51 protein-coding genes, 1 tRNA gene and 1 pseudogene (2 of these 53 only partly in view) are annotated in these 56,577 nt (G+C 69.8%); 17 read left to right on the top strand and 36 right to left on the bottom strand.

Annotated features, from left to right (window positions below):
* From AB0M48_RS38465 to AB0M48_RS38455, 3 genes are all read right to left on the bottom strand, one after another.
* Window positions 1–5,289, bottom strand: partial view of a carboxyl transferase domain-containing protein gene (locus tag AB0M48_RS38465; protein WP_363851926.1) — the 5' portion only. Its footprint begins 177 nt before the window's first position; the window shows 5,289 of its 5,466 coding nt (coding positions 1–5,289); the start codon lies at window positions 5,287–5,289; its stop codon lies off the left edge, out of view.
* 276 nt (window positions 5,290–5,565) lie between these two features.
* A complete protein-coding gene (locus AB0M48_RS38460; RefSeq protein ID WP_363851923.1) occupies window positions 5,566–6,057 on the bottom strand; it encodes a Gmad2 immunoglobulin-like domain-containing protein in 492 nt (163 codons plus the stop codon).
* 76 nt (window positions 6,058–6,133) lie between these two features.
* A tRNA-Tyr gene (locus AB0M48_RS38455) sits at window positions 6,134–6,217 on the bottom strand.
* A 353-nt stretch (window positions 6,218–6,570) separates the two neighbouring features.
* Here AB0M48_RS38455 and AB0M48_RS38450 point away from each other — a divergent pair.
* Window positions 6,571–6,999, top strand: a complete 429-nt coding sequence (locus AB0M48_RS38450; protein WP_363851920.1) for a DUF4383 domain-containing protein — start codon at window positions 6,571–6,573, stop codon at window positions 6,997–6,999.
* A gap of 20 nt (window positions 7,000–7,019) precedes the next feature.
* Here the strand turns inward: AB0M48_RS38450 and AB0M48_RS38445 are convergent, their stop codons facing one another.
* From AB0M48_RS38445 to lnt, 3 genes are all read right to left on the bottom strand, one after another.
* On the bottom strand, window positions 7,020–7,493 hold the full coding sequence (locus AB0M48_RS38445; protein WP_363851917.1) for a TspO/MBR family protein: 474 nt from the start codon (window positions 7,491–7,493) through the stop codon (window positions 7,020–7,022).
* A gap of 103 nt (window positions 7,494–7,596) precedes the next feature.
* Window positions 7,597–8,364 carry a polyprenol monophosphomannose synthase gene (locus AB0M48_RS38440; RefSeq protein WP_363851914.1) on the bottom strand — a complete coding sequence of 256 codons (768 nt, stop codon included), beginning with the start codon at window positions 8,362–8,364 and terminating at the stop codon, window positions 7,597–7,599.
* Entirely contained in the window at window positions 8,348–9,814 is a 1,467-nt protein-coding gene (lnt, locus tag AB0M48_RS38435) for an apolipoprotein N-acyltransferase (RefSeq protein WP_363851911.1), read from the bottom strand. Before lnt ends, AB0M48_RS38440 begins: the two co-directional genes overlap by 17 nt.
* On the opposite strand from lnt, the gene AB0M48_RS38430 reads away from it, so the two are divergent.
* The 3 genes from AB0M48_RS38430 (at window position 9,813) to AB0M48_RS38420 (ending at window position 11,137) form a co-directional block, all read left to right on the top strand.
* Window positions 9,813–10,199 carry a hypothetical protein gene (locus AB0M48_RS38430; RefSeq protein ID WP_363851908.1) on the top strand — a complete coding sequence of 129 codons (387 nt, stop codon included), beginning with the start codon at window positions 9,813–9,815 and terminating at the stop codon, window positions 10,197–10,199. The genes lnt and AB0M48_RS38430 overlap by 2 nt on opposite strands.
* Before the next feature lie 27 nt (window positions 10,200–10,226).
* Window positions 10,227–10,871 carry a TetR/AcrR family transcriptional regulator gene (locus AB0M48_RS38425; protein ID WP_363851905.1) on the top strand — a complete coding sequence of 215 codons (645 nt, stop codon included), beginning with the start codon at window positions 10,227–10,229 and terminating at the stop codon, window positions 10,869–10,871.
* 71 nt (window positions 10,872–10,942) lie between these two features.
* Window positions 10,943–11,137 (top strand): PspC domain-containing protein, encoded by a 195-nt coding sequence (locus AB0M48_RS38420; RefSeq protein ID WP_090064506.1) that lies wholly within the window; start codon window positions 10,943–10,945, stop codon window positions 11,135–11,137.
* On the opposite strand, the gene AB0M48_RS38415 is transcribed toward AB0M48_RS38420, so the two are convergent.
* The 4 genes from AB0M48_RS38415 to AB0M48_RS38400 all read right to left on the bottom strand — a co-directional run bounded on the left by AB0M48_RS38415 (window position 11,131) and on the right by AB0M48_RS38400 (window position 13,591).
* Window positions 11,131–11,682, bottom strand: coding sequence for a hypothetical protein (locus AB0M48_RS38415; protein ID WP_363851902.1), 552 nt, complete (start codon window positions 11,680–11,682; stop codon window positions 11,131–11,133). The genes AB0M48_RS38420 and AB0M48_RS38415 overlap by 7 nt on opposite strands.
* 43 nt (window positions 11,683–11,725) lie before the next feature.
* On the bottom strand, window positions 11,726–11,890 hold the full coding sequence (locus AB0M48_RS38410) for a DUF397 domain-containing protein (RefSeq protein ID WP_363851899.1): 165 nt from the start codon (window positions 11,888–11,890) through the stop codon (window positions 11,726–11,728).
* A gap of 10 nt (window positions 11,891–11,900) precedes the next feature.
* Window positions 11,901–12,719: a helix-turn-helix transcriptional regulator gene (locus AB0M48_RS38405; RefSeq protein WP_363851895.1), complete on the bottom strand. Its 819-nt coding sequence runs from the start codon at window positions 12,717–12,719 to the stop codon at window positions 11,901–11,903.
* A gap of 92 nt (window positions 12,720–12,811) precedes the next feature.
* Window positions 12,812–13,591 (bottom strand): hypothetical protein, encoded by a 780-nt coding sequence (locus tag AB0M48_RS38400; RefSeq protein WP_363851893.1) that lies wholly within the window; start codon window positions 13,589–13,591, stop codon window positions 12,812–12,814.
* A gap of 261 nt (window positions 13,592–13,852) precedes the next feature.
* Here AB0M48_RS38400 and AB0M48_RS38395 point away from each other — a divergent pair, with 261 nt between their 5' ends.
* The 5 genes from AB0M48_RS38395 (at window position 13,853) to AB0M48_RS38375 (ending at window position 20,284) form a co-directional block, all read left to right on the top strand.
* A complete protein-coding gene (locus tag AB0M48_RS38395) occupies window positions 13,853–15,916 on the top strand; it encodes a hypothetical protein (protein ID WP_363851890.1) in 2,064 nt (687 codons plus the stop codon).
* A 73-nt stretch (window positions 15,917–15,989) separates the two neighbouring features.
* Complete coding sequence (locus AB0M48_RS38390) at window positions 15,990–16,544, top strand: EF-hand domain-containing protein (RefSeq protein WP_363851887.1); 555 nt, start codon at window positions 15,990–15,992, stop codon at window positions 16,542–16,544.
* A 1-nt stretch (window position 16,545) separates the two neighbouring features.
* Window positions 16,546–17,262, top strand: coding sequence for a GNAT family N-acetyltransferase (locus AB0M48_RS38385; RefSeq protein ID WP_363851884.1), 717 nt, complete (start codon window positions 16,546–16,548; stop codon window positions 17,260–17,262).
* Window positions 17,263–17,314: 52 nt separating this feature from the next.
* Window positions 17,315–19,711 carry an excinuclease ABC subunit UvrA gene (locus AB0M48_RS38380; RefSeq protein WP_363851881.1) on the top strand — a complete coding sequence of 799 codons (2,397 nt, stop codon included), beginning with the start codon at window positions 17,315–17,317 and terminating at the stop codon, window positions 19,709–19,711.
* Window positions 19,712–19,729: 18 nt separating this feature from the next.
* Window positions 19,730–20,284 carry an EF-hand domain-containing protein gene (locus tag AB0M48_RS38375; protein WP_363851878.1) on the top strand — a complete coding sequence of 185 codons (555 nt, stop codon included), beginning with the start codon at window positions 19,730–19,732 and terminating at the stop codon, window positions 20,282–20,284.
* 154 nt (window positions 20,285–20,438) lie between these two features.
* Here AB0M48_RS38375 and AB0M48_RS38370 read toward each other — a convergent pair whose 3' ends face one another.
* The 14 genes and pseudogenes from AB0M48_RS38370 to AB0M48_RS38305 form a co-directional block, all read right to left on the bottom strand.
* On the bottom strand, window positions 20,439–20,867 hold the full coding sequence (locus AB0M48_RS38370) for an SRPBCC family protein (RefSeq protein ID WP_363851875.1): 429 nt from the start codon (window positions 20,865–20,867) through the stop codon (window positions 20,439–20,441).
* Window positions 20,868–20,876: 9 nt separating this feature from the next.
* Window positions 20,877–22,016: a Glu/Leu/Phe/Val dehydrogenase dimerization domain-containing protein gene (locus tag AB0M48_RS38365; protein ID WP_363851872.1), complete on the bottom strand. Its 1,140-nt coding sequence runs from the start codon at window positions 22,014–22,016 to the stop codon at window positions 20,877–20,879.
* Between the two features lie 25 nt (window positions 22,017–22,041).
* Window positions 22,042–23,058 (bottom strand): annotated as a pseudogene (gene rho / locus AB0M48_RS38360) (transcription termination factor Rho); the annotation flags it as partial.
* A gap of 258 nt (window positions 23,059–23,316) precedes the next feature.
* A complete protein-coding gene (locus tag AB0M48_RS38355; RefSeq protein ID WP_363851869.1) occupies window positions 23,317–23,877 on the bottom strand; it encodes a DUF4360 domain-containing protein in 561 nt (186 codons plus the stop codon).
* Window positions 23,878–23,949: 72 nt separating this feature from the next.
* Window positions 23,950–25,938, bottom strand: coding sequence for an acetate--CoA ligase family protein (locus AB0M48_RS38350; RefSeq protein WP_363851866.1), 1,989 nt, complete (start codon window positions 25,936–25,938; stop codon window positions 23,950–23,952).
* Window positions 25,935–27,101, bottom strand: coding sequence for an acyl-CoA dehydrogenase family protein (locus tag AB0M48_RS38345; protein ID WP_363851863.1), 1,167 nt, complete (start codon window positions 27,099–27,101; stop codon window positions 25,935–25,937). The genes AB0M48_RS38350 and AB0M48_RS38345 overlap by 4 nt, the downstream gene beginning before the upstream one ends.
* A 307-nt stretch (window positions 27,102–27,408) precedes the next feature.
* Entirely contained in the window at window positions 27,409–27,762 is a 354-nt protein-coding gene (locus tag AB0M48_RS38340) for a GntR family transcriptional regulator (protein ID WP_266035365.1), read from the bottom strand.
* Between the two features lie 166 nt (window positions 27,763–27,928).
* A complete protein-coding gene (locus AB0M48_RS38335) occupies window positions 27,929–28,297 on the bottom strand; it encodes a hotdog fold domain-containing protein (RefSeq protein WP_363851858.1) in 369 nt (122 codons plus the stop codon).
* Window positions 28,298–28,323: 26 nt separating this feature from the next.
* A complete protein-coding gene (locus AB0M48_RS38330; protein ID WP_363851854.1) occupies window positions 28,324–29,076 on the bottom strand; it encodes an OAM dimerization domain-containing protein in 753 nt (250 codons plus the stop codon).
* Window positions 29,069–30,640, bottom strand: coding sequence for a lysine 5,6-aminomutase subunit alpha (locus AB0M48_RS38325; protein ID WP_363851851.1), 1,572 nt, complete (start codon window positions 30,638–30,640; stop codon window positions 29,069–29,071). The genes AB0M48_RS38330 and AB0M48_RS38325 overlap by 8 nt, the downstream gene beginning before the upstream one ends.
* A gap of 3 nt (window positions 30,641–30,643) precedes the next feature.
* Entirely contained in the window at window positions 30,644–32,191 is a 1,548-nt protein-coding gene (locus AB0M48_RS38320; protein WP_363851983.1) for an amidohydrolase, read from the bottom strand.
* Window positions 32,184–33,194: an L-erythro-3,5-diaminohexanoate dehydrogenase gene (locus AB0M48_RS38315; RefSeq protein ID WP_363851849.1), complete on the bottom strand. Its 1,011-nt coding sequence runs from the start codon at window positions 33,192–33,194 to the stop codon at window positions 32,184–32,186. Before AB0M48_RS38315 ends, AB0M48_RS38320 begins: the two co-directional genes overlap by 8 nt.
* Window positions 33,195–33,264: 70 nt before the next feature.
* Window positions 33,265–34,773, bottom strand: a complete 1,509-nt coding sequence (locus AB0M48_RS38310; protein WP_363851847.1) for an alpha-amylase family protein — start codon at window positions 34,771–34,773, stop codon at window positions 33,265–33,267.
* The gene (locus AB0M48_RS38305) at window positions 34,770–35,729 is read right to left on the bottom strand and encodes a TIGR03885 family FMN-dependent LLM class oxidoreductase (RefSeq protein ID WP_363851844.1); all 960 of its coding nucleotides are present in this window, start codon (window positions 35,727–35,729) and stop codon (window positions 34,770–34,772) included. Before AB0M48_RS38305 ends, AB0M48_RS38310 begins: the two co-directional genes overlap by 4 nt.
* Before the next feature lie 101 nt (window positions 35,730–35,830).
* Here AB0M48_RS38305 and AB0M48_RS38300 point away from each other — a divergent pair, with 101 nt between their 5' ends.
* A complete protein-coding gene (locus AB0M48_RS38300; protein WP_363851841.1) occupies window positions 35,831–36,226 on the top strand; it encodes an SsgA family sporulation/cell division regulator in 396 nt (131 codons plus the stop codon).
* Here the strand turns inward: AB0M48_RS38300 and AB0M48_RS38295 are convergent.
* Entirely contained in the window at window positions 36,223–36,783 is a 561-nt protein-coding gene (locus AB0M48_RS38295; RefSeq protein WP_363851838.1) for a GNAT family N-acetyltransferase, read from the bottom strand. The two genes, AB0M48_RS38300 and AB0M48_RS38295, sit on opposite strands and share 4 nt — an antisense overlap.
* Window positions 36,780–37,244: an FxsA family protein gene (locus AB0M48_RS38290; protein WP_363851835.1), complete on the bottom strand. Its 465-nt coding sequence runs from the start codon at window positions 37,242–37,244 to the stop codon at window positions 36,780–36,782. Before AB0M48_RS38290 ends, AB0M48_RS38295 begins: the two co-directional genes overlap by 4 nt.
* A gap of 130 nt (window positions 37,245–37,374) precedes the next feature.
* Between AB0M48_RS38290 and AB0M48_RS38285 the strand changes: the two genes are divergently transcribed.
* A complete protein-coding gene (locus AB0M48_RS38285) occupies window positions 37,375–38,763 on the top strand; it encodes a lysine 2,3-aminomutase (RefSeq protein WP_363851832.1) in 1,389 nt (462 codons plus the stop codon).
* Window positions 38,764–38,839: 76 nt separating this feature from the next.
* Here AB0M48_RS38285 and AB0M48_RS38280 read toward each other — a convergent pair whose 3' ends face one another.
* Window positions 38,840–39,241: an STAS domain-containing protein gene (locus tag AB0M48_RS38280; RefSeq protein ID WP_363851830.1), complete on the bottom strand. Its 402-nt coding sequence runs from the start codon at window positions 39,239–39,241 to the stop codon at window positions 38,840–38,842.
* A gap of 696 nt (window positions 39,242–39,937) precedes the next feature.
* Here AB0M48_RS38280 and AB0M48_RS38275 point away from each other — a divergent pair.
* The 5 genes from AB0M48_RS38275 (at window position 39,938) to AB0M48_RS38255 (ending at window position 45,363) form a co-directional block, all read left to right on the top strand.
* Window positions 39,938–41,041 carry a pectate lyase gene (locus tag AB0M48_RS38275; protein WP_363851827.1) on the top strand — a complete coding sequence of 368 codons (1,104 nt, stop codon included), beginning with the start codon at window positions 39,938–39,940 and terminating at the stop codon, window positions 41,039–41,041.
* A gap of 325 nt (window positions 41,042–41,366) precedes the next feature.
* Window positions 41,367–42,389, top strand: a complete 1,023-nt coding sequence (locus tag AB0M48_RS38270; RefSeq protein ID WP_363851825.1) for a pectate lyase — start codon at window positions 41,367–41,369, stop codon at window positions 42,387–42,389.
* Between the two features lie 13 nt (window positions 42,390–42,402).
* Window positions 42,403–43,365, top strand: a complete 963-nt coding sequence (locus tag AB0M48_RS38265; RefSeq protein WP_363851822.1) for a right-handed parallel beta-helix repeat-containing protein — start codon at window positions 42,403–42,405, stop codon at window positions 43,363–43,365.
* A gap of 19 nt (window positions 43,366–43,384) precedes the next feature.
* The gene (locus AB0M48_RS38260; protein ID WP_363851819.1) at window positions 43,385–44,377 is read left to right on the top strand and encodes a right-handed parallel beta-helix repeat-containing protein; all 993 of its coding nucleotides are present in this window, start codon (window positions 43,385–43,387) and stop codon (window positions 44,375–44,377) included.
* Window positions 44,374–45,363 carry a pectate lyase gene (locus AB0M48_RS38255; RefSeq protein ID WP_363851816.1) on the top strand — a complete coding sequence of 330 codons (990 nt, stop codon included), beginning with the start codon at window positions 44,374–44,376 and terminating at the stop codon, window positions 45,361–45,363. Before AB0M48_RS38260 ends, AB0M48_RS38255 begins: the two co-directional genes overlap by 4 nt.
* A gap of 524 nt (window positions 45,364–45,887) precedes the next feature.
* On the opposite strand, the gene AB0M48_RS38250 is transcribed toward AB0M48_RS38255, so the two are convergent.
* Window positions 45,888–46,880 (bottom strand): WYL domain-containing protein, encoded by a 993-nt coding sequence (locus AB0M48_RS38250; protein ID WP_363851813.1) that lies wholly within the window; start codon window positions 46,878–46,880, stop codon window positions 45,888–45,890.
* A 111-nt stretch (window positions 46,881–46,991) separates the two neighbouring features.
* Between AB0M48_RS38250 and AB0M48_RS38245 the strand changes: the two genes are divergently transcribed.
* Entirely contained in the window at window positions 46,992–47,675 is a 684-nt protein-coding gene (locus AB0M48_RS38245; protein ID WP_363851810.1) for an alpha/beta fold hydrolase, read from the top strand.
* A gap of 37 nt (window positions 47,676–47,712) precedes the next feature.
* Here AB0M48_RS38245 and AB0M48_RS38240 read toward each other — a convergent pair whose 3' ends face one another.
* The 8 genes in view from AB0M48_RS38240 to AB0M48_RS38205 are tightly spaced (at most 11 nt apart) and all read right to left on the bottom strand, a layout consistent with a single transcriptional unit that may run on beyond the window.
* A complete protein-coding gene (locus tag AB0M48_RS38240; RefSeq protein ID WP_363851808.1) occupies window positions 47,713–49,164 on the bottom strand; it encodes a class I adenylate-forming enzyme family protein in 1,452 nt (483 codons plus the stop codon).
* Complete coding sequence (locus AB0M48_RS38235; RefSeq protein ID WP_363851806.1) at window positions 49,161–50,528, bottom strand: CoA transferase; 1,368 nt, start codon at window positions 50,526–50,528, stop codon at window positions 49,161–49,163. The genes AB0M48_RS38240 and AB0M48_RS38235 overlap by 4 nt, the downstream gene beginning before the upstream one ends.
* The gene (locus tag AB0M48_RS38230; RefSeq protein ID WP_363851803.1) at window positions 50,525–51,307 is read right to left on the bottom strand and encodes a class I SAM-dependent methyltransferase; all 783 of its coding nucleotides are present in this window, start codon (window positions 51,305–51,307) and stop codon (window positions 50,525–50,527) included. The genes AB0M48_RS38235 and AB0M48_RS38230 overlap by 4 nt, the downstream gene beginning before the upstream one ends.
* Window positions 51,298–52,773 (bottom strand): class I adenylate-forming enzyme family protein, encoded by a 1,476-nt coding sequence (locus AB0M48_RS38225; RefSeq protein WP_363851980.1) that lies wholly within the window; start codon window positions 52,771–52,773, stop codon window positions 51,298–51,300. The genes AB0M48_RS38230 and AB0M48_RS38225 overlap by 10 nt, the downstream gene beginning before the upstream one ends.
* Window positions 52,774–52,784: 11 nt before the next feature.
* Window positions 52,785–54,050: an NAD(P)/FAD-dependent oxidoreductase gene (locus AB0M48_RS38220; protein WP_363851800.1), complete on the bottom strand. Its 1,266-nt coding sequence runs from the start codon at window positions 54,048–54,050 to the stop codon at window positions 52,785–52,787.
* Window positions 54,047–54,979, bottom strand: a complete 933-nt coding sequence (locus AB0M48_RS38215) for a UbiA family prenyltransferase (RefSeq protein ID WP_363851797.1) — start codon at window positions 54,977–54,979, stop codon at window positions 54,047–54,049. The genes AB0M48_RS38220 and AB0M48_RS38215 overlap by 4 nt, the downstream gene beginning before the upstream one ends.
* Window positions 54,976–55,620, bottom strand: a complete 645-nt coding sequence (locus AB0M48_RS38210) for a class I SAM-dependent methyltransferase (RefSeq protein WP_363851794.1) — start codon at window positions 55,618–55,620, stop codon at window positions 54,976–54,978. Before AB0M48_RS38210 ends, AB0M48_RS38215 begins: the two co-directional genes overlap by 4 nt.
* Window positions 55,620–56,577, bottom strand: partial view of a DegT/DnrJ/EryC1/StrS family aminotransferase gene (locus AB0M48_RS38205; protein WP_363851791.1) — the 3' portion only. Its footprint extends 161 nt past the window's final position; the window shows 958 of its 1,119 coding nt (coding positions 162–1,119); its start codon lies beyond the right edge, outside the window; the stop codon is at window positions 55,620–55,622. The genes AB0M48_RS38210 and AB0M48_RS38205 overlap by 1 nt, the downstream gene beginning before the upstream one ends.

Below are 56,577 nucleotides of genomic sequence, written 5' to 3'. Positions count from 1 at the left end.
CTCGGTGGTCAGGGCCGACCGCTCGGCACCGGAGGCCTCGGCCACCGCGGACTCCAGCTTCTTCACGCGCGGGTCGTTGGCCGTGCGGCCGTCGACCTCACGGGCGAACACCACGGCCGCGGCGGGCGCGCCGCCGATGACCGAGGCGAACGAGCCCTCTACTGCGAGCACCGTCATGGACGGGTTCAGGGCCTTGGAGAAGACCACGAACGCGCCGCCGTGGTACCGCGAGATCACGGTGAACACGATGGGGCCGCGGAAGTTGACGATCGCGCGGCCGATCTCGGCGCCGTACTCCAGCTGCAGTTCCCGCATCGACTCCGGCGAGCCGTCGAAGCCGGACAGGTTCGCCAGCACGACGAGCGGGCGGTTGCCCGAGGCCGCGTTGATCGCGCGGGCCGCCTTCTTCGACGACTTCGGGAACAACGTGCCGGCGGTGTAGGTGTCCGGGCCGTCGGTGGGCGGGAAGCCGGTGCGGGCGACACCGCGCGACTCGACGCCGAGCAGCGTCACCGGGATGCCGCCGAGGTGCACGTCCTGGACGACGGCGGTGTCGGCGTCGGCCATGCCGGCCCAGCGCTCCAGCACCTCGTGGTCCTGGTCGGACAGGGCGCGCATGACGGTGCGGATGTCGAACGGCTTCTTGCGGTCCGGGTTCGACTCGATCGAGAAGATCTCGCCGACGGTGGTGAACGGGCTGTCTCCCACCACGTGCGGGTACGAGGAGACGTCGCGGTCAGACGGGTCCGAAGTGGACACCCGGCGCGGACCTGCCTCGCCCGGCGCGATGTAGCTGTGCTCGTAGTGCCCGAGCAGCACGTCGAACGCCGAGCGCAGGTTCGGGGCCCAGTACTGCGCCTGGCCGTTCGGGCCCATGACGCGGTCGTAGCCGCCGATGCCGTAGTTGTCCTCGGCCGAGACGCCACCGGAGAAGTCGAGCGCCTGCTTGCCGGTCAGCACCATCGCCGAGTCCGGGGTCATGACCAGGATGCCCTTGGTGTGCATGAGCATCGTGGCCTCGGCGTTCCAGTACGGCTGGGCGCCGACGTTGATGCCGTTGACGACGACGTTGATCTCACCACCGGCCTGCGTGAACTCGACGATCCGCTTCAGCGCCGCGGCCACCCAGTCCATGTTCTCGACACCGGAGCTCATCGAGATCTTCGCGCCGGAGGACAGCGAGAACCACTCCAGCGGAACGGAGAGCTCCTCGGCCAGGTCGATGGCGTGGATCACCCGCGAGCACTCGGGCTCAGCCAGCGCGCCCAGCGACTTCGTCGGGTCGCCGAGCAGCACCACGCGCTTCACGCCCTCGGGGTACGCGGGCGTCGGCGTGGTCACGACACCGACGACGATGCCGGCCTTGTTGCCACCGCGCGGGCGGTCGACCGGCACCAGCGCACCGTCGACGAGGTCATGCTCCACGAAGGACCCGCCGTCGCCGACGAGCATGTCGACCAGCTCGTACGGGTAGATCGTGCCCCGCGACTGGGCGCGCAGGACGTTCTGACGGTAGTCGTCCAACGGCTGGATCGCGTTCGTCGGCGGCTGCACGAACGAGAACCGCACACCGGAACCGGCGTCGTTGGCGATCCGCACCGCGATGTCGGAGACGTCACCGGACGCGGGGTCGCGGCGGCGGGCCAGGAACAGGACCTCTTCGAGGTCCAGGCCGGCCGTCGTCGGCAGGACGCGCTGAGCGACCGCGTCCAGGTCCTTCGACCCGAGCTCGGTGGGCGGCCACGCGTAGAGCACCACGCGGTTCGTGGCCAGGCGGGTGCGGCCACCGGCCTGTGCGCGAGCCCTGCGGATGCCGTCCAGGCAGGTCGCCAGGACGTCCTCGGCGGCGGGCAGGGCCACGATCCGGCCCTCGTCGTCGCGCAACGGCGTCAGGTCGCGGACCTGGCCCAGCGCGACGAGGCGCTCGTCGGACTTGTTCGCCTTGGCCACGGCGCGGAACAGGTAGACGTCCTCGTCCACTGAGGACAGCCGGGTGAGGTCGAACTCCCGCAGCCGCTCCAGCTGCATGCGTTCGGCGATGCGCGGGTGCAGCCCGCGCACCAGCCTCTCCTCCGCGAACCCGTTGGACGACGGGCGGAACGTGAAGTGGTGGTGCATCGACTCACCGCGGCGGCCCGCCACCGTGGTGGTGATGCGGGTGATCGTCGGCGGCAGCTGGTGCGCGGCCAGGGCGGCACCCAGACCGGCGGCCATCTCGTCCTGGTCGGACGGACCGCCGGGCCAGTTGACGTAGATGTCCGCGACGACCGCGCTTCCGGTGCCGTGCTTGACGACGTCACCGATGGCGTCGGTCAGCGACGGGAACTCCACCGCGGTCGAGACGAGGCGGGTCTGCTCCGGCTCGTTCTCCGCGATGAAGAACGCGCCGTGCACGCGCGGGTTCTCCAGCGCCTTCTTGGTGTAGTAGCGGCGGGCCAGCACCTCCAGCAGCGGGGTGTTGTCCGCGCCGGGCTTGCCGATGCGCTGGCCGAGCAGGCGCACCAGCGGTTCGGCCGACGCCACCATCGCGACGATCCGCTCCTCGCGGTCCTCCGCCCGCGGGTGCGCGTCGAGGTGGATCAGGTGCTTGCGGACCTCGCTGTGCACGCGGGCGCGGTTGCGGCGCACCAGCGGCTGGGCGAACCAGGTGAACACGACGCTGCGGGCGAGGTCGGCCACCGCCGGGTAGCGGACCTGCGTCGCGGCGACGATGTGCTCCAGCACCAGGCCGATCCGGACCCGCTCCGACTCGACCGGCGGCGCCTCCTGCACCCACTGGCGCAGCACGGTCGTCGCGACGGCCGCGTCGAACACACCGCGGCGCAGCGCCACGAAGATCCGGAAGACGGCCTGCTCCAGCTCCGGGGTGCGGTCGAGCTCGGTGATGCCGTAGTGGCCGATCACGCTCTGCAGGCGGGCGCGGAAGCTCTCCGGCAGCGCCGCGCGGTCGGCGTCGAGCGTCTTGAGATAGGTGTGGAAGTGCTCGCGCGGGGAGTGGATGTGGTTCTCCGGCTTGGAGTCCTCACCGGCGGGACGGTTGCGCGAGAGGTCGCACAGGTCGGCGAAGATGCCGAGCAGCTCGGCCTCCTGGACCAGCGGCCGCTCCGGCAGGTCGTGCCGCGCGCTCATGTAGTCCTTCAGCACGCGCTCGGTGTCGGCGGCGGTGGTGTCGAAGCCCAGCAACAGGTTGCGCAGGTCGTCGATGCCGCTGGCGACGAGCTCCTCCGGACGGACGTCCGTGCGCGGCGCGGGCAGCTCCAGCTCGACCGCCGACTCGGACTTCCGCTCCTCGACGGCGCCGGCCTCGTCCTCGATCTCCTCGAGCTTCAGCAACGCGCCACCGGCGGGCACCTGGGTGCCGACGACGACGTTCAGCTCCCTGAGCCGGGCGCGGAACGGCGCGCGCAGCACCGTCTCCATCTTCATCGCCTCGAGCACCAGGACCGGGGCCCCGGCCTCGACCTCGGCACCGACCGCGAGCGGCGTGGCGACGACGAGCGCGGGCATCGGCGAGCGCAGGACACCGCCCTCGTCACGGGTGACCCGGTGGGTGACCCCGTCGACCTCGACCTGGTGGACCGGGCCGTGCGTGCCGGTGACGACGCGGAACCGCTCGCCGTTGACGGTGATCTGGCCGACGTGGTGGTCGAACCGCTCGACGTCGACGTCCGCGGTCAGCACCGTCTCGGAGTCTGCGGCGGACACGCCGACGCGGTAGCTCGCGGCGCCGACGCGGGCGACGGTCACGACGTACGGCTGGCCGCGCAGCACGAACTCCAGCTTGACCGCGCCCTCGTGGTTCGTGCGCGGCTGGCCGCCACGGGCGGACGCCAGCAGTTCCGTGCGGTTGATCTGCTCCTCGTCCTCGTACACCTCGATGCCGGCGGCCGCCAGGGCGATCGCGGAGTGGCGGTGCGAGACCAGGCCGCCGTCGGCGCGGACGCGGTCGATCCACGAGGTGTCGGCGGAGCCGTCGATCACGGCGGGCTCGTCGAGCAGGTCGAGCACGAAGCTCTTGTTGGTCGTGCCGCCCTCGATGATGACGGTCGTCTCGGCCATGGCGCGGCGCAGCTTGCCCAGCGCCTCGTCGCGGTTGCGGCCGTAGGCGATGATCTTCGCGATCATCGAGTCGAAGTCGGCGGGGATCTGCGAGCCCTCGGCCACGCCCGTGTCGACGCGGATGCCGGGGCCGGCGGGGAGTTCCAGCCGAACGATCGTGCCGGGGCACGGCGCGAAGTCGCGGTCCGGGTCCTCGGCGTTCAGACGGGCCTCGACGGCGTGGCCGAGCTCGACCGGCTTCTCGCCCTCGAGCCTGCCGCCGCCCGCGACGTGCAGCTGGGCCTTGACCAGGTCGAAGCTCGTGGTGATCTCGGTGATCGGGTGCTCGACCTGCAGGCGGGTGTTGACCTCGAGGAACGCGAAGAGCTTCTCACCGGGGTGGTAGAGGAACTCGACGGTGCACGCGCCGCGGTAGCCCACCGCGTTCGCGAGCCGCTCCGCCGACGTCTTCAACTCGTCGACCTGGTGCTGCTCCAGCACGCAGGAGGCCGACTCCTCGATGATCTTCTGGTTGCGCCGCTGCACCGAGCAGTCGCGGACGCCGAGCGCCCACGCCGTGCCCTGTCCGTCGGCGATGACCTGCACCTCGACGTGCCGGGCGCCGGTGACCAGGCGCTCCAGGAACATCACGCCGGAGCCGAACGCGCGCTCGGCCTCCATGCTGGTGCGGTCGAAGTTCTCCTCCATCTCGGCGGGCGAGGTGATCTTGCGGATACCCCGGCCACCACCACCGGCGGTCGCCTTGAGCATCAGCGGGTAGGTGACCTCCTCGGCCACCTTCAAGGCGTGCTCGAGGTTCTCGACGGCACCGCGCGACCACGGCGCGACCGGGACCCCGACCTCCTCGGCGATCAGCTTCGAGCCGATCTTGTCACCGAGCTTGCGCATGGCCTCGGCGGACGGGCCGACGAACGTGACGCCGACCTTCTCGCACAGTTCGGCGAACTCGGGGATCTCGGCGACGAAGCCCCAGCCGACCCACGCGGCGTCGGCCTTGGTCTCGACGAGCGCCTTCTCCAGCACCTGCAGGTTCAGGTACGGACGGTCCGCCGCCAGGCCGAGGTTGTAGGCGAGGTCGGCTTCTCGGACGAACGGCGCCGACTTGTCGACATCGGTGTACAGGGCGACGGTCTCGATCCGTTCCCCTGACTCGGCGGCGAGTTCACGGACGGCGTGGATCAGCCGCATTGCGGCTTCCCCGCGGTTGACGATCGCTACACGACTGAACAACGACTTCTCTCCTCGCGGACAGACAACCTCAGCGGCAGTCGCCGCCCAATCGATGTACACACTCTCGTCTACTACCCGGTAACAAAACCGCTGGAGCGGAACGAGTTGAGCAGCGTGCTTTGTATGAAACCAACAAGGCACCAGGTCCTCGGCACAGCTTCACTTGAGCCCGTGTCCGAACTCACGACCAGGGGTGTCGGCGCGATCACAGAGGTGTTCTGACCGAAAGAGCGCGGGTCCTCCCCCTTGTCCGCGTCGAGGGAGGACCCGCCGGGTTCAGGACTGCGGAACCCTGATCACGGTCCCGGGGGTGATCACGTTGGGGTCCGTGATGGCGTGCGGGTTGGCCCGCACCAGGCGCGGATAGAGGTTGCCGGCGCCGTAGAACTGCGTCGCGATCCCCCACAGCGTGTCACCGGGCTTGATCTCGTACTCCTGGTAGACCCGGTAGCCGGGCACGATCCGCGGCCCGTACACGACCGGCACGATGATCTTGTCGAGTTCGGCGCCGTCCTCGGGCGAGACCCAGAACACCTCGACGAAGAGCCGGTCGAGCGCGAACGACGCACCCGACACGTCGGCCTGCACCTGGAACTGGCCGTGGCCGCCGGTGCCATCTCCGGCCGTGAACCCGCCCACGACCTCGTCGTGACCCTCGTGGATCCGGTAGTTGAACTGAGCCTCGAACGCTCCGCCCGCGGTGCCGGCGATGTGGACGTGGCTCCCGACCAGGCCCTGCGGCCGGGGCTGCTGGATGTCGATGGACATGTTTCCCCTTCCTCCACCAGTAGGTCGCGGGGAGGGAGGAGGTCGTTGCCGGGGATCACCCCGCTGGCGCAACGGCTGGTGGTGGAGGTCGGAGTCGAACCGACTGTGCACGGGGCTCCCGTTTTACAGACGGGCGGGGCTCCACAGCCCCATCTCCACCATTGTTCGACCACTTTTCGAGCACACGAAAAAGCCGCCCTCACCCGTTCTCACGGTGAGGGCGGCTCTCGACGTCGGCGACGCCTTACGGCATCACGACGGAGAGCCTGACCTGGGCGGATAGCTGAGATAGCGGCGCATGCGGCTCACCTTGCCGGAGCGTCCCCGCGGCGGTCAACCATTTATCCCGGCATTCGCGGGAACAGCAAGGACCACGCCGACCGCTTCTTGCGCGAGGTGCTCGGCCCGGTCCTGGCCCGCGTGCTCGGCCCCGAACCGGCCGGAGCGCCCACGATGACCGGCATGGAGGTGCTCCGGGAGTTCATCCCGGCCGTCACCGGGTAGCCACCCTGCATGCGACCAGTTCAAACGGCAGCCTCAGCGGTGGGAGCGGCGTTCCTGCTCGTCGGTGTGCTCGGCTTCATCCCGGGCATCACCACGCACTACGACGAGCTGAGCTTCGCCGGCCACTCAGGCGCCCTCCTGTTCGGCCTCTTCGCCGTCTCCGTGCTGCACAACCTCGTGCACCTGCTGTTCGGCGTGCTCGGCCTGCTCGCCGCGAAGCGGGCCCAGTTCGCCCGTGCGTTCCTCGTGGCGGGCGGTGGCCTCTACGTGTTCCTGTGGGTGTACGGCTCGGCGATCGGCGAGCACACCGCCGCGAACTTCCTGCCCGTCAACACCGCCGACAACTGGCTGCACCTCGGCCTCGGCGCGGGCATGATCGTGCTCGGCATCGCGACGACCGCCGTCGAACGCGCGCGCAGCAACTCGCCCGTCAACTGAGCGCCGTGAGTTGAGCCCCGTCAGTTGAGGACGGCGATCGACAGGTTCAGGGCCGCCGCGAAGCTCACCCAGCCCAGGTAGGGCACGAGGAGCAGGCCGGCGGCCTTGCTGCGCCTGGTGAAGGCCACGATCACCGCGACGATCGCGAGCCACAGCACCAGGATCTCGGCGAACGCCACCCAGAACCACCCGAGGCCGAAGAACAACGGCGTCCAGGCGGCGTTCAGCACGAGCTGCACGCCGAACAGCGTCAGCTCGCGCCGAGTCGCCCCGGCCCGCCACGCCAGCCACCCGGCGAACGCGATCATCACGTAGAGCAGCGTCCACACCGGACCGAACAGCCACGAGGGCGGCGCCCAGGAAGGCTGCTCCAGCGCCATGTAGGTCGACCCGGCGGAGACGGAGAACAGCGACCCCACGACGGCGGTCACCAGCACGGCCGCGGCGAACAGGCCGAGAGCGCGGAGCGGATGCCGTTCGGATACCAGCGTCATGCCTGGGTGATACCCGTTCACGAGTCGGGCGAAGCGCCGGCGAACTCGATGACGGCCGTCACTCCGGACCGCCCACGACGAACGGTCCGAAGTGGCCGCGCAACTACTTCCGCTTGCCGGTGAACAGGTCCTTGACCTGGTTGCCGCGGCGGCGCAGGCCCCACTTCGTCACGCGGATCAGTGCCTCGCGGACGATGTTGCCGCTCATCTTCGACTCGCCGAACTCGCGCTCGAGGAACGTGATCGGCACCTCGCGCACCCGGAAGCCCAGCTCCAGTGTCCGCCACAGCAGGTCGATCTGGAAGCAGTACCCGGCCGACGCGACGGAGGCGAGGTTCAGCTTGCGCAGGGTGTCCGCGCGGAACGCCCGGTAGCCACCCGTCATGTCGCGGATGTTCGCGCCCAGCGCGAGCCGCGAGTACAGCGAGCCGCCCAGCGACAGGAACTTGCGCTGCGCCGGCCAGTTCACGACCTCGCCGCCCGGCACCCAGCGCGAGCCCAGCACCAGGTCGGCCTGCGGCAGGGCGTCGAGCAGCCGGTGCAGCTGCTCCGGGGCGTGCGAGCCGTCGGCGTCCATCTCGCAGATGACGCCGTAGTTGCGGTCGAGCGCCCACTGGAAGCCCGCGACGTACGCGGCGCCCAGCCCGGCCTTCTCGGTGCGGTGCATCACGTGCACGCGGTCGTCGGCGGCCGCCATCTCGTCGGCGAGCTGGCCGGTGCCATCGGGGCTGCCGTCGTCGACCACCAGCACGTGCACGTCGGGCAGTGCCGTGTGCAGCCTCTTGACGATCTTTCCGATGTTGTCCCGCTCGTTGTACGTCGGGATCACCACCAGCACCTGCCCGAGTTCCTGGTCAGGCTGCTGCGCCATTCGAGTCCTTCCGTCGTCGGGTGAAGCCCAGCGCCAACGCCGCGAGGCCCGCAGCGGTCATCACCCACTCGGGCCAGGCTCCTAGCCAAGTCGCCAGCGTAGTCTGCGACCGCAGCGGCAGTGTCGCGACCAGGGCACCAGGCTCGAAAAGCCCAGTCTTCCGAGTGACGGAACCGTCGGGTTCGACGATCGCGCTGACGCCTGAGGTGGCCGCCACGACCACGGCCCGGCCGTGCTCCACCGCCCGCAGTCTGGACATGGAAAGCTGCTGGTAGGTCATCTCCGTGTACCCGAACGTGGCGTTGTTCGTCGGGATCGCGATGATCGTCGCGCCGGCCGTCACGGAGTCGCGGACCACTGAGTCGAACGCCACTTCGTAACATGTGTCAAGTGCGACCTTCGCGGGCCCCATGACGAAACCCTCCGGGTCCGTGCCGGGCTGGAAGACCCCCGCGCGATCCACCTCCGAGGCGAACAGCCGGAAGAACGACCGCATCGGCATCGTCTCCCCGAACGGCTGCAACTTGCGCTTCGTGTAGGTGTCCGTGGGCCCCTTGCCGGGCTCCCACAGCACCACGGTGTTGCGCGGCAGCCCGTCGTTCTTGTCGAGCACCACGGCGCCCACCGCGATCGGTGCCTTGATCGCGTCGGCCGCCGCGTCGAGCACCGCGGCGGCGTCGGGGTTGCGGAACGGGTCGATGTCCGACGAGTTCTCCGGCCAGATGACGATGTCGGGCTGCTTCTCCCGGCCCGCGGCGACGTCGCCGGCCAGCTGCAGGGTGCGCTTGGCGTGGTTGTCCAGCACGGCCCGGCGCTGTGCGTTGAAGTCGAGCCCCGCGCGCGGCACGTTGCCCTGGATCGCGGCGACGGTGACGGTCCCCGCGGAGGCGTCCACTCCCACGGGCACCACCAGGCCCACCACCAGCGGCACCACGAACAGCGGCAGGCCGAGCCTCCAGTTCTTCGTGAGCCAGAACAGCCCGAAGCCGGTCAGCACCACCGCGAACGTCACCAGCGGCGCTCCGCCCAGCGACGCGAGCGGCAGGAACCAGCCCTCCGGCTGCCCGAACGCGACCTTGCCCCAGGTGAAGCCGCCGAACGGGACCACACCGCGCAACGCCTCGTCCGCCACCCACAGGCACGCCGCCCACAGCGGCCATCCCGGCACGCGCGAGGCGAACGCCATCGCGGCGGTGCCGATCGAGATCATCAGGGCGCACACCAGCGCCAGCGGCAGCCACGCGATCAGCCCGACGAACTCACCGGTCCACCGCAGCAGCGGCACCATGAACCCGAGCCCGAACAGCAGCCCGTACCCGAACCCGGCGCGCGCACGCCGGTCGTAGATCACGTACGCGAGGAGGGCGAAGCCGACCGGCGCCAGGAACCACAGCGGACGCGGCGGAAAGCTCAGGTAGATCAGCACGCCGCCGGCGACGGCCAGTGCCATGCGCGACAACACCGGACGGCTCACTCTTCGCCTGCGCGCGGGTGATTCCGGCGATTCCGGCGCGATGGGGGGTGCGACCACCCGGCCAGCGTACGAGCCGTGGGCGTGTGCGGGACGTACGACCCATGTCGATCGCGCGTGGAGCGGCTGTCCACACACGGTCGGCAGTGGACAGCCGAAGGGCCGAACCCCGTTGCGCGAAACGGCCGATACCCGGTTCGGCACCGGCGAAAGTCCGGATGTCGATGTCGACAGAATTCGTGATTCGGTGGTGGTCGAACTGGGTGAGCATCACCAGACCAGAAAGGTGCCGATCCTTCCCGCGTCACCCGTTGACCGAGGCGAAAAGGTCGACAGCCGCAAGCTCTGCTCCCTGTTTCGGTAAGGTTCGGGCTAAATCAGGAGGTGACGGATGCCCCGTCCAAGCGTGGAAGCCGAACGCAAGGCGCAGATCCTCGCGTCCACCTGCAAGGTGATCGCGGCTGAGGGCTTCCGCCATCTCCGGGTGTCCGACGTGGCCAAGGACGCCGGCGTGTCCGGCGGCACGGTGCACTACTACTTCGAGACCAAGCGCGAACTCACCGACGCGGCCTTCGAGCACTGCTTCGAGGTCTCGGTGGCGCGCCGCCGCTGGATCCTCGAGTCCGACGAGCCGCCGCTCTCGCGCCTGCGCATGGTGGTCGAGTCGTACCTGCCCGAGGGCGCCGAGACCGTCGAGGCGTGGAAGGTCTGGGTCGAGCTCTGGGTCGAGGCCATCCGCAATCCGGAACTGCAGGAGCTCAACGAGCGCTTCTACGGCGAGTGGCGCGACATCGTGGCGAGCATCTTCCGCGACGGCCAGGCCTCCGGCGACATCCACCCGTCCGGCGACCCGCTCGAGCTGGCGAACATGATGGTCAGCATGCTCGACGGCCTCGCGCTCCAGGTGCTCGCCGGCTCGCAGGCCATGACGGTGGACACCATGCGCACCACGTGCCTCAGGTTCGTCGATCAGCTCTCGACCGCCAACGCCGGACAGCCCGTCGCTGTTGCAGTCCGGACCCCTGGAATCGGGTGACCTGCCTCATCCGGGTCGAACCAGGGTTCGTCCCGATGTGGGAGTTGCCTGATAGTGGGCATCCTTGGTCTATGACCACGACAGTTGCTTTGAGCAGGCCCAGGACCAACCGGATGATCGCGGGTGTCTGCGCGGGGCTCGCCCAGCGCTGGGGGATGAAGGCGGGCACCGTGCGCCTTCTGTTCCTGCTGTCCTGCCTTCTGCCCGGACCGCAGTTCGTCGTCTACCTCGTGCTCTGGGTGATGCTGCCCGACCGCGGCTACTGACCGGCGTTGTGGAGCTCGCGGTAGCCGGGGATCGCGGCACCGCCGGCCTTCTCGAACAGGAGCGCCTCGCTGAGGCCGACGCGCGTGCCGTCGCCCAGGCTCCTGTTCGAGGTCCACAGGTTCGCGCGCAGTCCCTCGTTCTCGACGGACAGCACGTCCTCAGTGGACCGCAGCGGCTCGCCGGTACCCCGGCGCCACTCGGCGACCGCCGCCCAGAACCCGTCCACCGCCTCCCACACGAGAAGGCAGCGCGGCCCGAGCACCGCCTTGATCTCCTCGGCCGTGCGCAGCTGCTCCAGGCCGTGGGAGGTGAGGTTCTGCAGGTCCTCGACCAGCGCCACCACGAGGTCGTGGCCGGCCTCCTCGGCGGCCAGCTTCTCCGCGACCCTGCCGACCATCGGCAGCACGTCGCCGGGCACCGCCCGGCTCGCGGCCACGTACGCCGCCATCATGGCGACGTTCAGCTCGCTCTGGTCCTCGACGTGCTTCCAGGTGAACCCGGCCGACTCGGCCAGCCGCTGCGGCGCGGTCCTGCGTCCCCACATGCTTCCCCCAGGTCAGGTCGTCCGGGGGATCATCTCAGAGGCCTCAGCCGGTGTGGTCGGTGACCAGGCGAAGGAACGCCTCCCACGCGGCCGGTTCGACCGGCAGGTGGGCGGCGGGAGCCTTGGAGTCCCGGATGCCGACGCCGTGCCCGATCTCGACGCAGTCCTGGCCGGTCGCGCTGTAGCTGCTCTTCCGCCACTCGACCATCCGAGCCTCCTCAGGACACGATGCGGGTGATCAACTCCCTTGATTCTTCCCTACCGAGGGCGACGCGGTCCATCTGCTTCACCACTTCTTGGTAGAGGCCGATTGATGCCTTGTCATCGAGAAACAACGCGGAGTTCAGGCCGCCGTCGAAGACCACTGGCTCATACTTCTCGAACTTCAAGAGGGTGAAATCACCGGTGAGCGCGCGTCCTGCGGGCACGACCCGCAAGGTGATGTAAGGCCGGATCAACATGCGCAGCAGTTCATGCAGCTGCTCCGTCAGCACGTCGGCGCCGCCGACGTTCGAGTGCAGCACCGGCTCGTACACGTAGAAGACGAACTTCTTGTGTCCCGCCACGATCCCTGTGCGCTCGATCCGAGCCGAGACCCACTCCCGGATGTTCTCGTCCTCGACGAACGGCGAGTCCTCGGCGACAGCGCGTGCGTACGACTCGATCTGCAGGAGCCCCGGGATGAACAACGAGCTCCAGATCACGATCTCCTTGGCGAGCCGCTCGTGCTGGATCAGCGTCCGAACGTGCGGCGGCAGCACCGACTCGTAAAGCTGCAGCCAGCCCTTCTCCCGCGACTCCAGGAAGAGTCCCTTGAGGTACTGGAACTCGTCCGGCTTCACCCCGCACACACCCAGCAGGTAGGTGAACTCCTCCAGCGAGGTGCCGCCTTTGCCGTTGACCAGGTCCGACAACTTGGCGTGCTCCCAGCCGAGCCGTCGTGCCAGCTCGGCTTCCTTCAGGCCGGTGCGGGCGATCATGGCGCGCAGGTTGTCGCCGAACTCGCGACCCAGCACAGTGGACACTCTTTTTGGCATGGCCGAGAAATTAGCCCCGCCCGTCCCTCCTCCTCCATCGTTTCGGACCCGAATTGCCCTGAAAGAAGCAGGCGTAGAAGGGTTCTACGATTTCACCGGTTCTCCTCCACCGGTATGCCGGCCAACTCCTCCGTGAGGCTCGTGAACGCTTCCGGGTGCACCCGGAACCACCCCTCGAACGGCTGGGTCATCCCCGCGCACAGCACGCAGACGAACGCCAGCACGGCCGAGGTCAGGCTCATCTGCAGGATGTGCCGCTTGCGCGCGGTGAACCCGATCAGCATCGGGAACAGGATCATCGCGACGGCACCCGCGATCGTCCCGATCAGCATGATCCGGCCGGTCTTGTCCAGGCCACCGGCCGAATCCAGCCGGTCGCGCCGCAGGTCGGTGACCTCCCGCATCCGCTCCAGCGACCGTTCGCGCGCGGTCTTCACCTGGTCCGGTGACGTGGGCAGCGACAGGATCTCGCTGTGCAGCGAATGCAGTGTCTCGGTGGTCCTGTCGTCGGACTCTCCCACCGCCAGCTTGGGCCATTCCTTGTCCGCCACCAGTTTCGGGTACTCGGTGAGCAGTGAGCGGATGTGGTCGCGCTGCGGTTGCGGTATGACGGGGGTCTGCCAGTAGACGTCGGCGATCGCGGCGGCCTCGCGGGCGGCGTTGTCCTCGGCGGCGCCGCTCTCCTCCCAGACGATCACCACGTAGAACGCCAGCGCGACGATGAACAGGCCGCTGATCACCGCGCCGAGGAAGCCGCGCGAGTCCGCGTCCCTGTCGTCGGCCTGGTCGTGGGCACGGGAACGCCCGAACAGGACGCAGGCGATCACCGTGACGACCACCGACGCGAGAACGATGACTAGCGCGGTCCACATGTCCTCCATCTCCCCACAGCGGACACCGTTTGGCCACCGACACCACGCTTCCCGGCAGTCTTCGCCGCCCATCAAGAGCAACGGGCGTTGATCAAAGACACAGCAAGTCCACTTCGAACGGCCGGAGCGGAAGCCCTTGACACGAACAGGAGAACCAACGTTGCCGGTCCTCGACGGAGAGTGAGGACGCGATGATCAACGGGCGGTGACAACGCCGTCCAACCGTGCCAACCTGTGGCCGACCCGACCGGAAGGCCTGGCATGCGTGTACCGATCCTCATCGCCGTCGTGCTGCTGGTGCCGCTGCTCACCCCGGGCCCGCCGGTCGCCGCGGCCGAGGTGTGGCGCACCCAGTTCACCGAGGCGGTGTACGGGGACGTCACGGTCGTCGGCAACTCCGTCCTGACCTGCCCGACGCCCGAGCAGGCGGGGCCTCACCCCAAGTACCCTCCGCGGTCCTGTGTGGACGCGTTGCACCGCAAGGGTCACGGGCCGTCCGCGCTGAACAACGGCCACCGCATGTCGTGGACCGACGTCGACGACGACCCGGCGACGTTCACCTCGTCGAGCGCCCAGCTCAGCATCCCCGCCGGGGCGAGGGTCGCCTACGCCAAGCTCGGCTGGGCGGGCAGCGCGACCTGCCGCGACGGTGTGAGCCCGCCCGGCACGCCACGGGACCCCGTCATCTTCAACGGCACCCGCGTCAGCCCCGGCCGGTTCGTCCTCGACGGCCCGGACGACCTCTCGCACACCGACAACGCCTTCTACAGCGCCGAAGCCGACGTCACGCGGGCGTTGACGAGCGGCACCGTGACGGTCGGCAACGTCTGGGCGCCGCAGGGGTTCGACTGCTTCGGCGGCTGGTCGCTGACGGTCGTGTGGAAGTTCCCCGGCGCCACCGCGGCGGCACCCGCGAAGCGGCACGTCACGGTGCACGGCGGCCATGTCCGGCTCGCCACGGGGAAGCAGGTGCTGCACACCCCGATCGCGCCGACGCACCCCACCGGCGGGGTCATCCGTGTCGGCATCACCGCGTACGAGGGCGACTGGGCCACGGACGGCGACCAGATGCTGATCAACGGCGCGGCGGTCGGCGGGCGCAACGCGTTCGTGTCGTCCGCGCAGGGCGCCGCGTACCCCAACAACATGAGCGTCGACGCGCGCATAGTCACCGTCGACGCGAACGTCCTCAAGCCCGGCACGAAGAGCGCCGACCTGGCGTTCAGGAGGGCGGAGGACGCGTTCCTCGTCCAGAGCATCGCGTGGTCGTTCCCGCTGCCCGAACTCACCCTCACGGTCGACCCCGGCAGGCCCGTCGCACACCCGAAGGACACCGTCGCGCAGACCGCGACGATCACCAACGCCGGTGACGCGCCCGCCACCGGCGTGACCGTGTGCGGCCAGCAGGTCGGCACGATCGCCCCGCACGCCACGGCGACGCGCACGTGCTCGTCCACGGCGGGCGACGACGACTACCCCACGACGGTCACGGTGAGCGGCACCAGTCTCGCCGGTGATCCACTCGCGGCGCAGCACTCGTCGACCGTGGACGTGCTGCACCCGGCGTTGCGCGCGACCGCCACGTCGGAACCGGTGACAGCGCTCCCGGGCCAGGCGGTGAAGTTCACGACGACGGTCACGAACACCGGCGACACCCCGCTCTACGGCCTCACCGCTCGCGCGGCTGCCGGGTGCGATCCCATGCAGGGTCAGCTCGACCCCGGAGCCACCTCCGCGGTCACCTGCACGGCCCCGGCGGGTGACGAGAGCGGCGCGCTGACCTCGACCGTCTCGGCCGCCGACAGGATCGGCGGCAAGGTCGAGGCGTCGGCGTCCGTGCGGGTCGAGGTCATCTACCCGCGACTGACCATCAGCGCGGCCTGGTCGAAGGACCGCGCACGGGACGGCGAGGTCGTCACCGTCACGGTCACGGTCGGCAACCCGTCCGCCCTGCCGATCGCGAACGTGCAGGTGAGCGGCGAGCCCGCCGCGTGCCGCCGGACGTTCCCGGTGCTGGCCCCCCGCTCCCGCGTCACCTACACCTGCCAGGTCACCGCCCCGATGAACTCCCGGCTGACGGTGTCCGGCGCGGGTGCCGGCGGCGCGATCAGCGAGAGCGCGATCGTCCGGATCGAGTCGGTCGGCGCCCCGCTCCCGCCCGATCCCGAACCACCTGCGCCGCCACGGGACGAACCAGCGCCGCCGCAGCCGGTCGCGCACGTCCAGCAGGTGTCGAAACCGGCGGTCGGCGGTGTGGCGGCGGTGATCGGGATGATCGGCATGGTGGTCGTCGCGAGCGCGCTGTCCGGGCTGGGACGTCGCTGAGGTCCGGACCGGTCCCCGTTCGTGATGGAACGCGGGCGTGTCGCTTCACAGCCGGATGCGGTAGAAGGGTCCTGTGGAAATCACCGCCTTCCTCGACCGCAAGCTCGCCCGCCGGTTCCGGACCTACGACACCGACGGCGACGGGTTCATCGAGCGGGAGGACTTCACACAGGCGGGCGAGCGCACCACGAAGGCGTTCGGGCTGGTCGTGGACGATCCGAAGGCCGTGCGGTTCCACGACGTGCTGATCGGGCTGTGGGAGCACCTCTCGTCGGTCGCCGATCGGGACCGCGACGGGCGCATCAGCGTCGACGAGTACAAGAACGCGTTCGCGAACGGCCTGCTGGAGACACCGGAGTCGTTCGACGAGGGTTATGTGCCGTTCCTGGACGCGCTGATGTCGATCGCGGACGAGGACGGCGACGGCAAACTGACCCTCGAAGAGCACGTGAGATGGACCGGCGCGTTGCTGCACCTCTCGGAGCGCGACGCGCGGGGAATCCACGACCTGCTGTCCGACGAGGACGGACTGCTGTCCACAGAGGCCCTGCTGGCGGCCATCCGCGAGTTCTACTTCTCCGAGGATCCCGCCGAGGCGGGCAACTGGCTGCTGGGGTCGTTGGACTGACGTGCTGCTGAAGACGCTGCAGGAGTGCGCGGCGCGCGCCCAGCCCGCCGCGCACGTCGAGGAGGCGGGCGGCTGGTGGCTGCGGCACTCCCCCGGCGACGCCTGGTGGGTGAGCGCGGTGCTGCCGCACGACCGCGAGGACCGGGTGGAGCAGGCGGAGGAGTTCTGCGCCGAACGCGGAACCGGGACGAGGTTCCAGATCACGCCGGGCGTCTGCGCCGCCGATCTCGACCGGATGCTGGACGCCAGGGGCTACGCGCGGGGCCATGACATGTCCCTGCAGATCGCGTCGACCTCCGAGGTGCTGCGCCAGTCCCGCTCGGACGCGGGCGAGGTGACGGCGCGGCCGACCGACGAGTGGCTCGCGGCGTGGCAGGCGGTGACCACGCGGGACGTCAGCGCCGAACGCGACCTGCTCAGCCGTGTCGAGCATCCGTCCGCCTACGCGTACGCCGAGGTGGACGGCCAGGTGGTGGCCGTGGGGCGTGCGGTGACGGAGGAGGGCTGGGCCGGGGTGTTCGGCATGGCGACACTTCCCCACGCACGCGGTCAGGGCGCCGCACGGTCCGTGCTCGCCGCACTGGCCTCGTGGGCGGCCACGCACGAGGCGAACCACATGTACCTGCAGATGGAAAAGGCGAACACCGCGGCGTTCCGGCTGTACGAACGGACGGGGTTCCGCGAGGTGTGCACCTACCACTACCGGATTCGTGGGTAACCGATCAGGAATCAAGAAGGCAGAGCCGAGTGGCGCGGGCTAGCTTTGCGCCATGACCAGGACAGCACCGGCGGCGCACGATGCCGACACCCACGACCTGATCCGCGTGCAGGGCGCGCGGGTCAACAACCTCCGCGACGTCGACGTGGAGATCCCGAAGCGCCGGCTGACGGTCTTCACCGGTGTCTCCGGGTCCGGCAAGAGCTCGCTGGTGTTCGGCACCATCGCCGCGGAGTCGCAGCGGCTGATCAACGAGACCTACAGCGCGTTCATCCAGGGGTTCATGCCGACGCTGCCGCGTCCCGAGGTGTACCTGCTGGAGGGGATCACCACGGCGATCCTGGTCGACCAGCAGCGGATGGGCGCCGACCCGCGCTCGACCGTCGGCACCGCGACCGACGTGCACGCGATGCTGCGCATCCTGTTCAGCCGCCTCGGCGCGCCGCACATCGGCGGCCCGCAGGCGTTCTCGTTCAACGTCGCCTCGATCTCCGGCGCGGGCGCCGTGACGATCGAGAAGGGCGGCCAGAAGGTCAAGGAGCGCCGCGAGTTCTCCATCACCGGCGGCATGTGCCCGCGGTGCGAGGGCCGTGGCCAGGTCTCCGACATCGATCTGACCGAGGTCTACGACGAGTCGAAGTCGATCCTCGAGGGTGCGATCAAGGTGCCCGGCTACAACGTCGACAACCAGTGGACCGTGCAGACGTTCGCGCAGTCGGGTTTCATCGACCCGGCCAAGCCGATCCGCAAGTACACCAAGAAGGAACTGCACGACTTCCTGTACCGGGACCCGGTCAAGATCAAGGTCAACGGCATCAACCTGACCTACGAGGGCCTGATCCCGAAGCTGCAGAAGTCCATGCTGTCCAAGGACCGCGAGGCGCTGCAGCCGCACATCCGCGCGTTCGTGGACCGCGCGGCGACGTTCGGCACCTGCCCCGAGTGCTCCGGCACCCGCCTGACCGAGGCGGCGCGGTCGTCCAAGATCAAGGGCGTCTCGATCGCGGACCTGTGCGACATGCAGATCACGGACCTGGCGGACTGGATCCGCGGGGTGAAGGACAAGTCCGTCGCGCCGCTGGTGGACAAGCTCGCGCACACCCTGGACTCGTTCGTGGAGATCGGTCTCGGGTACCTGTCGCTGAACCGGCCGGCGGGCACGCTCTCCGGTGGTGAGGCGCAGCGCGTCAAGATGATCCGGCACCTCGGGTCCGCGCTGACCGACGTGACGTACGTGTTCGACGAGCCGACGATCGGGCTGCACCCGCACGACATCGAGCGGATGAACAACCTGCTGCTCCGCCTGCGGGACAAGGGCAACACCGTCCTCGTCGTGGAGCACAAGCCCGAGACGATCGCGATCGCGGACCACATCGTCGACCTCGGTCCCGGTGCCGGGCGGGGCGGCGGCACGATCTGCTTCGAGGGAACGCTGGAGGGGTTGCGCAAGAGCGACACCGTGACCGGCCGCCACCTCGACGACCGCGCGGCGCTGAAGCCGTCGGTGCGGGAGCGGACCGGCGTCCTGGAGATCCGCGGGGCGTCCGCGAACAACCTGCGCGACGTCGACGTCGACATCCCCCTCGGGGTGCTGACCGTGGTCACGGGTGTGGCGGGCTCGGGCAAGTCGTCGCTGATCCACCGGTCGCTGCCGCGCGACGCCGGGGCGATCGTGGTCGACCAGACGCCCATCAAGGGTTCGCGCCGGTCCAACCCCGCGACCTACACCGGCCTGCTGGAGCCGATCCGCAAGGCGTTCGCCAAGGCCAACGGCGTGAAGCCCGCGTTGTTCAGCGCGAACTCCGAGGGCGCGTGCCCGAACTGCAACGGCGCCGGCGTGGTGTTCACCGACCTCGGCATCATGGCGACGATCGAGTCCCCCTGCGACGTCTGCGAGGGCAAGCGGTTCGACCAGGCCGTGCTGGAGTTCAAGTTCGGCGGTCGCGACATCTCGGAGGTGCTCGCGATGCCCGTCGCCGAGGCCGTCGAGTTCTTCGGCTCCGGTGAGGCCCGCACGCCCGCCGCGCACGCGATCCTGGAGCGGCTCAACGACGTCGGCCTGGGCTACCTGTCGCTGGGCCAGCCGCTCACGACCCTGTCCGGCGGCGAGCGGCAGCGCCTGAAGCTCGCCACGCACATGGCGGACAAGGGCGGCGTCTACGTCCTGGACGAGCCGACGACCGGCCTGCACCTGGCCGACGTCCAGCAGCTCCTGGCGCTCCTGGACCGCCTCGTCGAATCGGGCAAGTCGGTGATCGTGATCGAACACCACCAGGCCGTGATGGCGCACGCCGACTGGATCATCGACCTGGGCCCCGGCGCCGGCCACGACGGCGGCAAGGTGGTCTTCGAGGGCACCCCGGCCGACCTGGTCGCCGGCCGCTCGACGCTGACCGGCGAGCACCTCGCGGACTACGTGGGCGCCCCGGCACGCAAGAAGAAGCGCTGACGGGGTACACAAGGAGACATGAAGATCACGCCGTTCCTGGACCGCAGGCTCACTCGCAGGTTCGAGACCTACGACAGCGACCGGGACGGGTACGTCGAGCGCAAGGACTTCGAACTGGCGAGCACCCGGCTGACCTCGGCGTTCGGTCTGACCGACGACGACGAGCGCGCGAAGCGGCTGCACGAGCAGCTGCTGGGCGTGTGGGACCACCTCGTCGCCGTGACGGACACGAACAACGACGAACGGATCAGCCTGGCCGAGTACCGGGCGGCGTTCGTGCTCGGCCTGCTGGGACGCCCCGAGGCGTTCGACGACGTCTACGTGCCGTACCTCGACGCGCTGCTGGCCGTCGCCGACCACGACGGTGACGGCCGGCTCGGCGTGGACGAGCACGTGCGGTGGTCCATGGCGTTGATGCACGTGTCCGAGGCCGACGCACGGGCCGTGCACGCGCGGCTCGACCACGACGGCGACGGGCTGATCGGCACCGAGGACCTGCTCGCCGCTTGGCGGGCGTTCTACTTCTCGGAGGACGAGGACGGGCCGGGAGGCTGGCTGCTCGGCCCGCTCTGACCACCCCACCCCACGCCACGCCACCGCGGCCGGCACGCGGGGGCCCAGCGTATCTTCATGGAGTACGTAGGGTCCCCGCGTGCGCCTAGAGACTTGAGCCGGGCCCGCTCAAGTCTGGTGTGCGGGGTAGCGGATGAGACCGCCGGCCAGGGGCTTAGTCCTGGCTCTGCTCGGCGACCTTCTTGATCGAGGCGGCCTCGGTCTCGACGTACCGCTTGGCCCTCGCCTTCGTCATCAGCCAGCCGACCCCCGCGAGCGGGCCGGACACGGTCAGCGCGAGGGTGAGCCGGGTGCCTTCGGGATGCGGCTCGACGACGTGCGAGGCGACGCCGAGGACGCCGGGGGACTTCGACTCCCAGGTGTACGAGGTGCCCTCGGTCAGTTCGGTCACCGTCCACACGGCCTCGGGCAGCTTCGGTTGCCGGAGGCGGGCGCTGGAGCCGACGGTGAACGGGCCTTCGTCGAGGCGTTCCACGGAGTCGACCGTCGGGATGCGTTCCGGCCAGCGCTCGACGTCGATGAGCACCGCCCAGACGCGTTCGGGCGGGGCCGCGATCGTGATGGTGTGCTCCAGGCCTGGCATGCGCCGAGTCTACGACCGGAACCGCTGCTCGATCTCGTCCAGCGCGTCGGCCGCGAGTCGTCGCGCTGCCGCGCGTGGTGACTCGGGGTCGTCGAGGACCTTCGTGACGAGCCGGCGCATGGTCGTGCCGATCTTCTCGAACGCCGATTCGGCCGTGGCGTCGATGTCGCCGAACAGGGTCCACCACCACCAGGAGTTCGTGGCGGAGTTCGCGACGACGTCCGGGATGATCAACGCGTCGATCATCGCCTCCGCCTCGGGCGTGACGGGCATGTTGGCGGCTTCGACGATCAGTTCGGCGTTGACCCTGGTCGCGTTGTGCTCGTTGATCGCGTAGCTCGTGGCGGCGGGGACCAGGACGTCCGCCTCGACGTCGAGCCACCGGTCACCGTCGAGTTCGCGGTCTTCGGCGCGCAGTCTCGTCCGGTCGATGGCGCCGTGCGCGTCCCGGGACAGCAGAAGGGTTTCCACGTCGAGCCCGGCCGGGTTGGCCACGACGCCGTGGACGTCCGCGAGCCCGACGACCTTGACGCCGGCCTGGGCGAGGTAGCGCGCGGTGGCGCCGCCCATCGAGCCGAAACCCTGTACGAACGCGGTGGGGTTGTGCAGGTGGAGATGTTGGATGCCGGTCAGCGCGGCCTCGGCCACGCCGTAGCCGCCGGCCAGTTCGTCGAGGCTGACGCCGTCGACGGTGACCTCGAACGCGTCCGCGAGGCGTTGCCTGGCCTTGCGCTCGTCGTCGAGCAGCGGGTAGACCGCCTGGATGGACGACTGGAGGCCGATCTTCGCGATGGCCTCGTCGATGGTGGACTGTCGCAGCCCCAGGTCCTCACCCATCGTCCAGAAGCGTTCGATGTAGGGGGACATGGCGTACAGGTAGGCCGTGAGAACGTCCTTCGCCCGCGGGTCGTAGGGGTCGAAGTCGATGCCGCCCTTGGCGCCGCCGAGCGGGACGTAGCGCGCGTCGGGGTCGTAGTTGAGGGCTTCCTTGGCGGTCATGCCCTCGGCCAGCCCGCGGACCTCGTCGAGCGTGCAGCCCGCGCGCATCCGCAGACCTCCGCTGCTGACCCCGCGTACCAGCCGGTCGATGACCAGGTAGCCGCGCGCCAGGGTCGCCGGATCGGTCCACGTGATCTGGAGGAAGCTCATCGCCGCCAGTCAACCACCTGAAGCGTCACCTCGACATCTGCATGAGGAACTCCGCGTTGCTCTGCGTCTTGCGCAGTCCGTCGACGATCACGTCGATGTCCCGGTCCGCCATGGCCCGGCGCAGCGCGTCCGTGATGGCGAGTTCCTGCTGCGACACCAGCAGTTCCGCCTTGCGCGTGCTCGACTGCTGGAGGTCGATCGCGGGGTAGATCCGCCGCTGCGCCGCCTTGCGGTCGAGCTTCAGCTCGGCGTTGCCGGTGCTCTTGAGCTCCTCGAAGATCGCCGTGTCGGCGAGCGACCCGGTCTCGACGAGCGCGGTGGCGAAGATCGTGAGACTGCCGCCGCTCTCGATGTTCCGTGCCGAACCCAGGAACTGCTTCGGCGGCGTCAGCGCACGAGCGTCGATCCCGCCGCTGAGAATGCGCCCGCCGTTGGGCTGCGCGAGGTTGTAGGCACGCCCGAGCCGCGTCAGCGAGTCGAGCAGGATCACCACGTCCTGACCGTCCTCCACGAGCCGCTTGGCCCGCTCCACAGCGAGTTCGGCGACCCGGATGTGCTCGCCAGGGTGCTCGTCGAAGGTCGAGGTGAACATCTCGCCCGGGATCGTGGTGCGCATGTCGGTCACCTCCTCCGGCCGTTCGCCGACGAGCGCGACGATGAGATGGGCCTCGGGGTGGTTCTTGGCGATCGCGGCCGCGATCTGTTGCAGCACAATGGTCTTACCGGCCTTGGGCGGCGCGACGATCAGCGCCCGCTGCCCCTTGCCGACCGGCATGACCAGGTCGATTGCCCGGCTGGTGAGCTCGTTCGGATCGTGCTCCAGCCGCAGCCGCTCGTTGGGATAAAGGGGCGTCAAGTCCTCGAAGCGTGGCCGCTTGTGCGGCGCACGTCCGTTGACCGTGTCGACGCCGACGAGCTTGTCGTTCTCCGCTTCGCCGCTGATCTGGTCGCCGCGGCGCAGGTCGTACTGCCTCACGAGACTCTGCGGAACCTGCGGTCCGTCCACGAGAAACGCCTTGTTGTTACGTACGTCGAGTACACCGATGTGCATCGGGTCTGTCCTTTCAGGAGGGTTGTTCGAAGCGCGCTTCGTCGACTCCGCGCACGAGGTGCGACGGGAGGAGAGCGCTGCAGATGCCGTTGATCCGACTGCATCTGATGTGGGCCCGCCGGCGTGAGAAGCCGGAGGTGTCGGCTGCGGCGTTGTGATCGTCCAGCAGCTGGTCGGAACTTACGTGCGCTTACCTGCGCACCGCCGGGTACGAACGGACTGTAGCAGAGAACGTCAACGGCGCGCTCGTTATTCCGCGCACTTCTTCCACGAGAGCCGGAACGTCGTGCTCACGCTCGAGTCGGTCGAGTCCATGGTCATGAAGCTGCCGGCCCCCTTGCCGGTGAGCTTCAGCTCGGTCTCCACGGTCAACGGCTTGCGATCCTTGCACGGCCCGTGCGCCACCCCGCTGGGCGTGTCGGTCACCTGCCAGTTGTCACTCATCGGCGCCTGATACGTGCGGCTGCTGTGCCGCGTGGGGAAACCGGGGAACCAGTAGTCGTTGCGCACCACACCGCGCACCTTGTCGGTCAGATGCGCGAACCCGCGGTAGTCCGTGGCCGCGATGCCGAACGTGTACCCGGCCGCGTGGTTGATGCGCAGGGCGATCGTGCAGCTCCGCTTGGCCTCGTTCCCGTTGCCCTGCACCAGGAAGTCGCTGTAGGTGACGGTGAACGCCTCGTTGTCCAGCGACATGGCGACGTTCGTCGTGCCGGCCGGGCACCCCGAGCCGCCCACGCTGACGACGTCGATCGTCACCGGGCCGGGCGGGGGCACGAGGAAGGCCAGCAGCGCCACCACAACCAGCATCGAGGCCTCCTCACGTCACTGCAGGAGAACCTATCGGGGCCCGCAATCCCGCAATCGGAGCAGCCGGGGCGGTCAGGCCACGCGTTGCCCGCCCGTGCCGGTCGCCGCTTCCGCCGAAGGGACGATCAGCGCGTCGACCGCCAGCACACCGTCGGGGCCGACGCGCACGGGGTTCAGCTCGATCTCGGCGAGGTCCGGTCGCGCCGCGAGCGTCTGGGAGACCTGGGCGATCACCTCGGCCAGCGCCGCCACGTCGGGTGCCGGGGCACCGCGCCAGCCGGACAGCAGCGGGGCGGAGACCAGGCGGGCCAGCATGTCCCGTGCCGTGGCGGGAGTGACGGGGGCGAGCTCGATCGCGGTGTCTGCGAACAACTCCGCGTGGACGCCGCCCGCGCCGACGAGAACGACCGGGCCGAACGAGTGGTCGCGCTTCGCGCCGATGATCAGTTCGACGCTGTGCTCGCGCGTGTCCATCTCCTCGAGGACATAGGTGCCGGGGCCAAGTCTTGCCCGCATCTCCTCGAACGCCGCTACGGGGTCGGTGAGGTTGATCCGCACTCCGCCGTGCTCGCTCTTGTGGGGCAGCCAGTCGGCCTTGAGCGCGAACGGCCCCTTCAGGGTGGTCGCGGTGACGTCGGCGACGGTCGTGATGGCGTGGGCCCTGGGGAACTCCACGAAGCTCAGCAGTTCGCGGGCCGCGAGGTAACCAGGACGGAACGGGGTGGTGGTCGCGGTGCGCGGCACGACCTCCAGCGAGGTTCTGCCCAGCCGGTTCGCGTGGCCCAGCGCGGCGACGGTGCGTTCGATCGTGTGGTGCACCGGGATGCCGCCTGCCCGCAGCACCCGGACCGCGGCGGAGTCCTCGCACATGCTGTGCACGACGACGGTGACGCCGGTTTCCTTTGCCAGGCCACAGATGTGGGATGCCACCGCCACTTCCGCGGACTCCAGCGAGGGTGCGTCCGACCCGTAGCTGCCGAAGTAGCCCGACAGCACGACCGCGTCGACCTCACCCCCGCGCGCCAGCACCTCGACCGTCCGGAAGTAGTTCGCCAGGTCCTGCTCCCCCGCTCCCGCGAGGTCGATCGGGTTCCGCGTCGACGCACCCGCCGGCAGACCGTCCACAACGGACAGGGCGGGCATCGTCAGGCCGGCCGCCACCGCGAGGTCCGCCGCGATCGCGCCCTGCCCGCCCGAGTCGGAGATGATCCCCACCCTGCCCCCGCGCGGCACCCCGGACGTCAGCACCGCCGCCAGGTCCACCAGAGCCGCGGGTGTCGTCACGCGGACCGCGCCCGCCCGGCGGCAGGCCGCGTCCACCACGTCCGACGACGACGTCAGGGCGCCGGTGTGCGTGCGGGCGGCTTCGCGGGCGGCGACCGAGGACCCGACGGTCAGCAGCACCACGGGCTTGCCGGCCGCGCGCAGTTCCGACATGGCCGCCACGACGCCGGGGCCGAAGCTCTCCAGGTAGACCCCCACCACGGTGGTCAGGTCGTGGGACACGAGGTCCAGCAACGCTTCCGTGGCCGTCACGTCCGCCTGGTTGCCCACCGAGACGAACCGCGAGACGCCCGTGCCCGACGACGCGGCGAGCCCGGCGATCTCCAGCCCGACCTGTCCGCTCTGCGACACCACGCCCAGCGAGCCCGCCTGGAACCGGCCCCAGGCCAGGTGCAGCGACGTCGCCGCGTCGAACACGCCCAGGCAGTTCGGGCCGAGCAGCCGCGCGCCCGCGTCACGGATCCGGCGGATGACGCGATCGTCGATTCCCGAGGTGATGCCGACGAAACCGCGCACGCCGGCCGCGAGCGCCTCGTCCACCACGGCGGGCACGTGCGCCGCGGGCACGGCGAGCACGACCAGTTCGGGGGCCTCGGCGAGTTCGGACAGCGAGCGCACGGTGGGCTGGCCCAGAACGGCTCCACCGCCCCGGTTCACCAGGTGCACGGCGCGGCGGCCATGACCGACGAGGGCGCCGCGCGCGAGCCAGTGGCCCCACTTGGCGGGGTCGTCGCTGGCGCCGACGACGGCGACGGACGCGGGATCGGAGAAGATCATCTCGCACCGAGGCCGCGGGAGATGATCAGGCGCTGGATGTCCGAGGTGCCCTCTTCGATCTCCTCGAGCTTCGCGTCGCGCATCCAGCGCTCGACGGGGTAGTCACGGGAATACCCGTTGCCCCCCAGCGTCTGCACGGCCGCGTGCGTGCACCACATGGCGTTCTCCGAGCCGACGAGCTTGGCCATCGCCGACTCCTGCCCCACCGCGTGCCCCGCGTCGTACAAGGTCGCCGCGCGCACGGTCAGCAGGTGCGAGGTGTCGACGCGCGTGGCCATGTCCGCGAGCCGGAACGCCACCGCCTGGTGCTGAATGATCGGCACGCCGAACTGCACCCGCTCCGCCGCGTAGGAGGTGGCGAAGTCCAGCGCGGCACGGGCCAGCCCCGTCGTGGCCGCGCCGATGAGGATGCGCGACGCGTCGAACGTCCGCATCAGCCCGGCGAACCCCTGCCCCTCGTCGCCGAGCCGGTCCTCCACGGGCACGCGCACGTCGTCCAGGAACACCTCGGCGTTGACGATCGCGCGCTGCCCCATCTTCCGGAACGGCGGCCCGACCGTCAGCCCCGCCGCGGAGCGCGGCACGACGAACGCCGTGACACCACGGGACCTCAGCGACGGATCCACCGTCGCGAAGATCACGAACATCTCGGCGTACGGGGCGTTGGAGATCCAGGTCTTCTGTCCGTTGAGGACGTACTCGTCACCCTCGCGCCGCGCCGACGTCCGGATGCCCGCCGCGTCCGATCCGCTGCCGGGCTCGGTCACGGCGACGGCGGTGAGCGGCGGGCACGCGGCCGCCAGCGGGCTGAGGAACCGGTCCTGCTGCTCGGGCGTGCCGAGGTGCTCGATCGGCGCGCCGAAGAAGCCGTTGGAGGTGACCAGGTTGCCGATGCCGATGTCGCCGTGGCACAGCTCCTGCTGGACCAGCACCTGGGTCAGCAGGTCGGTGACGCCACCGCCGCCGACCTTCTCGGGGAGCATGAACGAGGTCAGCCCGAGCGCGGACGCCTTCTCCCACACGTCGAGCGGCGACTCGGTGTCCGCCTCGTCGACGGCGCGCCCCCGCGGCCGGATCTCCCTGGCGGCGAACTCCCTCGCCAGTTCGACGAACTGCTCCTGTTCGGCCGTGAGCCGCAGCCCGTCGCGGACGGTCCGCCCCATCGCGCTCTCCTAGCTTGACTGACGAATCAGTTATTCAGGATCCACGGGGCAGCCTAGCTGCGCCGGGGCGCGTGGGGAGGGTCGCGAACGGGTGACTACCAGGGCAAACGCACAACGGTGAGTCGGTCCGGCCGACCTGGCAAGAGCCCCGAAGGAGTACTGATCACCTGCATGGAGCAGCCCGAGGTCCAGCGGGACCTGACGTGGCACGAGAACGATGACCGGCCTGCGCGGAGGAGCCGGCTCCGGCTACCTCCGCGCGACGATCGGACAGCGGTTCCACGAACCGATACACCCAGGCGAGTGACTACGTCCGCAGGGCCGCTCGAACGATCTCCATGGCCTCCTGCGACGAGAGGCCCAGCTCCGCGGACATCGCCGCGTACTGGGCCGCCGCCGCGCGGACGCGCTCGCGGTTGCTGTCGCCGTTGGCACTGACCACGGTGCCCGCGCGGCCCCTGGTCTCCACGAGCCCGGCTTCTTCCAGCTCACGGTAGGCGCGGGCGACCGTGTTCACCGCCAGGCCCAGGTCTTTCGCCAGAGCACGCACCGTGGGCAGTTTCGCTCCCACCGGCAGTTCTCGGTTCGAGATCGCGTGCGCGTAGTGCACGCGCACCTGCTCATAGGGAGGTGTCTCCCCCTGGTGGTCGATCTTCACCACGCCGCATCCTCCCCGCATGTAGCTACTTCTGTATTGACCAACGGAAGAAGGCGGTGAAGGTTGCGGTCGATTCAGCTCGAATCGGTCCGGACGCCGATGAGGGGAGCCTTCATCAACCTGAGGTCGGGGAAAGCTCCCCTCATCAACCTGTCGGCGGATTTCCGGGTCATTCAGCGGCCGTCGGAGCGACGACCGTGCCGCGCGCCCGCGTCACGACGATCGGCTCGACGAGCAGGTCGGCCGCCGACGGACCGCGTTCGGGCGCCGAACGGCACACGACGCGCGCCTCGAACTCGATCTCACGCGACCGCTTCCCGATGCGCACCAGCGTCGCGGACGCCTCGATGACGTCACCGGCCTGGATCGGCGCCACGAACTCCACGGAGCTGTACCCCGCGAACAGTCCCTCGTCGGAGTCCGTGTGGATGAGCAGCTCGGTGGCGACGTCGCCGAACATGCCCAGCCCGTAGGCCCCGTCGACCAGATTGCCTCCGTAGTGCGCGTGCGAGTGCGGGACGTAACGGCGGTGCGTCACCGAGAAACCTTCGACCAAAGCCCCGCTCACGCGGCAACCCCCTTCTTCGCCTGCATCGCGTGCACCAGGTAGCTCGCGACCTCACCCGGAGTGGTACCCCGGGAGAACACTCGATCGACCCCCAGTTCGCCCGCCATCAACGGGTCGAACCGCGGACCGCCGGCCACGAGCAGCGGCCTGCGGTCCCCCATCGCCTCGCGGAACGCCGCCGACATCTCCTGCGTGTTCAGGATGTGCGCGTCGCGCTGGGTCACGACCTGGGAGATCAGCACCGCGTCGGCCTTCTCGGCGCGGGCGCAGCGGACCAGCTCCGGTACCGAGACCTGGGCGCCGAGGTTCACGACCTTCAGCTCCCGGTAGTACTCCAGGCCCTTCTCCCCCGCGAAGCCCTTGATGTTGAGGATCGCGTCGATGCCGACCGTGTGCGCGTCCGTGCCGATGCACCCGCCGACCACGACCAGCTTGCGCCGCAACACCTTCTTGAGCACCGAGTTCACCTCGGCCGGTGTCAGGAGCGGGTACTCGCGCTCGACGACCTTGACCTCGTCGAGGTCCACGAGGTGCTTCACCGACCCGTAGACGACGAAGAACGTGAAGTCGTCGCCGATGGGGTTCGAGTGGACCACCATCGCGGGGTCCATGCCCATCTTGTTCGCGAGCTGCAGCGCCGCGCCGTCCGCCTTGGGGCCGAAGGGGATCGGCAGCGTGAACGACGTCTGGATCATGCCGTCGCCGGTGGTGTCGCCGTAGGGCCGCACGTACCTCTTCGCGTCAGGCACCCTGGGCCTCCAGCATCTCGCTCGCGGGGTTGAAGTACTCGGGCGCCTTCTCGACGACGCCGTCCGCGCCCTTGCCCTTGTCCGCCGGGCGCTTCATCAGGCCGAACGTGCCGTCCGCGATGGCGTTGAGCAGGCCGTCGTCGACGATGCGCTCCAGCAGGTCGACGGCCTCGCCGAGCACCTGGTGCGCGCGCTTGACGATGAGACCGTCCGGCGCGGGGCGGAAGTCCTCGGCGAGGCTGCCCGCCGCGTTCAGCACGTACCGGACGTTCTTCAGGGCCAGGTCCCGGTCCGACAGGAACGGGGTCACGACGGCCTCGGTCATCATGCCGACGAGCAGAATGGACTGTCCTGTGAGGACACCCGCGAGGTTGAAGAACCCGTCCAGCAGGTAGCCGTCGAAGACGTCGCCGGTCATGTGCTTGGTCGGCGGCATCCACTTCAGCGGCGCGTCCGGGAAGAGTTCGCGGGCCAGCAACGCGTGCGCGAGCTCGAGCCGGAACGAGTCGGGCACCTTCGGGTTGATCTCGAAGGCGTGACCGAGGCCCAGCAGGTGGTCGGGCAGTCCCGCCTCGTGGGCGAAGTGCTCGTTGAGGAGCTGGGAGACGGTGACGGTGTGCGCGGCGTCGACGGCGTCCGCGGTGGTGAGGTAGTTGTCCTCGCCGGTGTTGATGATGATGCCGGCGCGGGCGTGCACCTGGCGGGAGAAGCGCTGGTCGACGAACGTGCGGATCGGGTTGATGTCGCGGAACAGGATGCCGTACATCGAGTCGTTGAGCATCATGTCCAGGCGCTGAAGCCCTGCCAGGACAGCGATTTCCGGCATGCACAGGCCGGAGGCGTAGTTGGTCAGCCGCACGTACCGGCCGACCTCCTTCGACACGTCGTCGAGCGCCGCGCGCATGATCCGGAAGTTCTCCTGCGTGGCGTACGTGCCCGCGAACCCGTGGTGCGTGGCGCCTTCCGGGACGTAGTCGAGCAGCGACTGCCCGGTCGAGCGGATCACCGCGATGATGTCGGCACCCGCGCGGGCCGCGTTCTGGGCCTGGACGACGTCCTCGTCGATGTCGCCGGTCGCGACGATCAGGTAGATCCACGGGCGTTGCGCGGGATCACCGAGCTTGGTGATCAGCTTGTCGCGCTGGGCCCGGTTGCGGTCGACCGCCTTGAGGCCCTTGGCCACGGCGGACGTCGAGGCCTTGCGCGCCGCCGTCAGGTCCTTGCCGGTGGGAATCCTGAACTGGATCTGGCCCGCCGCCGTGGCCTCGGCCAGTTCGGTGAGGGTGCCGAGGTCGTGCTCGCGCAGCGCGTGGAACGCCGGCAGCACCACACCGTGCTCCAGCCCGCACTGCTCGCGGACCGTGTCGATCACGCGGTTGACCCACGGGACGTCACCGGCGCGGTGCGTGGAGTCCGCGCCGGTGATGCCCGCCAGGCGGAGTGTGGCGCGCTCGACGGCGACGGTGGTGTGCGCCTTCGCGAGGGACACCACCGGTTCGGCCGCCCGCGCCGCGAGTGCGCGCGCGGTGGCGACCACCGAGGGGTCGAGGTCGAGCAACGCCATGAGTCACTTCCTCTCGTAAATCGTCCGGCCGTTCAGGACGGTTCGCACGCAGACCGGCGCAGGGCCGGTGAGGTCGGGCAGTCCGGGCACGCCGGAACGCGGGTCGGTGGACCAGCGCTGCACCCGCGCGTCGCTGCCCGCGACGACCAGGTCACCGGTCTCCCACACCGCGTAGGTCGCGGGCGCGCCGGGCTGCAGGGTGCCGGTCAGGCCGTCGTTCACGCCCGCCGCCCGCCAGCCACCACGCGTGTGCGCGGTGAAGGCGGCGCGTGGGGAGACGCCGTAACCGTCGGTCTTGTGGTGCACCGCCGCGCGCACGGCGGCCCACGGGTCGATGGCGGTCACCGGGGTGTCCGAACCGAACGCGAGCACCACGCCCGCGGCGGCGAGCCGCGAAAAGGGGTTCAGCCCCACACCGCGCTCAGCACCGAGTCGCTGCGCGTACATACCGGCCGGGCCGCCCCACTCGGCGTCGAACAGCGGCTGGACGGAGGCGACGACGCCCCACCCGGCCAGTTTCTCCGCCTGCTCCTTCGACACCATCTCGACGTGTTCGAGGCGGTGGCGGGCCGAGGCGAGCTCGGGGGTGCCGAGTGCCTTCTCCGCCAGGGAGAAGCCCTCGATCACGGCGGCCATCGCGGCGTCGCCGATGACGTGGAACCCCGCCTGCAGTCCCAGCTCGGTGCACTTGACCAGGTGGTCGGCGATCTGGCGGCCGTCGAGGTAGAGCGCTCCGGACGTGTCAGCGTCGGCGTAGGGCTCGGTCAGCGCGGCCGTGCGGGAACCGAGGGCACCGTCGACGAAGTGGTCGCCGGCGAGTCCGCGGACCGGAACGTCCGGCAGGTCGTGCGCACCCCAGTAGGCCACCACCTCGGGGCCTTCGGTGAGCGCGAGGAGTTCGCGCAGGTCGTCCTCGCCGGAGATGTCCGGGCCGGCGCACTCGTGCACGGACGCGATGCCTTTTGACGCCGCGTGGTTCAGGAACGCGAGTTGTGCGGCCTGGCGCTGTTCGGGCGTGATGGCGGCTTTCGCCGTGCCGCGCACGTGGTGGTGTGCGGCACGCGAGAGAGGGCCGTCGGCGGAGAACCCGTCGGCGGCACGGGCCTCGTCGCTGATCAAATCCGAGGAGACCAGGGCGGAGTGCACGTCGATGCGCGACAGGTACACCGTCTTGCCCTGAGCGGCCTCGTCGATCTCGGCGCGCGTCGGCGGGCGGTTCTCCGGCCAGCGCGTCTCGTCCCACCCGTGACCCCAGACCAGAGGGCCCTCGGCGGAGCGCACCTGGTCGAGCAGTTCGTCCACAGAGGACGTCTTCGTCAGGTCGAGGCCGGTCAGGAGCAGACCGGCGGACGTGGCGTGCACGTGCGCGTCGACGAACGCGGGCGCGACGAAGGCGCCGCCGAGCTCGATGACCTCGGCGTCCGGGTGCAGCGCGTGCCCGACCGAGTCCTGTCCGATCCACACGACGACACCGTCCGTGACGGCCATCGCCGTCGCATCCGGTGCGTAGATGCGGCCGCCGACCAAAAGTTGCGTACTCACGTCACGCAGTCTGCCGTTGCTCGAACAACGCCCGCACACCCGCCTGGGTCCGGACGAGGTCCAGCGCGAACTGGGCGTGACCAGGCACATACCCGTTGCCGACGATCATCTCCACGTCCGCCGCCAGACCCTCCGCTCCCAAAGCGGCGGCGCTGAACGAGGTCGCCATCGAGAAGAAGATCACGGTGCCGCCGTCCGCGGTCGCGAGGATGGCGCCGTGCTCGCACCCCGGCACGTCCACGCACACGACCGTGACATCGACCTGCTTGCCCACGGCCTCGGCCACGGCCACCGGATTGCGCGCGTCCGCGATCACGACCTCGTCCGCGAGACCGGCTTCGAGCACCTGCGCTGCCTCACGTTCGGTCGGCACCAACGCGACGAGGCGCGACGCACCGGCCTGACGCGCGGCCGCGAGAGAAAGCGAGCCGGACTTACCGCCACCACCGAGCACGAGTACCGAGCCACCGGGATGCTTGCGCACGACACGGTCCGTCAGCGCCGGCGCACCGCACACGTCGAGCACGGACAACGCCAGCTCGTTCGGCATGTCGTCCGGCAGCACGGCCGCGATGGACCGCCCGAACAGCACCGCGGTCCCCCGGCACGGCACCTGCTCGTCCTCGCCGTCCCAGTCCTGCAGGCCGTCGTTGATCCGCAGCGGCGTCAGCGTGAGGCTGACCAGCGTCGCGATCCGGTCGCCGGCCTTGAGCCCGAGCGGCGACTCCGGCCCCACCTCGAGCACGGTGCCGAGCAGCATGCCGCCCGAGCCGGTGACCGGGTTCTGCATCTTGCCGCGCTCACCGACGATGTCGAGCACGGCCTGCCGGACCGCCGCGCCGCTGCCGTGCTGCTCCCTGAGCTGCCGGAACGAGGCCGCGTCCAGGTTGAGCCGCTCGACCGCGACGATCACCTCGTCGGCAGCGGGCACGGGGTTCGCGTCGAGCCGCCAGGCCTGCTGCGGCAGGACGCCGGCGGGCTCGATGACGCGGTGCAATCCGTACGCGCTCACGCGAAAATCCTTCGGTCGACGACGCTGTCTCGAAGATATCTTCACGTGAGGCGTCAAGATTGCGCAAGTATCACTCAGGCATCAGGCGATACCAACGGCAGTCGTACGGCGCGAGGTCGACCTTGGCGCCGATCTTCGCGGGCTTCACGCGGCCTCCCGTGAGCAGATCCGCGAGCACACCTTCGGCCGGGACCCGCACCGTGAGCTCTTGATCCGAGAGGTTGTGCACGGCGATGACAGAGCCTCCATCGCAGTCCGCGCGGTGAGCGAACACGCGCGGCTCTCCCGTGTCGAGCACCTGGAACGTGCCCCACGCGAGCTCCGGGCACTCCCGGTACCGCGCGATCATGAGCCGCATCCAGACCAGCAACGACTCCGGGTCGTGGCGCTGCTCGCCCGCGGCGTCCCAGTCCATCGGCACGCGCACCGCCATCCTGCCCTCCAGCGACAGGTCCTCCTCCAGCCCGATCTCCTCGCCGTAGAACAGCACCGGCGTTCCCGGCAGGGTGAAGAGCAGGCTGTAGACCATCCGGATGCGGCGCTGGTCGCCTCCGAGCATGCCGGGCAGCCGCCGGCGCAGGCCTCGTCCGTAGAGCTGCATGGACTTCTCCGGCCCGAAGGCGTCGAAGACCTCCTGCCGTTCGTCGGTGGGCAGCTTGTCCAGGGTCAGCTCGTCGTGGTTGCGCACGAACGTCGCCCAGTGCCCGTCCCGCGGCGGCTCCGGCCGTTCCTGCAGCGCCTTGACCAGCGGTCCGCTCGATCGCCGCGCCAGCGACAGGTACATCGCCTGCATTCCGACGAAGTCGAAGCACATGGTCAGCTCGTCGCCGACGCCCTGGCCGTAGAAGGCCATCGTGTCCTTGTACGGCAGGTTCACCTCGCCCAGCAGCACGCCTTCACCGTTGCGGCGGTTGAGGAACGCCCGCAGGTCGGTGAGGTAGTCGTGCGGGTCGGGCAGCGAGACGGCGTCCGCGGGGTCGTTGTGCTCCAGCAGGAACGGGACCGCGTCCACCCGGAACCCGCTCAGCCCCAGTTCCATCCAGAAGCCCATGATGCGCGCGATCTCGTCGCGCACCTGGGGGTTGGACACGTTGAGGTCGGGCTGGTGCTTGTAGAAGCGGTGCAGGTAGTACCTGCCCACCTCCTCGGAGTACTCCCAGAGCGAGTTCTCCTTGTCGGGGAAGGTGATTCCCTGCGGTCCGTCGCTCTGGGGCTCGTCCGCCCACACGTACCAGTCGCGCTTCTCCGGGTCGTGGAACCACGGGTGCTGGTCAGAGGTGTGGTTGACCACGAGGTCGGCGATCACGCGCATGCCTCTGTCTCGTGCGGTGCGCACGAACTCCACGAAGTCGCCCAGCGAACCCAGACGTGGGTCTACGGAGTAGAAATCGGTGATGTCGTAGCCGTCGTCGCGTTCGGCGGTCGGGTAGAACGGCATCAACCACACGCACGTCACGCCCAGGGCGTGGAGGTGGTCGATGCGTTCGGTCGCGCCGCGGAAGCCGTCACTGGAGAAGGTCTCCACGTCCAGGCAGTACAGAACGGCGTTCTTCCACCAGACGTCGGACGTGCGGATCACGCGGTCACCTCCGGCAACACGTGCTCGCCGAACGCGTCGACGAACGGGATCAGGTCCTGGCCCACGTGGTGCAGGTAGATCTCCTCGAAGCCCAGCGACGCGTACTCGTTCAGCCGCTCGGCGTGCCACTTCAGGTCCGAGGACACGTTCACGACCTCGGCCACCTCGGCCGGCGTGACGCGCTCGGCGACCACGTCGAAGTGCTCGGCCAGTTCCAGGTCCCAGCAGACCGGCGGGCGGAAGATGTTGGTCCGCCACTGGTCATGCGCGATCGCGAGAGCCGTGTCGTCGTCATCGGCCCAGCTCAGGTGCACCTGCAGGTGCAGCTTGCCCTTGCCGCCCGCGTCCCGATAGGCGTCCGCGAGCTCGCGGAGCCGTTCGGGCGGTGCGTTGACCGTGATCAGCCCGTCGGCCCACTCAGCGCACCAGCGGGCGGTCTGCGGGCTCACGGCGGCGCCGATCAGCAGGGGCACCTCGTCGGGCAGGGTCCAGAGCTTGGCGCGGTCGACCGTGACCAGGCCGTCGTGGCTGACCTCCTCGCCGGACAGCAGCGCGCGGATCACGTCGACGCACTCGCGCAACCGTGCGGTGCGCACGTCCTTGCGGGGCCATCCGTCGCCGGTGATGTGCTCGTTGCTCGCCTCGCCGGTGCCGAGCGCGGCCCAGAACCGGCCGGGGTTCATCGCGGCCAGCGTGCCGATCGCCTGGGCGGTGATCGCCGGGTGGTAGCGCTGTCCCGGGGCGGTGACCACGCCGAACGGCAGTTCGGTGGCCTGCAGTGCCGCGCCGAGCCAGGACCAGGCGAACCCGGACTGCCCCTGACGTGCGCTCCAGGGTGAGAAGTGGTCTGAGCTCATCGCCGCGCCGAACCCTGCCTCCTCAGCCCTGCGCACGGCGGTAAGCAGGTCTGCGGGGTGTATCTGCTCGTGTGACGCATGGATGCCATAGACCGTCATGGCACTTCAGGTACCCAATCGAAAACTTCGGGAAAGCTTGAACCGACTCGCAACGGCGTCCGTGTTGAGTGCAGCACCCTCACCGCGGAGGAGGAACGGCGATGTTCAACGAGACCCGGGTCGGCACAGCCACCGTCGTTGAGTTCATTCGGCCGGACGGCTCGGTCGAGCCGATGAACGTCGACTTCCAGTACCGCTCAGACGATCCGCACGCCGTGACCTTGCGTTTTCAGGCGCGCGACCAGGAGTCGACCTGGCTCGTCGGCCGTGAACTGCTCGCGGACGGGCTGCTGTCGCCGGCCGGGCTCGGGGACGTGCGGCTGCGGCCGGGCGACGGCGACGTGCTCGTGCTGGAGTTGCTGACCGAGGACTCGCACGCGGTGTTCCACCTGTCCGCGGCCGAGCTGCGGCGGTTCCTCGACTCGACCTACGCGGCGGTCCCGGCCGGTCGTGAGGTCGTCGACTTCGATCTGCTGGTGAAGGACCTCCTCGGCTAGAGGCGCAGTCCCAGGACGAGCTTGTCCGCGGAGTCGACCACGCGGAAGCCCATGTGCTCCCAGAAGCCGACCGCGTGTGTGTTGTGGTGCCGCACGTGCACATGAACGCCCTTCTCCAGGCGTTCGAGCACGCTGCGTACGAGCGCGCCACCGAACCCCTTGCCCTTCGCGCGCGGCAGCAGGTTCGCGTGCATGTGCGCCGGATAGTCGCCCGCGACCATCAGATCGGCACGGGCCGGGTGGTGAATCTGCTGCACGATCCGGTTCGCATTCGGCGTCAGCGGGTAGCGGATGCGCAGGTCAGGCCACCAGTCGCGGTCGCAGCGGTCCTCGAAGGCCTCCGTGTCGGACGCCGCGAGCGCGTAGCCGCAGATTCCCTCGTCGTCCTCCGCCACGAACACCAGGTCGGGTTCGAACGCCACGTACGGGCCGACGTAGGCGTGGCCCATCAGGCGTGGGTCGTCGAACAGGTGACGCGCGCCGAGGCCACCGTTGCCGGTGTCGAGGCAGATGTCGTACAGCGCGTCCAGGTCGGCGGGCCGGTACGCGCGGATCACCGGATCTCGCGCCGCTCCGTGATGACGACCGGGTCGGCGTCGACGTCGATGACCTCGCCCTCGACGACCTGACCGGCACCGAAGCGCCGTTCGTGCTCGAACTTGAGCGCCGCCGCCTCCGCCTTGCGCGCGATCCGCCGGCTCACGAGCTTGCGCGTGGGCGGGAAGAGCAGGAACAACGCGGCGACGTCGCTGATGAAGCCCGGAACCATGATCAACGCCCCGGCCGCCGCGATCAGCACGCCGTCCGCCATCTCCTGGTGGGGCTGCTGGCGCTGGAACACCGACTGGGAGAACGCGGCCATCGTCTGCGCGCCCTGACGGCGCACCAGCGACAGTCCGACGAGGGTGCCGAGCAGGAGCAACGCGATCATCCAGAGCCCGCCGATGGCGTTGCCGACGGCGACCATGACCGCGATCTCGGCGAACATCCCGAGCAGCAGCAGCGCGAAGAGGGGCATGCCCGTTCAACGCACAACGGCGCGTCTTTGCTCCCGACCGGCCCTCGACCAGGGCTTGATCTGAAATATTTACGGCGAGCTAGCGGTATGACAGGATATCTTTACGCGACCTCGACGCAGAGGAGTACGGATGACCGCGGTGCACGACGCCCCCACGGCGCTGGAGCGGCTGGACCGCCAGCCGTACACGTACGTCCGCCGTGAGCTGGTCGAACCAGACTGGCGACGCTTCCCCGGCTGGTCCCACGTGACCGAGGCGCAGTGGCGCGACGCCCAGTGGCAGCGGGTGAACTGCGTCAAGAACGTGAAGCAGCTCCGCAAGGTCGCGGGCGACCTGCTGACCGACAGGTTCTACGACGACCTCGCCAAGGACATGGACGCCTTCGCGACGATGTCGATGCTGATCCCGCCGCAGATGTTCAACACGATGGCGGTCGACGCCGAACTTTCTCCCGACGCCTTCACCGAGGCGTTCCTGAACGACCCGGTCCGCCGCTACATGCTGCCGGTCTCGTCGGACCGCGACCCCCACTGGCCGTCGCACCCGCACTCCCAGCGCGACTCGCTGCACGAGGCGGAGATGTGGGTGGTGGAGGGCCTCACCCACCGCTACCCCACCAAGGTCCTGGCCGAGATGGTGTCGACCTGCCCGCAGTACTGCGGGCACTGCACCCGCATGGACCTGGTCGGCAACTCCACGCCGTTGATCGACAAGCACAAGCTCTCGCTGAAGCCGGTCGACCGCCAGGACCAGATGATCGAGTACCTGAAGAAGACCCCGGGAGTCCGCGACGTCGTGGTCTCCGGCGGCGACGTGGCGAACGTGCCGTGGCCACAACTCGAGTCGTTCCTCATGCGCCTGCTCGACATCGAGACGGTGCGCGACGTCCGCCTGGCCACCAAGGCCCTCGCCGGTCTCCCCCAGCACTGGCTCCAGCCGCGCGTCGTCGAGGGCCTGGAACGTGTCGCGCGCACGGCTTCCCGGCGCGGCGTGAACCTGGCGATCCACACGCACGTGAACCACGCCCAGTCCGTGACTCCTCTCGTCGCCGAGGCCGCCCGCACCGCACTGGAAGTCGGTGTGCGGGACGTGCGCAACCAGGGCGTTCTGATGAAGGGCGTCAACGCGACGTCGGACGACCTGCTGGACCTTTGCTTTGCGCTGCAAGGGGAAGCGAACATCCTGCCGTACTACTTCTACATGTGCGACATGATCCCCAACGCGGAGCACTGGAGGGTGTCCGTCTGGGAGGCGCAGGAGCTGCAGCACGCGATCATGGGGTATCTGCCGGGGTATGCGACGCCTCGCATCGTGTGCGACGTGCCGTACGTCGGGAAGCGGTGGGTGCACCAGTTCGCCGAGTACGACCGTGAGCTCGGGATCTCCTACTGGACCAAGAACTACCGCACCGGGATCGAGCTCGAGGACCCGGAGGCGTTGGACCGGCGTTACCCCTACTACGACCCGATCTCGACGCTCGGCGAGGCCGGCCAGAAGTGGTGGACCGACCAGGCCTGACAGGTGTCGACGGGGCCGTTTCCGGGAGAACTTCCGGAGGCGGCCCCGTCGGCGTGTTTACCTGATCATGTTCGGGTCAGCTGAGCTGCTGGCTCGGCTTGCGTTTCTCCTGCATCGACTTCACGGCCTCGTCCACCGACGGAGCCACGGGTAGCACCTGGGTCAGGGCGCTGGCCATCAGGGGACGCGCCGCCGCCACCGCCGTGGCCACGATGGCGAACTCCACCTCCTCGCGCTGGGCCCGCCCGTGCAGCTCCAGCAGCATCGACAACGCAGACGAGCCCATGAACTCCACGGCCAGCTCCACCACCATGCCGTCCGGCCGTTTGGCCAGGTGCTCGAACAGGGCTGTCCCGACTCCGTCCACGCTGATCATGTCGAGTTCACCGGTGATGACAGCGACAAGCACGCCGTCATGGTCGCTGGCCTGCATGGTGGCCATCGACGCCGTCTCGCCTGAAGTCACTGCATACCTCACTTATAGATCCCCGACCGTTGTCCTGTCACCGATGTTACGAACTGCGACGCCACCCGGCACGATCACCGCGGTTCCTCGGCGTTTCGACGCTGCGCACGTCCTCCTGGCGGGCTTGCTGCCTGGTCGAGACCAACGAGCTCACGGGCGACTCGCAGCGTGCTCTCACTCGACGATTCACTCGAGTCGAACGATGCGGCCATTCGATTCGACCAGGGCGCACCTCGCTCTCCCGCAGCCACCTTCCAATTCGAACAGCAAATCAGCAAGTTGATGCGCTGCAATCCCTTTTTCATATCCGTGAATCATCGAGGAAGCCGCGCTGCACTCGGGTGATCAAGTCGTTCGGTGTTCATAACCGTGAATTTTGTTGCCTGTCACGCACTGTTGCGCAATACTCGCTGGGAGCGTTCCCAGGGCCGCTGATTCCGGCTGACACCCCGATCAGCGTCGCTGGGAATCCGTCAGACAATCCTGCTCGCAAGGAGGCGACGCAAGAGTCTGCGTACGGACAAGCGCACAACAAAGCGAATCACCGGTGATTCGTCAGGTATTGGCGTCGCCTCCGTTTTGAAACCACCGACGTCGTCCGGCTGCAATCAACCCGTGCAGCCGGGGCGTCGGTCTGCTTCGAACGCACCGACCGACCCGCCGCCGGCGAGTGCGATCCGTCCAACCTTCGAAGACGCAGGAGACGAAATGAAACGATCAGTCGCATGGCGGATCCCCGCGGTCGTGGCCGCGCTGGCCGTCGCGACCTCGACCAGCGCGGTGCTGGCGATGTCACCGGCGTCGGCGGCGGCCGGCGTCGCGACCGGCTACGCGTCCCAGAACGGCGGCACCACCGGAGGCCAGGGTGGGGCGACGGTGCGGGCCACCACGGGAACCCAGATCCACCAGGCCCTGTGCGGCCGGGCGAGCAGCAGCACGCCGATCACCATCGAGGTCTCGGGCACGATCAACCACGGCAACACCGCCAAGGTCTCGGGCAACAGCTGCGAGACCGCCGCCGGCGTGATCGAGCTCAAGCGGATCAGCAACGTCACCATCATCGGCGTCGGCGGCGGCGCCGTCTTCGACCAGGTGGGCATCCACATCCGCGAGTCCCGCAACATCATCATCCGGAACGTGACCGTCCGGAACGTCAAGAAGTCGGGCTCCCCCACGTCCAACGGCGGCGACGCCATCGGGATGGAGAGCAACGTCCGCAACGTCTGGGTCGACCACGTCGACCTTCTGGCGTCCGGCGGTGAGTCGGAGGGCTACGACGGCCTGTTCGACATGAAGAACAACACCCAGTACGTGACCCTGTCCTACAGCACCCTGCGCAACTCCGGCCGCGGCGGGCTGGTCGGGTCCAGTGAGAGCGACCGCTCGAACGGGTTCATCACGTACCACCACAACCTGTACGAGAACATCGACTCCCGGGCGCCGTTGCTGCGGGGCGGCATCGCCCACATGTACAACAACCACTACGTGAGCCTCAACGAGTCCGGCATCAACTCCCGGGCCGGCGCCAAGGCCAAGGTGGACAACAACTACTTCAAGAACTCGCGCGACGTCCTCGGCACCTTCTACACCACCGAGGCCGGCTACTGGCAGGTCAGCGGCAACGTCTTCGACAACGTGACGTGGTCCGCCCCGAGCAGCGATCACAAGCCCGCCGGTCCCGACGTCAGGTCCACGACCACCGTCTCCGTGCCCTACAGCTTCACCCTCGACCAGGCCGGCTGCGTGCCGAACGTCGTGAGCCGCACGGCGGGCGCCGGCACGGGCCTGAGGGAGTCGGACGGCAGCTGCTGAGAGAGCTGATCCACAACTGATCAGCTGAAGCCCTTGGTTCGATCTTTCCTCTGCGGCAAGAGGAATGATCAACCAAGGGCTTCACGCTTCGCCCGCTTCAGTCGAATTCATTCGACACTATTCGACACAAGTTCGAATTATTCGGCCGAAAGGCCTATTCGAACACCACTGAAAAGCAATCGGCAAGACCACGTATGTGAACCGGTTCTCATATGTGACGCGGCGTTGACACGCCGGAAACACAAGTCTTATGGTCCGAATCAGGAAAGTGATTTCTCCACGCCGCCGCCGCGACGCAAGCCGTATTCCCGAAAGGACCATCCAAATGCGGACGCACGTCGGGTACGAACGCGCCCTCGCACGGGTCGCGGTGGCGGTGGCCGTGGTGGCCGCCGCGGTCGGGGCACCCTCCGCCACGGCGGCCGGGCCCGCCGCCGACGGGTTCGCCGGGGTGACCGCGCTGGGGCAGGGCGGAACCACCGGTGGGGCCGGGGGCGCGGTGGTCACGGCCACGACGACCGCGCAGTTCCTGGACTACATCGCCCGGCCGGAACCACTGGTGGTGCAGGTCCGCGGCACGATCGCGCTGCCCACCGGCACCAGGGACGGGATGCACGACGTCGCTTCCGACAAGACGATCATCGGACTCGGCGGTGACGCCCGGCTGGTCGGCGGCGGGCTGAACATCGGGCTCCCGGTGGACGACGACGTGATCTCGCCGCCCGCGAACGCGGTGCACAACGTGATCATCCGGAACCTGTCGATCACCGGCGCCACCGACGACCTGATCAACGTGCAGATGTTCAGCCACCACATCTGGATCGACCACAACGACTTCTCCAACGGTGATGACGGAGCAGTCGACATCAAACGCGGGTCCGATTTCATCACCGTTTCCTGGAACAGGTTCCACGACCACGACAAGACGTTGTTGCTCGGGCACGACGACGACAACTCGGCGCAGGACGTGGGCCGCCTCAGGGTGACCTACCACCACAACTACTTCGACGGCTCCGATCAGCGCAACCCGCGAGTTCGCTTCGGCGAGTCGGTGCACGTCTACAACAACTACTACCGGGACAACAGCTACGGCGTCGCGTCGGCGATGAACGCGGGCGTGGTGCTGGAGGGCAACTACTTCTTCAGCGTCAACAACCCCGGCCGGGTCGACTTCAGCGGTGACCTCGGCCGGATGGTCGCCAGGGACAACGTCCTCGTCGAGTGCAACCACGAGATCGAGGTGCGCGGGTCCGTCGTCGAGCCGCGCACCTACTACGCCTACACACCGCACCGGGCCGTCGAGGTCCCGACCGTCGTGCCCGCCGGTGCGGGTGTCGGCCGAGTCTGAGGAGGACGGGCACATGAGCAGCAGCATCAGCCGACGGGCGCTCCTCGCGGGTGCCGCCGCGACCGCGCTGGCCACGACCACCAAGCCCGCGTGGGCGGCTCCGCTCGCCACCGCCGACGGCTTCGCCGGGGTGAACTCGCTCGGCCAGAACGGCACCACCGGCGGCGCGGGCGGCCCGGTCGTCACGGTGCGGGACGCGGACGCGTTCCTGGACTACTGCGACCGCAACGAGCCGTACGTCATCCAGGTCGACGGGGTCATGCGGATCAGCAGCAAGCAGGGCGTGCGGTCGAACAAGACGATCATCGGGCTCGGCTCGACCGCCGAGATCAGCGGCGGCGGCCTCGACCTGTACCGCAGGCAGAACGTGATCATCCGCAACCTCCGGTTCACCGGCGCGGACGACGACGCGATCAGCATCCAGCAGTCCTCGCACCACGTCTGGATCGACCACTGCGACCTCAGCGGCGGCGCCGACGGGCTGATCGACATCGTCCGCGGCGCGGACTACATCACCGTGTCGTGGAACCACTTCCACGACCACAGCAAGACCGCGCTGCTGGGCCACTCCGACTCCAACGCGGGCCAGGACACCGGCAAGCTCCGGGTGACGTTCCACCACAACTTCTTCGACGGCACCGCGCAACGGCACCCGCGGGTCCGCTTCGGCGAGCCGGTCCACGTCTACAACAACTACTTCCGCAACAACACCCTCTACGGCGTGGCGTCGACCGAGAACGCGGGAGTCCTGGTCGAGGCCAACTACTTCGAGAACGTCCCCCACCCGATCTACTCCGGCTACGACGAGAGCGGGCCGGGGCGCGTGGTCGAGCGCGGCAACGTCTACGTCCGCTCCGGCACACCCGAGACGCTCGGCACCGTCGTGGAGCCGCGCACCTACTACGCCTACACCCCCGACAGCGCCGCCAGCCTGCCCGGCATCGTTCCGGCGGGCGCCGGCGTCGGCCGGATCTGACAGGACGCGGAGGACCACCATGAGCCCCATCAACCGACGACGGCTGCTCGCGGGCGCGGCGCTGACCGCCTTCGCCACCACCGCGTCGCGCGCCGCGTGGGCCGGCCCGGCCGCCGACGCCGTGGCCGACGGCTTCGCGGGCGTGACCGCGCTGGGCCAGAACGGCACCACCGGCGGCGCGGGCGGCCAAGCCGTCACCGTGACGACCGCGGCGGCGCTGCGGGACTACGTCGGGCGCAAGGAGCCCTACGTCATCTCGGTGTCCGGCCGCATCGAGGTCGACGGCATGCTGACCGTCGTCGCGAACAAGACGATCTTCGGGATCGGCTCCACCGCCGAGATCACCGGCGGTGGGCTGCAACTGGGCTCGACCACCCGTCCCGGCAACAACGTGATCATCCGCAACCTGCGCTTCACCGACGCCTCGGACGACTCCATCAGCGTCACCAACTCCGCGCACCACGTGTGGATCGACCACTGCGACCTGTCGCGCGGCTTCGACGGCCTGCTCGACATCAAGCGGCAGTCCGACTACGTCACGGTGTCGTGGAACCACTTCCACGACCACAGCAAGGCCGCGCTGCTGGGCCACTCCGACAGCTACACCGCCGACCGCGGCAAGCTGCGCGTCACCTACCACCACAACTTCTTCGACCGCACCGACCAGCGGCACCCGCGCGTGCGGTTCGCCGAGCCCGTTCACGTCTACAACAACTACTACCGCGGCAACTCCCTCTACGGCGTCGCGTCCACAGAGGACGCCGGGGTCCTGGTCGAGGCCAATTACTTCGAGAACGTCGCCCACCCGGTCCTGTCCGGCTACGACAAGAGCGGACCGGGCCGCGTCGTGGAGCGCGGCAACGTCTACGTCGGTTCCGGTACCCCGCAGACCCTCGGCACCGTCGTCGAACCTCGCACCTATTACGCCTACTCGCTCGACAACGCCGCCGACGTACCAGCGCTCGTCACCGCGGGCGCGGGCGTCGGCCGAGTCCAACGGAGGACTTCATGAGGAGGACAAGCGCTCTCGCGCTCGTCGCGGTGCTCGTCGGCGGTGCCACGTCGGTGGCCACCGCGTCCGCCGCCGCCGAGGCCGTGCCCATCGGGTTCGCCTCGGTGACGGCGCTCGGCCAGAGCGGGACCACCGGCGGCGCCGGCGGCCCGGAGGTCACGGTCTCCACGGCGGCCGACTTCACCGCCGCCATCAAGGCCGACGGACCGCGCGTGGTCCGCGTGCAGGGCATGATCACGCTGGCGGCGGGCATGTACGACGTGTCCTCGGACAAGACGATCATCGGTGTCGGCGCGAGCTCCGGCATCACCGGTGGCGGGCTGAACATCGGCCTGCCGGTCAGCTCGGTGACCACGCCCCCGGCGAACGCCGTGCACAACGTGATCATCCGCAACCTGGTGTTCCGCAACGCCAGCGACGACTCGATCAACGTGCAGATGTTCTCCCACCACGTCTGGATCGACCACAACGACCTGTCCGCGGGCAAGGACGGCCTGATCGACATCAAGCGCGGGTCCAGCTACGTGACCGTGTCGTGGAACCACACCCACCACCACACCAAGAACATGCTGCTCGGCCACGACGACGGCAACGCCGCGCAGGACACCGGACACCTCAAGGTGACCTACCACCACAACTTCTTCGACCGGACGCCGCAGCGCAACCCGCGCACCCGCTTCGGCAACCCGGTGCACGTGTTCAACAACTACTACGTCGCCAACAGCGACACGGGCGTCGCCTGCCAGAACAAGTCCGGCTGCTGGGTCGAGGGCAACTACTTCGAGAACGTCGAGGAGCCGATGACGAACAGCTACTCGGGCCCGAAGGGCAGCATCGTCGAGCGGAACAACGTCTACGTCAACAGCGGCAAGCCCGTGGTGGGCGGCAGCGTGGAGGACCCGCGCGGCTACTACGCCTACACCCTGGACACGCCGGCGAACGTGAAAGCCCTGGTGACCCAGGGGGCGGGAACCGGCAAGATCTGAGCCCGCCGACGTGCGGGCGGCCCGCGGCCGCCCGCACCGGAGGCGTTCGGCCACGGACCGGAACCGCCCGCCCGGCAACGGCTCGCCGACCTGTGCGTGCAGCTGTGGGAGCACCTGGCCGCGGCCGCCGACACCGACAGCGACGGCCGCATCGGCGTAGCGGAGTACAAGGCCGCCTTCGCCGCGGGACTGCTGGCCACACCCGCCTCGTTCGACGACGGATACCGGCCGTTCCTCGACGCCATCATGTCGATCGCGGACACCGACCACGACGGGAAGCTGAACGCCGACGAGTACGCGCGCTGGACCGGCTCGCTGATGAACCTTCCGATGCCGACGCGCGAGAGGCCTTCCGCAGGGCTCGACCGGAGCGCCGAGGGCCTCGTCACCACCGACGACGTGCTCGAAGCCATCCGGGAGTACTACTTCGACGACGCCCCGGACTCCGCGGGCAGCTGGCTCCTGGGTCCGCTCGACGCCGGACGACAGGCCGTCCGGTGTTGTGAACGAGGCATTCGGGAGCGTCAGTGTGCACGCGGGGCCGCGGACGCTGATTCGTCCTTCGGCACCAAGGCCGCGGCGAAGCGCGTCGCGACCTCCGCGACCGCGGCACGCAGTTCGTCTCCACCCTGGACCCGGAAGTCGAACGGCACGGCTGCGAGCCACTCCTGCGCGTACATCGCGGGATTGCTGGTGCTGCCGAGGAGCACGCACCCTTCCCCCGACGGGTGAAGCCGTCCCATGGGAGGCCGGATCCAGGGTGCCACCTCGGTCAGCGGCGCGTCGAAGACGACGTGGGTGGGGAACTCGCAGCCCGTGCCCAGGTTCTCCTCCAGCGCCGCGACCGGGTCGAGGTCGTCGGGTGGCACGAACTCGTGCTCGGTCTGCCCGACCGTGCGGATCCGGTCGATTCGACAAGTGCGGATCGCGTCCGCCCGATGGGAGTGGCACAACAGATACCAGCGCCCGTGGCGGACCACGACCGCCCACGGGTCCACTTCGGACTTCCACGCGTTGCCAGCCTCGCTCCGGTACGCGATCAGCACCCGGCGCCTGGCCGCGACGGCGGCGACCAGTGCGCCGGTGAGGGCGGGATCCGGGCTGGCCGAGTGCCGGTCCGGCGCGGCTGTGGCGTGCTCGCGCAGCGCGGCAGCCTGGCGGCCGACGTTCTCGGGCAGCGCCTCGACGACCTTGCCGAGCGCCGCACCGACCGGGTCGCCGGCTTCGGTGGCGGCCGGCTGGCCGTCGAGCACCGCCATGACCAGTCCCAGCGCCTCGGCCTGGGTGAACACGATCGGCGGCAGCTTCGTTCCGCGCCGGAGCCGGTACCCGCCGTGCGGGCCGCGAGTCGACTCGACCTGGATGCCCGCCTCTCGCAGGATCCCGATGTAGCGGCGGGCGGCGCGCTCCGTGACGCCCAGGCGCTCGGCGAGCTGGCCGGCCGTCGTGCCGGGGCGCGTCCGGAGGATCTCCAGGGCGCGCAGTGCCCTGGCGGTAGGGCTGAGATCGCTCGGCACTCGGGCAGGGTAGGAGATCACCCCGGCAACCGGAAGCAGATCGTCCGGAATTGGCTCTAGCGTGACGACGCACAGCGGCGACGACGCCGTACTGAAGAGGGAGAACAGCTCGTGGACATCCTGCTCATCGCAGGCCTGTGGCTCGACGGATCAGCCTGGGACGACGTCGCGTCAGCACTCCGGTCGCTCGGTCACCGGCCCGTGCCGCTGACCCTTCCCGGCCAGGGAGACGGCTCTGCCGCCGCCACACTCGACGACCAGGTGGCGGCCGTGCTCGACGCCGTGGACGCGACCTCCGGCAAGCCCGTGGTGGTCGGGCACTCGGCCGCCTGCACCCTGGCCTGGATGGCCGCGGACGCGCGGCTGGACAAGATCTCCGCGGTCGTGCTCATCGGTGGCTTCCCGGCCGCCGACGGGAAGCCCTACGCCGACTTCTTCGAACTGCGGGACGGCGTCATGCCGTTCCCCGGCTGGGCGCCGTTCGAAGGACCGGACTCGGCCGACCTCGACGAGGAGGCCAGGCGCACGTTCGCCGCCACCGCGATCCCCGTTCCCGAGGGTGTGGCCACGGGCATCGTGCGGCTGACCGACGAGCGACGCTTCAAGGTTCCCGTCGTGGTCATCTGTCCCGAGTTCACCCCCGCCCAGGCCGAGGAGTGGATCGACGCGGGTGACGTGCCGGAACTCGCCCGGGTCGAGCACCTCGACTTCGTCGACCTCGACTCCGGCCATTGGCCCATGCACACCAAGCCCGCTGAGCTCGCCCGGCTCCTCGCGGCGACCGGCACGGCCTGATGCACGCGTAGTGGTCGCACTCGCCTTCCAGCGCGCGTCATGCGGTTGCTTCACATCGATCGGCGGCGATCCGCGCCAGAGTGCGGTGGCAGACCTTGCCGGTGCGGCCGACCGGCAGTTCGGGCACGGCGAGCAGGAACTCGGGCAGCTTGGGCTTCGCCAGTCCCCGTGCGGACAGGAACGCGGTGAGGCCGGGAAGGTCGAGGCTCTGTCCATTGCGGATGGTCACGACCGCGCAGAGCCGTTCGCCCATCTCGATGTCCGGCACCGGCACGCAGGCGACCTCGCCGACGGACGCGTGGGCGCCGATCGCCAGCTCCACCTCGGCGGGACTGATCGTGTAGCCGCCGCGGATCACCACGCGTTTCGCCCTGCCGGTGACGTGCAGCCGGCCCGCACCGTCGAAGTGGCCGCGGTCGCCCGTGCGCACCCAGCCGCCGTCGAGGCGGTGGCGGGCGTCCGACTCGGGCGCGCCGACGTGGCACAGCGGCGTCATCGGGCCCCGCGCGCAGATCTCGCCGTCGACGATCCGGATGTCGCACACCGCGGGGTCCGGGACGCCCGCGCCGTTCTCCGGGGTCGTCGTGTGGCAGTTCACTCCATCCGACGAGCCGTACACGGTGATCATGTCGACGCCGAACCGCACGCGGCACGCGGCGAGGGTCGCGGGCGGCAGCGCGTCGCCGCTCGACACCAGCGCGACGAGGCTGGAGAAGTCGGCGTCGGCGGGGTGGTCCGCCAGCCGGTGCCACATCGTCGGCACCGCGAACACGTGCGTCGGGCGGTGCTCGGAGATCAGCCGCAACGCGGTGTCCGGTGCGAACCGCCGGGTGACGATCAGGGTGCCGCCCAGGCAGCACAGCGTGATCGGCACTCCGAACGAACCGAACGACGAGGTGAGCGAGACGAGCACCAGGTCGCGGGGAGCCGGGTGCCCGCGGTGCAGGGCTCGCACGTAGTTGGCGCGCCCGCCGGCGAACGCGTTGTGCGAGTACGCGACCATCTTCGGTTCGGCCTCCGAGCCGGACGACAGCAGGATCTTCGCCGGCGCCTCCGGGTGGGGTCGTGCGTGTTTCGCGGTGCTCTCCCTTCCGCTCACGACCCCGTCCGCGATCAGCGCGCTCGCGCCGGCGCGGGAGAGCAACGCGTCGGCGCCCGCGGGGAGCGGTAGCACCACCGCGCCGACGGCCAGCACCGCCAGTTCGGCGACGACGGCGGCACGTCCGTCGGGTTCCCGCACGCCGATGATGTCGGTGGTGCCGTACGGGAGCCGCGCGGCAAGCGCTTGCACGAGCTGGTCCAGCTCGGCGTAGGAGAGTTCGCCCTCGTCGTCGATCAGCGCTGTGCGGTCGGGATGTTCCCGGACCCGGTCGCGGAACAGCGAGTGCAGGTCGCGGTCCGGGCAGTGCCCTCGGGCGACCCAGTCGCGGCGTAGCCGGGCGGGGACCAGGTCGCGCAGGACCGTCCCGGTGGACGACACCCACGTCATGACGTGAACTCCCACGGCGAGCGGACCAGGACGCAGTCGTCCCTGACGAGGGCACGGGCGAAGCGGGGGTCCGCGGCGAGCGCCGCCAGGTGGTCGCACACCGGCACGGTCAGCGGTTCGGCGCATCGGCGCCGCGCGCGGGCGTTCATCCTGCTGGCCGCGGACAACAGCGACGAGTCGGCCCCCGTGGCACCGCGGGCCAGCGCGGCCACGACGCCGTGCGCACTCACCACTCCCCCGAACACGTCGACGATCGTCATCAGTGACGGCGGAACCCCGCTGTGGGCCTGCACGACGAAGTCCGTGCCCAGCGGCGGGTTCGGGCCCAGCTCGGCACCCCAGCCCGACGCGTGCGCGTACACGATCCCCGGCCGCACCCTCGCGAGATCGGCGTGCCGCAACGACCACTGCTCCGACTTGCCCGGCGCCCAGTTGTGCAGGAAGACGTCCGCGGTCGCCGCGAGATCAAGTGCCTCCCTCCGCCCGCCGGCAGTGCCCAGGTCGATCTCGACCACGTCCTTGCCCCGGTTCAGCGCGAGGAACCGGGCCGACGTGCCACCGGCCATCGGCGGCACCCAGCGTGACGGGTCACCGCCTGGCGGCTCGATCCGCAGCACGGTCGCGCCGAGCAGTCGCAACAGGTGCCCGGCCAGTGGCCCCTGCACCCGGCGGCACGACTCGAGCACCACCAGCCCTGACAACGGGAGCAGCCCGGAGGGCCTGCCACGCGGGTGGCCGCCACCCGCACCGCTCAGCACGAAGGCGGGCAGGTGCTCGACCGGCTGGTCCGACACCCGCACGAGCGTCATGCCGGTGCCGCGGGCGACATCGGCGATGCACGCCATCGGCTGTGCGGCGAGCACCTCGGCCAGCAGGGGCAGCGGACAGGTCGCGGTCGCGAACCGGTGCAGGAACGGCCGCCACCCGCGGGACACGGCACGGTCGTCCGCGCTCAACGCGGCCCAGAACCGTTGCCACACCGCCGGATCGAGCGTCTCGATCTCGAACGCGATCCCCTCCGCCGAGTGGAACGGCGGCCCGCCAGGCGAGTGCGGTTCAGGCGGGTCGTCCGCCGTCGCCGCCGCGAGGTACTGCGCGACGGCGAGCAGGGCGGCCTGAGCCAGCGAGGTGGACACCGCGTGCAGCGGGATTCCCCGCGCCTGGGCGAACGTCAGCGCGTGGGCGCCCAGCTCCGCCAGTTCCGCCGCGACGATCGAGGCGTAGTCGAGGCCGAGCGGCATCGGTCTGCCGAACCGGCGGCCGTGCACGTGCATGATCCCGCACGCGGCCTGCACGTCCTGTTCTCCCGCCAGCGGCAGGCCGACCGGCCCCGCCACGGACACCACGTCGAGCGAGAGCGTCACGCGGGCCGCCTTCCGTGCACCGAGTAGACGACGCAGGAGGAGGCGCGGAACCGCGGGTCCGCCATCACCGCGCGCACCCCGGCGAGCTCCTCGTCGGTCATGCCCGCCGCGATCAGCTTGTCCCGCAGGTGATGCGTGTGGTGCACCAGCAGCCGCACACCCGGCGACCCCGCGCGCCACGGGACCAGCGCGGGCACCGGGTCGACGTCGACGAGCCCCGCCGCCACCATCGACGCGGCGGCCCGCCTGCCCCACGTGCCGTCCCCGCCCGCGGCGCGGAACGTCCGTTCCTTGGCTGCGAGGAACGTCTCGTAGAGCTCGGCCGCGCGTTCGTCCGGCGCGAGCAGCACCGGGCCGTAGGAGATGTCGAACTCGTCGACCTGCAGCCAGCCGCCGGGTTTCAACGCGCGCACCAGCTTGCGCAGCACGGCCTCGCGTTCCGGGATGTGCTGCAACACCAGCCGTGCGTGGATGAGATCGAACTCGTTGTCCGGCAACGGGTCGTGCACGACGTCGTGCTGGAGGACCGTGAGCCCGCGTGCCGGTGTGACGTGCTCGGGCTTGATGTCGGTGGCGAGCACCGAGCCGGCGCGGGCGGCGAGCCAGTGTGCGACGGTGCTGCCACCGGCGCCGACCTCGAGGCAGCGCCAGCCCGGACCGACACCGGTCTCGGCCAGCCGTGCCAGCGTGATCGGGTCGTACGCCTCGCTGAGACACCGGTGCTGTTCGGTCGCGTGCACGCTGTGGTTGTCGAAGACGTAGGTCGTGGTCACGTCCACCTCCCGGGGCTGTTCGTGTCGGCGGCGCCCACCAGCCGCGCCAGCAGTTCGAGTCGCCGCACCTTGCCGGTTCCGGTCCGCGGCACGTCGTCCCAGCGCAGCACCACGGGTTCGGCCATCAGCGGCAGGTCCGCGACCGCGAACCGCCATTCGTTCAGGTCCAGCTCGGTGTCGGTCACCACCACGGGAATCGGGCGTCGTCCGGACGCGGCGAGCAGGACGCACTCCGCCACGCCGGGCAGCCGGTCCTCGACGGTGTCCTCCACGGCGAGGCAGCTGAGTCCTGCCACCGTGTCGACCTCGCGGTCCAGCAGCGTCACCGCGCCGGTGCGGCTGACGATGCCGAGGTCACCGGTGTTCCACCACGGCCCGGCCGCCTTGGCCTCCCAGCGGTCCTGCTCCCCGACGTAGCCCGCGCACCGGGCGCGGGTGCGTGCGAGCACGAGCCCCGCGGTGCCGCGCGGCACCGGCTCCAGCGTCTGCGGGTCGACCACGCGCAGCCTGGCCATTCCCGGCATCGGCCTGCCGAGGTCGCGGGTCGTGTGCGCGGTGCGCCGGGTGAGGAACCGGAACGACAGCGGTCCGGTCTCGGTCTGCCCCCAGCCCTGCATCCACAGTGGACGCCGGTGGTGCGACGCGTGCAGCATCGTTCTGATCACCGGTGGGTGCATCGCGTCGTAGGTGCTGACGAACCGGCGGACCGCGTGGAACGGGTTGTCCGGCCCGGCGGCGAGCGACCGCCAGCGCACGTAGGCCGCCGGCAGCGCCTCCAGCACCGTCGGCGGGTGCGCTGCGAACATCCGTGCCGCCGAGGAAGCATCGCTCAGCATCACGATCTCGCGCGGCGCGAGGCACAGCGCTGACGCGGTCCAGCAGAAAGTGCGGCCGTGCGCGTACGAACTGGCGTTGCCCATCACGTCGTCGCGCCGCGTGCCGATGACGGGCCACCGCACCGACTCCGGCCGCGCGAGCCGGTCGATGATCGTCCTGGTGGTGTGCACGACGAGCTTGGGCAGGCCGGTGGTGCCGGAGGTGTGGTTGATGATCAACGGATCGTCGTCGTGCCTGCGGTGGGGCGAGGGTGGCCGGGAGGCGGCGAACTCGTCGATCCGCAGCACCCTCGGGGCGCTCATCTCCCGGTCGGTGACGACCAGCGCCGGATCGAGGCGCTTCACCAGGGTCTCCAGCGTGTCGCCGGGCAGGTGGCCGGACAGCAACGCGGGCACCGCGCCGAGCCGCACCGCCGCGCACGCCAGCAGGTCGTAGTCCCAGTGGTTGCGCTTGACGACGGCGACCTGGTCACCGGGCCGCACCCCCGCCTCGTGCAGCCACCCCGCGGCGCCGAGGACCAGATCGGCGAGCTGCGCGACGGTGTACGTGTCGCCGCCGCCGGGTGCGATGTCGAACGGCCGGTCCAGGCGCACGATCGTCGCCGCGCCGGAGCACTGTTCGAACAACGTGCCCATGTCGTGTGGCTTCACACCCGCTCCTCCTTCCTCGTCAGGCGATGCGCCGCGCGCAGGCCGGACCGCACCGCCGCCTCGCTGCACGGGCTCAGGTAGACCCAGTCACCGGCGTAGTCGACGACCCCGCCCAGTCCCGCCTCGAACTCCGGGCGCAACGCGAGCGCCCGCGGGGTCGCCTCGGGCAGCGCGTGCCGGAACCGCCGCACGATCGCCCTGCCGGTCGCCGCGCGGAGACCGGGCACCAGGCGTTCGGCGGCGTCGACCAGTCGCGCCGCCACCTCCGCGTCGGGTGCCGCCAGCAGTTCCCCCGCGACCGACGGGTGAGCCATGACCGTGACCAGGCCGCGGTTCTCCGGCGCGCGACCGGGATGCTTGAGGTGGTCGAACATGATCGTGGACACCGTGCCGTTCTCGGCGGTCGGGACGAGCACCGCGTAGTCACGACGGCCCAGCGGACGGTCGAGCAGCAGGTGCGCCTTCACCACCGAGGAGAACGAGCACGCGTCGATGAACTCCGATCCGTGCTCCGGGTGCACGAGGCGAACCACCGGGGCGGGTACGGCCAGCACGACCGAGCGGGCACTGATCTCGTTGCCGCCCAGGAAGATCCGCGCCGAGGAACCGTCGTCGACCACCCGGTCGACCGGAGCGGAGGTGGTGACGTCCACCCGCGAGGCGAGCGCGCGGGCGAGCGTGTCCATGCCGTCGCGGTAGGTCCGCCAGGCCGACGCCGGGCCGATCGAGGTGAGCAGCGCGAGGAACGGCGCGATGGCGGACCGTCCGGGGTCCCAGCCGAAGAACCCCGACACGACGGGCTGGCACAGGTAGTCCAGCAGGTCACCCCGGCACGCCTGCGCGACCGTGGCGTGCGACGAGTCCTCCGGGCGTTCCAGGTCGAACCGCCCGCGCAGCAACCGCAGCAGCTCCAGCCGGGCCCGCACGGACAGTCCTGCCCCGCTGAGCAGCCCGCGGGTGCTCGCGACCCCCGGCCGCGCCCGGCCGCGCCACATCGCGATGCCCCGCCCGATCCTGGGCACCGCGCCGCGGTCGATGCCGAGCTCTGCCAGCAGCCTCCACGTCTCCGGGTAGCCGGTCTCCGGGATCTGCTCGGCGCCGGTGTCGATGAGGAAGCCGTCCTCGCGCACCGTCGTCATCCGGCCGCCCACGACCTCGGCCGCCTCGAACACCCGCACCTCACGGCCGGAGGCCCGCAGCGCGAACGCGGTGGTCAGCCCCGCGACGCCGGCGCCGACGACGGCGACGTCCAGGTCGGTCACGTGAAGACCACCAGGTTCACGACGACCAGTGCCAGCACGGTGATCCGGTGGACGCGGATGCCGAGCATCCTGGCCCGCAGGATGTCGTGCTGGGCGAACCCGATCCACACCTGCCTGATCCGCAGCAGGATCGTCGGCAGCAGCGCGAGCGGGAACCACCAGGGACCGCCCAGCACGGGCACCGCCGCGATCAGCGCGACCTCGGCCGCCGACACCGCGATGACGAAGAACATGTTGCCGCGCGGTGAGGTCAGCGCCGCCACGGTGGGCCTGCCGACCGACCGGTCCCCCGCCACGTCGTTGGTGTTGGAGTACACGCCGAACAGCAGCGGTCCCAGCCCGAACAGCAGCGCCTGGGCCAGCACGAAGCCGTCGATGCGGCCGGTGGCGAGGCCGTACGGCGCGAGCACCAGCGCCCAGCCGAGCCCGGCGATGAAGAACTCCTGGAAGCCGTGGTAGCTCAGCTTCACGCCCCACGAGTACTGCAGCGAGAAGAAGTACGTGACGGCGATCAACGCAAGAGTCCACAGTGGAGTGTGTGGTGCGATCGCGATGGCGGCGAGCCAGAGCAGCGCGCCGATCACGCCGGTGACCCAGGCGAACCGCAGCACCTGGTCCTCGGTCAGCGTGCCCGCCACCAGCGGCTTGCGGTACCGCCTGCGGGCGAGGTCGTCCGGCGAGTAGTTCGTGACGTCGCTGCCGTCCCGGTACCCGGTGAGGTCGTCGAGCGCCACCATCGCGGCGATCACGAACACCTCGCCCAGCAGGAACACCCCGGTGGTGGTGAGCACGCCCGCGTCGAACCGCAGCGCGGGGACGAGCAACGTCCACACCACGACCACGCCGAGGTAGTAGTCGAGGATGTCGAGCTTCGCGAGCCGGAAGTAGGCGGTGCCACGCGTGCGCGTGGTCGCGGTGAACGTCGTCATCGCCGGTCCTCCAACGCGATCAGCGCGGCGAACGAGCGGTCGCCGCCGTAGGTCAGCTCGTGCCGTTCGACCAGCCGGGAACCCGGCAGCAGGGCGAGGTAGTCGCCGAGGTCGCGCAGCCGCGAGTACCGGCCGACCGGGATGTCCGCGTGCTCGTACTCCACCAGCACCAGGTGCCGTGCCGCGCCCGCGATCGCGCGGCACGCCCTGGCGATCTCGTCGTCGTCCAGCACGTGCATCAGCACCCACACGCAGACCGCGACGTCGAACCTCTTGTCCCGCCACGGAAGCCGCTGGACCGCGGCCTGCCGGAACTCGACGCCCGGCAGGTGGGCGCAGGCCGCGCGGGCCAGCTCGAGCATGCGCGGAGTCATGTCGATCGCGGTCACGGCGTCGGCCTGCGCGGCGATGGCCGGGGTGATCCTGCCCATGCCACAGCCGATCTCCAGCGCCGAGCGGATCGGGCCGAGCGAACGCAGGTGGTGCGTGACGAGCTGACGGGTGCGAACGGTCGTGGCCTCGGCGAGCTCGACCGGTTGCGAGGCGCGCATGACACGGGTCAGTCCGGGGCGGTCTGCCCGCCTGCGCCACTCGTCCGCGATCTCGTCCGGTGCGGGAACCTGCGTTGCCTGGACCTTCATCAGGACTCCTTGGCGAATCGGCACACCGCGTCCGCGATGTGTTCGACCTGCGCATCGGTCAGATGCGGGTAGATGGGGATGGCCAGCGTGCGGCGTGCGGCCAGATCGGCGGCCGGCCAGGAGCCGCCGCTGGCGTACGGGGCGAACGCGGGTTGGCGCGGCAGTGCCGCCGGGTAGTAGACGTGCGATCCGATGCCTTGTGCGGCAAGGTGATCGCGCAACGCGTCCCGGCGTTCGGCGAGCAACGAGTAGACGTAGTAGCACCGGCCGTCGCTGACAGGTGGCGGCGCGAGCACCCCGCAGCCGGCCAGTTCGCTGAAGCGTTCGGTGTAGTACTCGCCGATGCGCGCCCGCCGTTCGAGCCGTTGGGGCAGCGTGGCGAACCGGTGCAGCTGGAACGCGGCCATGATCTCGTCGAACCGGCTGTTGTAGCCGATGCGGTGGTGCACGAACCGCGTCCTGCCGTCCTGGCCGTGGTTGCGCAGCATCCGCACCACCGCGCCGAGTCCGGGGTCCGCGGTGACGACCATGCCACCCTCCCCCGGCATGCCGAACGTCTTGACCTGCACGAACGAATAGACACCCGCGTCACCCCACATGCCGGCGGGCGTGCCGCCGAGCACGCCGCCCTGCGCGACGGCGGAGTCCTCGAGCAGCCGGACGCCCGCGTCGTCGGCGATCGCGCGGATCGCGGGCATGTCGGCCATCACCGAGAACATGTGCGCGGGCATGATCACCTTGGTGCGCGGCGAGATCAGCCGCTCGATCTCGGCGGGATCGGCGACCATCGTCCACGGGTCGACGTCGGCGAAGACCGGGACGGCGCCGAGCATCGCGGGGGCGGCGGCGAGCGGCGCACAGCCGAACGCGGGCACGATCACCTCGTCGCCGGGGCCCACGTCCATCGCACGCAGCACCAGAGACAGGGCCGCGGTGCCACTGCCGCAGGCGATCGCG

Source organism: Lentzea sp. NPDC051208 (assembly GCF_040682435.1).
Taxonomy (GTDB): Bacteria; Actinomycetota; Actinomycetes; order Mycobacteriales; family Pseudonocardiaceae; genus Lentzea; species Lentzea kristufekii.
Note: the sequence above shows the minus strand (reverse complement) of the source record. Positions and strands in the feature narration are given on the sequence as shown.

What these genes read in the sequence shown, in the direction of transcription:
- AB0M48_RS38460 (WP_363851923.1), bottom strand. Translation starts at nt 6,057, where the DNA reads ATGTCCATCGACATCCAGCAGCCCCGGCCGCAGGGCCTGGTCGGGAGC.
- AB0M48_RS38450 (WP_363851920.1), top strand. Translation starts at nt 6,571, where the DNA reads ATGCGACCAGTTCAAACGGCAGCCTCAGCGGTGGGAGCGGCGTTCCTG.
- AB0M48_RS38445 (WP_363851917.1), bottom strand. Translation starts at nt 7,493, where the DNA reads ATGACGCTGGTATCCGAACGGCATCCGCTCCGCGCTCTCGGCCTGTTC.
- AB0M48_RS38440 (WP_363851914.1), bottom strand. Translation starts at nt 8,364, where the DNA reads ATGGCGCAGCAGCCTGACCAGGAACTCGGGCAGGTGCTGGTGGTGATC.
- AB0M48_RS38430 (WP_363851908.1), top strand. Translation starts at nt 9,813, where the DNA reads ATGCGCGACAACACCGGACGGCTCACTCTTCGCCTGCGCGCGGGTGAT.
- lnt (WP_363851911.1), bottom strand. Translation starts at nt 9,814, where the DNA reads ATGGCACTGGCCGTCGCCGGCGGCGTGCTGATCTACCTGAGCTTTCCG.
- AB0M48_RS38425 (WP_363851905.1), top strand. Translation starts at nt 10,227, where the DNA reads ATGCCCCGTCCAAGCGTGGAAGCCGAACGCAAGGCGCAGATCCTCGCG.
- AB0M48_RS38420 (WP_090064506.1), top strand. Translation starts at nt 10,943, where the DNA reads ATGACCACGACAGTTGCTTTGAGCAGGCCCAGGACCAACCGGATGATC.
- AB0M48_RS38415 (WP_363851902.1), bottom strand. Translation starts at nt 11,682, where the DNA reads ATGTGGGGACGCAGGACCGCGCCGCAGCGGCTGGCCGAGTCGGCCGGG.
- AB0M48_RS38410 (WP_363851899.1), bottom strand. Translation starts at nt 11,890, where the DNA reads ATGGTCGAGTGGCGGAAGAGCAGCTACAGCGCGACCGGCCAGGACTGC.
- AB0M48_RS38405 (WP_363851895.1), bottom strand. Translation starts at nt 12,719, where the DNA reads ATGCCAAAAAGAGTGTCCACTGTGCTGGGTCGCGAGTTCGGCGACAAC.
- AB0M48_RS38400 (WP_363851893.1), bottom strand. Translation starts at nt 13,591, where the DNA reads ATGTGGACCGCGCTAGTCATCGTTCTCGCGTCGGTGGTCGTCACGGTG.
- AB0M48_RS38395 (WP_363851890.1), top strand. Translation starts at nt 13,853, where the DNA reads ATGCGTGTACCGATCCTCATCGCCGTCGTGCTGCTGGTGCCGCTGCTC.
- AB0M48_RS38380 (WP_363851881.1), top strand. Translation starts at nt 17,315, where the DNA reads ATGACCAGGACAGCACCGGCGGCGCACGATGCCGACACCCACGACCTG.
- AB0M48_RS38375 (WP_363851878.1), top strand. Translation starts at nt 19,730, where the DNA reads ATGAAGATCACGCCGTTCCTGGACCGCAGGCTCACTCGCAGGTTCGAG.
- AB0M48_RS38370 (WP_363851875.1), bottom strand. Translation starts at nt 20,867, where the DNA reads ATGCCAGGCCTGGAGCACACCATCACGATCGCGGCCCCGCCCGAACGC.
- AB0M48_RS38365 (WP_363851872.1), bottom strand. Translation starts at nt 22,016, where the DNA reads ATGAGCTTCCTCCAGATCACGTGGACCGATCCGGCGACCCTGGCGCGC.
- AB0M48_RS38355 (WP_363851869.1), bottom strand. Translation starts at nt 23,877, where the DNA reads ATGCTGGTTGTGGTGGCGCTGCTGGCCTTCCTCGTGCCCCCGCCCGGC.
- AB0M48_RS38350 (WP_363851866.1), bottom strand. Translation starts at nt 25,938, where the DNA reads ATGATCTTCTCCGATCCCGCGTCCGTCGCCGTCGTCGGCGCCAGCGAC.
- AB0M48_RS38345 (WP_363851863.1), bottom strand. Translation starts at nt 27,101, where the DNA reads ATGGGGCGGACCGTCCGCGACGGGCTGCGGCTCACGGCCGAACAGGAG.
- AB0M48_RS38325 (WP_363851851.1), bottom strand. Translation starts at nt 30,640, where the DNA reads ATGGCGTTGCTCGACCTCGACCCCTCGGTGGTCGCCACCGCGCGCGCA.
- AB0M48_RS38305 (WP_363851844.1), bottom strand. Translation starts at nt 35,729, where the DNA reads ATGACGGTCTATGGCATCCATGCGTCACACGAGCAGATACACCCCGCA.
- AB0M48_RS38300 (WP_363851841.1), top strand. Translation starts at nt 35,831, where the DNA reads ATGTTCAACGAGACCCGGGTCGGCACAGCCACCGTCGTTGAGTTCATT.
- AB0M48_RS38290 (WP_363851835.1), bottom strand. Translation starts at nt 37,244, where the DNA reads ATGCCCCTCTTCGCGCTGCTGCTGCTCGGGATGTTCGCCGAGATCGCG.
- AB0M48_RS38285 (WP_363851832.1), top strand. Translation starts at nt 37,375, where the DNA reads ATGACCGCGGTGCACGACGCCCCCACGGCGCTGGAGCGGCTGGACCGC.
- AB0M48_RS38275 (WP_363851827.1), top strand. Translation starts at nt 39,938, where the DNA reads ATGAAACGATCAGTCGCATGGCGGATCCCCGCGGTCGTGGCCGCGCTG.
- AB0M48_RS38270 (WP_363851825.1), top strand. Translation starts at nt 41,367, where the DNA reads ATGCGGACGCACGTCGGGTACGAACGCGCCCTCGCACGGGTCGCGGTG.
- AB0M48_RS38265 (WP_363851822.1), top strand. Translation starts at nt 42,403, where the DNA reads ATGAGCAGCAGCATCAGCCGACGGGCGCTCCTCGCGGGTGCCGCCGCG.
- AB0M48_RS38260 (WP_363851819.1), top strand. Translation starts at nt 43,385, where the DNA reads ATGAGCCCCATCAACCGACGACGGCTGCTCGCGGGCGCGGCGCTGACC.
- AB0M48_RS38255 (WP_363851816.1), top strand. Translation starts at nt 44,374, where the DNA reads ATGAGGAGGACAAGCGCTCTCGCGCTCGTCGCGGTGCTCGTCGGCGGT.
- AB0M48_RS38240 (WP_363851808.1), bottom strand. Translation starts at nt 49,164, where the DNA reads ATGACGTGGGTGTCGTCCACCGGGACGGTCCTGCGCGACCTGGTCCCC.
- AB0M48_RS38225 (WP_363851980.1), bottom strand. Translation starts at nt 52,773, where the DNA reads ATGGGCACGTTGTTCGAACAGTGCTCCGGCGCGGCGACGATCGTGCGC.
- AB0M48_RS38215 (WP_363851797.1), bottom strand. Translation starts at nt 54,979, where the DNA reads ATGACGACGTTCACCGCGACCACGCGCACGCGTGGCACCGCCTACTTC.
- AB0M48_RS38210 (WP_363851794.1), bottom strand. Translation starts at nt 55,620, where the DNA reads ATGAAGGTCCAGGCAACGCAGGTTCCCGCACCGGACGAGATCGCGGAC.